The organism is Streptococcus sp. UBA4344 (assembly GCF_002393675.1).
GTDB classification, from domain to species: Bacteria; Bacillota; Bacilli; order Lactobacillales; family Streptococcaceae; genus Streptococcus; species Streptococcus vicugnae.
The window spans coordinates 1-54,929 of record NZ_DGTE01000011.1 but is presented as its reverse complement, the minus strand read 5'-3'; the positions used below and the strand labels follow the sequence as shown (position 1 = coordinate 54,929).

Sequence of the window (54,929 nt, the reverse complement as noted above, 5' to 3'; positions counted from 1 at the left end):
TAGATACCTGATTCGTTAACAGCCAAACGTACAGTAGGGATGATTCCTTTTGCTTCACGTTCTGCAATATAAGCAGCTTTTTCTTCTTCAGACATACCAAGGAATTCGTTGATGTAACGAGGTGTTTCACCAGCAGCTTCTTGGCGTTCACGTTCTGCAGCTAGTTCTTCTTCAGTAACGTATGATTTATAAGCTTTACCTTCAGCCAACAATTGGTCAATGTATTTTTGGTAGATGTCCAAACGTTCTGATTGGCGATATTTTTCGTGAGTTTGTGGGCTTTCGTCCCAATCCATTCCCAACCATTTCAGGTTTTCCAATTGTGAACGTTCACCGTCTTCGACATGACGTTTACGGTCAGTATCTTCGATACGGATTACAAAATCACCACCATGGTGACGAGCGTAAAGATAATTAAAGAGCGCTGTACGCGCATTTCCGATGTGTAAAAGTCCTGTTGGACTTGGTGCATAACGCACGCGAATTTTCTTAGGCATTTTCGTCTCCTGTTAAATTTCAATCGTTTCTATTATAGCACAATCTTGAGTATTGGAACAAAAAATTCAGCTGAAAAACAGCTGAATTCCTTCTTATATTTGAGATTTTGATCAATCGGGTTTTAACTTGATGCTGCGCTGCCTGCACTCGATTCTTTTTCCTTCACATAATCAATAGCAATCACTAAAGAAATGACCAAATCTGAAAGGGAATCGTCGTAAATTTCTACTTGATAGGTTGAAGGAAATCTAAACCATTGTTGGCGAATATTAGCCACTTCGCGTCCTTGATTAAGCAAGCTAAAATTCATATTCCAGATATCACCTGACACCTCTAGTCCAAAATCAGAGATATCATATTTAGCTTTTAATAACGAAAAACGTCTTTGAATCGTGATTTCCTTACCATCTGCAAAAGTCACCGTAAAACGCTGGAAAGGAAAACTGAAACCTTGTTTGATATGACTGACGGTTTTGCCTTGACTATCAGAAATCGTAAATTCTTTAAATAATTTTAACAAGGACCCTTGAACATGATAGGCTAGCTGCTTATCTTCATCAAAAATATCAAACTTTCCAGCTAGTGACCATAACTTTTGTTTGATTTCAAATCTTCGCATAACCTTTCCCCTTATTTCTCTACCTACAACCCTTTTAAGCAATTCAGATCAAAAATTATCCACAAGTTTAGTTACTATGGCAAATCATTTCCTGCAGCCAAGTAAATCTCATACCACTCTTTTCGTGTCAATACAAACTCTGTAGCCTTAGCTGCCTCTGCCACTCGTACTGCCTTAGTGGTTCCGATAACAGCTTGCATTTGAGCAGGATAACGCAAGACCCAAGCAATAGCAATCGCTGATGGTGTCACTTGATATTTTTCTGCCAAACGTTCCAAAACGCGATTCAATTCTGGGTATTTTTCAGAACCCAAGAAAACACCACCAAAATAATCGAACTGAAGCACTGACCAGGCTTGAATAACTACATCGTTTAAGCGACAATATTCAAAAATACTACTATCACGAACAATACCTGCTTCTTGATTCATATTAACATGAAAACCAGCATTAAAACCTGGGCTAAAAGCTGCGCTCAATTGCAATTGATTAGCTACCAAAGGTTGCTTAACATCCTTTTTAATCAATTCCATCATCATCGGATTCTGATTCGATACTCCAAAATCGATAACCTTGCCTTGTGCCTTTAACAGATTAAAAGCCTCTGCTATTTCTTCAGGTTCCATCAGAGCATCTGGACGATGAAGCAATAGTGAATCAATGTAATCAATATTAAGACGCTCCAAAATGCCATCTACAGCTTTAAGGATATGTTCTTTTGAAAAATCAAAGTACGTAAACTCCTCCATTCGAATGCCACATTTTGATTGAATCCACATTTTTTCACGCAAATCTGGGCGTCGTTTCAAAACTTCTCCAAGAATACGTTCACATTCCCCATGCCCGTAACAATCTGCAATATCAAAGGCATTAATTCCAACTGCTAAAGCTGATTCAATTAATGCTTCAACTTGATCAACTGTCATTTCTGAAATACGCATTAATCCCAAAACAACCTCTGAAATTTCTGTCTGGCGTTCACCAAATTTGATATATCTCATCATTTCCTCTTTTCTCTAAATCCAAAATTACATGCTAACCTCTGTAATGCGACCAGTATCCACATCATAAACAGCACCAGAAATCACAATATCATCAGGAATCAAAGGAGAATTACGCAATTTTGTAATATCCTCTCGAACGCTTTCTTCAACATCAGAAAAGGGCAAAAAGTCTTTTCCATGCACCTCTACTCCTAGATCACGCGCTAACTGCTCTGCAAAGCCTTCATTACTAAGTCCCTGCATGCCACAATCCGTATGGTGCAAAACAACAATCTCGCGTGTACCAAGTTGCTGCTCTGAAATCACCAATGAACGAATGGTATCATCTGTCACGCGCCCGCCTGCGTTCCGCAAAATATGAGCATCACCAAGCGCCAAACCCAGCGCATGCGCCACATGCAGACGTGAATCCATACAAGTAACAATAGCAACATGCGTTTTAGGTTTCTGAGGCAAATGCGCCGTTCCATGTAAGTCTGCATATGCTTGATTTGTTTTTAAAAATTTTTCAAAATAAGACATTCAAATTTCTCCTTAAGAGTCGCTCATGATAGCGTTTTTCTCATCTTATCATTTTTAGTTTTGCTTGTCGCCTAAAAAGACTTCTACTCCACAATACAAAAAAACTGAGACTTACATCTCAGTTTTTCTTCATTAGCCAAATACTTTTTTGAGTACTTCACCAACAGTTGTCACACCAATGACTTGAATATTATCTGGAATATCAATACCTGATAGAGAATTCTTTGGTGCGTAAACTTTGGTAAAGCCAAGTTTTGCCGCTTCGTTGATACGTTGTTCAATACGTGTCACACGACGAATTTCACCAGTCAAGCCAATTTCACCGATAAACGCTTCTTGAGGATTAGTTGGCTTTTCTTTGTAACTTGAGGCAATAGCCACCGCAACAGCCAAATCAATCGCTGGTTCATCAAGCTTAACACCACCAGCTGACTTAAGATAAGCATCTTGGTTCTGCAAAAGAAGCCCACAACGTTTTTCAAGAACCGCCATAATAAGACTAACACGGTTAAAATCAAGTCCCGTTGTCGTACGTTTGGCATTTCCAAAAACAGTCGGTGTCACCAAAGCTTGAACTTCCGCCAAAATTGGACGACTGCCTTCCATGGTTACCACGATAGCTGAACCAGTCGCACCATCCAAACGTTCTTCTAAGAAGACCTGACTTGGATTGAGCACTTCGACTAGACCACCAGATTGCATTTCAAAAATGCCGATTTCATTAGTTGAACCGAAACGGTTTTTCACCGCACGTAAAATACGGAAGGTATGATGACGTTCCCCTTCAAAGTAAAGAACTGTGTCCACCATGTGTTCAAGCATACGAGGACCCGCAAGCTGCCCTTCCTTTGTCACATGACCAACGATAAAGGTTGCGATATTATTGGTCTTAGCCAATTGCATAAGCTCTGCTGTTACTTCACGCACTTGAGATACCGAACCTTGGACTCCTGAAATATCAGGGCTCATAATGGTTTGAATCGAGTCAATAATCAAGAAATCAGGTTGAATTTGCTCGATTTGTGCGCGAATGGCTTGCATATTTGTCTCAGCATAAAGGTAGAATTCATTGTCAATGTCGCCAAGACGCTCACTACGTAATTTAATCTGCTCAGCTGATTCTTCACCAGACACATAAAGAACAGTTCCTTTGTCTGCTAACTGAATCGAAACTTGCAAAAGAAGCGTTGATTTTCCGATACCTGGGTCACCACCAATAAGCACCAAACTACCTGGCACGACGCCGCCACCAAGCACTCGGTTAAATTCATCCATATCAGTCTTGGTACGTGAATAGTTAATCGAGCTAACATCCTTCAACTTGGTTGGCTTACTCTTTTCACCCATCAAACTAACACGCGCATTTTTAACCTCTTGCACTTCAACTTCTTCAACAAAAGACGTCCAAGACGAACAGTTCGGACAACGCCCTAAATATTTCGGAGAATGATAGCCACACTCCTGACAAATAAACGTTGTTTTTTTCTTAGCGATAGCTCATTACCTCCTTGCTTAGTTTCTTACCTTAAGGCCTTATTTTCCTGTTGACCCAAATCCGCCAGTACGTACGCCGTCTGCTTCGTCACCATCAGCAACCAAGAAAGGCATGAAAACACCTTGAACAATGCGTTCGCCAGCTTCAACGACGACAGTTTCATCTGTGATATTTTTCATTTGCGCAAAGATATGTCCTTCATTTGCGGGATTGCCATAATAATCACCGTCAATGACACCAACTGAATTAATCAAAACCAAACCTTTTTTACGTGGATTTGATGAGCGGTCAAAAAGATAAAGCACTTCGCCAGCTTGCATATAAGCTTTGACACCAGTTGGCACCAATTTAATCTCACCAGGTGCGATTTCTGTTGTGACAGCCGCTTTCAAATCATAACCAGCCGCATGTGCTGTTTCACGTTTTGGTAGCAATGTTTCATCTGTGAATTGTGAAACCAATTCAAACCCTCTAATTTTGCTCATTTTGTCTCCTTAATTATCTATTCGTATTAAATTTCTTTTCCTTCAAAGGTAAAGCGAATGTGTGGGAATTCTTTTTCACCATCTTTTCCAACCATAAATTCCTTAGCTTCTTTTTTGATTTGATTTAAATCAACACCTTGGATTTTTGCTGCAAAGACACAGCCACAATAACATTGACGGTAGATATCATATTCTTCACACATTTCAACTGAACGGCGGTAGCCATTGTTTTTCTTGAAATCACTTGGCAAATATTTAGTCGCATAAACTTTTTGGACTTCAATACCAACACTGTTGATGACTTGAGAATTTTTGTGTGGACTGATTGTTAGTGCACTGGCAAAGTAATCATATCCAAGCTCAACTGCCATTTTAGCAGCTTTATCCAAACGATAATCAAAGCAAACCGTACAACGTTCTCCACCTTCAGGTTCATCCTCTAAGCCATGAACCTTTTGGAAATATTCTGATGGGTCATATGGTGCCTCAATGAAATCAACAGTATTGCCTGTTTTTTCATTAAATTCTGAGATGAACTTTTGCACCACATAAGCACGACGAAGATATTCATCTTTAGGGTGAATATTTGAATTAGCAAAATAAACCGTCACATCAGCATATTGCGTTAAATATTCTAAAGTATATGTCGAACACGGTGCACAACAAACGTGGACAAGAATTTTAGGCCTTACTTCTTCTTGCGCCCAACGCTTTGCCATTTGTTGCATGACACGGTCGTAGTTGATTTTTTGATTGGGATTCATCTTAGACAGAATCTCTTCTAAATCAATCACCTGATAAGTCTTCCTTTCCTATTCCTGTTAAGTCATTTCATTATACCACAAGTTATTTTACAAAAACATATCGACGTTTTTCTACAATATAGCTTCCATAAAAATATGACAAAACTCACCTTTTCTAATAAACAAAGACAAACAGACTGCTCTTATGATATAATGGAAAATGTAATCTTGCTCGTTTAAGAGAGGAGTAAAAATGACAAGACAAAAAGTTGCTGTCTTAGGGCCTGGTTCTTGGGGAACCGCTCTTGCACAAGTATTAAACGACAATGGACATGAAGTTTGTCTATGGGGAAATATCCCAGAACAAATCGAAGAATTAAATACGAAACACACAAATACTCGCTACTTCAAAGATATCACTATCTCTGAAGACATCAAAGCGACACTTGATTTAAAAGAAGCACTTACAGATGTTGATGCTATCTTGTTTGTTGTTCCAACAAAAGTAACACGTTTGGTTGCAAAACAAGTCGCTGAAACACTTGACCACAAAGCTGTTATCATGCACGCTTCTAAAGGTCTTGAACCTGGAACACACGAACGTCTTTCAACAATTCTTGAGGAAGAAATTCCTGCTGAATTGCGCTCTGAAATCGTCGTTGTCTCTGGACCAAGCCATGCTGAAGAAACAATTGTTCGAGATATTACTTTGATCACTGCTGCTTCAAAAGATCACGAAGCTGCTAAATACGTTCAAAAACTCTTTAGTAACAATTATTTCCGTCTCTACACTAATACTGACATCATCGGTGTAGAAACAGCTGGTGCCCTAAAAAACATCATCGCTGTTGGAGCTGGTGCCCTTCACGGTCTTGGTTTTGGTGACAACGCTAAGGCTGCTGTCATCACACGTGGCCTTGCTGAAATTACGCGCCTTGGGGTTAAATTGGGAGCTAACCCTCTCACTTACAGCGGACTTTCTGGTGTCGGAGACCTTATCGTAACAGGAACATCTGTTCACTCTCGTAACTGGCGAGCTGGTGATGCTCTTGGTCGCGGTGAAAAACTCGAAGATATCGAGAAAAACATGGGCATGGTTATCGAAGGGATTTCAACAACTAAAGTTGCTTATGAGCTAGCCAAAGAATTGGATGTTTACATGCCAATCACAAGTGCTATCTACAAAGTCATCTACGAAGGTGCTGACGTTCGTGATAGCATTCTTGGCATGATGTCAAATGACTTCCGTTCAGAAAACGAATGGCACTAAAATTAAAATTATAATATAATTTAATTCAGCATAGTTTATTTATGAAAAGGAGTTCTCGTATGAGTATGAGAAAAGTTAGAAAAGCCGTTATTCCCGCTGCTGGTCTTGGAACACGTTTCTTGCCAGCTACAAAAGCACTCGCTAAAGAGATGCTTCCAATTGTTGATAAACCAACCATCCAATTTATCGTCGAAGAAGCCTTGAAATCAGGTATTGAAGATATCTTGGTTGTTACTGGTAAATCAAAACGTTCTATCGAAGACCACTTTGACTCAAACTTCGAATTAGAATACAATTTGGAACACAAAGGGAAAACTGATCTTCTTAAACTCGTTAATGACACTACAGCCATTAATCTTCACTTCATCCGTCAAAGTCACCCTCGTGGACTTGGTGATGCTGTCCTTCAAGCTAAAGCTTTTGTAGGCAACGAACCATTCGTCGTTATGCTAGGTGATGACCTTATGGATATCAACAACGATAAAGCTGTTCCACTTACAAAACAATTGATTAACGATTATGAAAACACACACGCATCAACAATTGCTGTTATGCCTGTACCACACGAAGAAGTTTCATCTTATGGTGTTATCGCACCTCAAGGCGAAGGAAAAGACGGACTTTACAGTGTTGAAACATTCGTTGAAAAACCAGCACCTGAAGATGCACCTAGTGATCTTGCTATTATCGGTCGCTACCTTCTTACTCCAGAAATCTTCAATATTCTTGAAACTCAAAAACCTGGAGCTGGTAATGAAATCCAATTGACAGATGCTATCGATACTTTAAACAAAACACAGCGTGTTTTTGCGCGTCAATTTAACGGTGATCGCTATGATGTCGGTGATAAATTCGGCTTCATGAAAACTTCTATTGACTATGCCCTTGAACACCCACAAATCAAAGATAATATGAAACAATATCTTATCGAATTGGGAAAAAAATTAGAAGCTGAATCAACTAAAAAAGAAACTAAATAATATGCTATAACATAAAAAAGTTCCTCTAGACACTGTCTAGAGGAACTTTTTATTATAACTTTAATGTAAAGCCAAGACAATCAAGAAAAGACTTAAGCCAACGTAAGCCGCTGCCGCCAACCAACGTTGCCATGGTTTAAACATACCTTTCTCCACAAGCGTTGGTAAAAAGATGGCACATAAGACACCCCCCACAAGACCACCAATATGACCAGCAATCCCAATACTTGGAGTAAATAAATTAAAAATCAAATTCACAATAATCAAAGCTTGATAATTTCTACCAAGTTCTTTCAAATAAGGATTTCTTCCAAAATACCCAGCAACCATAATCGCCGCAAAAACACCGAAAAGCGATGTTGAAGCCCCCGCAGCAATCACGTTTGGCGTAAAGAAAAGCGTAAAGATATTCCCAACAATCCCTGATAAAACATACAAAGCTAAAAACTTATGATGTCCCCAAATTTGCTCTGCCAATTGTCCGACAAAATAAAGCGTCAACATATTAAAGAAAAAATGTTCCCATCCAATGTGCACAAAAATCGGAGTTACCAAACGCCATAATTGGCTTGGAAATAGGCTAACATAAGCTCCACACATTCCACCAGCATTAAAAATCGCTTGGTTGGATGTGGCATTTCCAAAATAAATTACCTGCATGGCTATAAAAACCAAAGTCGTTAGAGCCAGCAAAAAAATCGTCACTGGACTTTTTTTAATAACGTTTTTCATCGACTAAATACCTCCATAACAGCGACATCATGACTGTCTGGCTGAAACTCTACTTTCTGACACTCATAAATCGTACTGATTGTTTTGCCTTTATAATCCACTAAATACCTGTCATAATAGCCAGCTCCATATCCAATTCGAAAACCATCTTGGTTAAAAACAACGCCTGGCACATGAATCAAATCGATTTCTGACTTATCCACAGCTTTGTCACAAGCAGGTTCCCACAAGCCAAATGATGTTTTCACCAAGTTATCCACATCATAGAGACAAAAAATCATTTTGCCGTGTGGGTAAGTCTTTGGTACTAAAATGGTTTTGCCATCTTTTTGAGCTTGTTTAATCAATAATTCGGTATTGTACTCAAAATCAAAAGCTAAATAAGTGGCAATAGTATCCGCTTTTTGATAAGCAGAAGATGCTAGCAACTCATCTAATAAAGCCTTATCTTTCAAGGCTTTTTCTTTTCTATCTTGATGTTTTAAATGAGCAATGATACTCTTTCGTAAGGGTACTTTTTCCATGCTTTTATGATAACACAAAACCGAGATTTTACTCAGCAAAAACCTTAAAATTTACTTTAAGGTTTCTTTAAGGTTTCTCCGATATACTGTATCTATCCTAAATAGCGGTTCTCCCAAACCGCTGGGAATTGGCTCTTTTGGAGTTATTCCCTTTTCATAAATCTCCTGGACATGATTGAAAAATCATGTCCTTCCCTTTTTAAGCCGCTAGCTCCCAATAGCGGCTTTTTTTATTTTTCAAATACAAAAAAAGGTAGCAAGACTAAAAACTTGCTACCTTTTTAATGACTTGCTTTTTCTTTCAAGAAAGCTGAAATTTCACTAACCGCAAACGGAAGAGCTGCTTCATTTGGACTCATCTTAGGATGGTGAAGAGCGTAAGGTGTTTCAACTCCTAACCAGAACATCACTCCTGGAATTTTATTTAACAAATACCCAAAATCTTCTCCAGTCATAGCTGGCAAACAATCAATCAAATGAACCGCTTCTCTGTTTCTAAAGAAATCCATAAGTTCACTTGCTAGTTCAGGATTATTTTCTACAGGTAAATAACCACCCTGCTTAAGGTTTACATCAACTTCCATACCAAAACTTGCTGCCACTCCTTGGGCTATCTCTGTTACACGTTTTTGAATTAAGAGACTCATCTCCTGCGTTAACGTTCGGATAGTCCCGTGCAACTGCGCGGTTTCAGCAATAACATTATTAGTAGTTCCAGAATGGAAAGACCCAAAAGTGACAACACCACCTTGAATAGGATCAACATTTCGGCTGACGATTGTCTGTACCTGAGTGACAAAATAGGACGCCGCAACCAAGGCATCGTTAGCTTCGTGTGGAAAAGCTGCATGTCCGCCTTTTCCTTTAAACGTCACCAAAACTTCACAAGTCCCTGCAAATAAAGTTGAGGTATTTGTCGCGATATCACCAACTTTAAAATCAGGTCTCACATGAAGCCCATAAAATTCATCTGGCTTCCAATCTCCAAAAGCATTATCTTGATACATCAGCATGCCACCAGCCTCATTTTCCTCAGCTGGTTGGAAAAGGAAAAGAAGATTATTTTTAGGCTGTACTTGTACCAATTCATTTAACAAACCAAGAGCAACTGTCATGTGCATATCATGACCACAAGCATGCATACGTCCTTCATGTTGACTAGAAAATGGTAGACCCGTCTCTTCAATCACTGGCAAGGCATCGATATCTGTGCGCCAGCCAATGGTCTTCTGAGGAGCTGAACCTTTTAAAAAGACCAAAATACCAGTTCGCCAAGTACGTTGTTCAACAAAATTTTTTCCAGCTGTGATTTCTGCAATACGGTCTAAAAGGTAAGCTTGAGTTTTAAATTCCTCCAAACCAATCTCAGGAATCTGATGCAAATCACGACGAATTTTAATTAAATCTAAAGTCATATTGTTTCCTTTATTTTTTAAAAGCTTGAGAGAATTTCCCAAGCCTTTATATCTCTTATTATAAATTACGCAAAGCGTCTTCAAGCGCTGTTTTTTGTTGTGTTTTGGCATCAATTTCTTTAATGACACGTGCAGGAACGCCTGCTACCACAACATTTTCTGGAACATCTTTAGTGACAATAGCTCCCGCTGCTACGACAGAACCATTACCAACTTGAACACCTTCGATAACCACGGCATTAGCACCAACAAGAACATTGTCACCGATGCGAACTGGTTCAGCTGAAGCTGGCTCGATAACACCTGCAAGAACAGCACCAGCACCAATGTGACTGTTTTTACCAACAATAGCACGTCCACCAAGAACAGCACCCATATCAATCATTGTCCCAGCACCGATTTCAGCACCGATATTGATAACTGCTCCCATCATAACAACGGCATTGTCACCGATAGTCACTTGGTCACGAATAATCGCACCTGGTTCAATACGAGCATTAATATGGCGTTTATCAAGAAGTGGCACTGCTGAATTACGACCATCTTGCTCAACAACATAGTCTTTGTTTTCAGTCAAATTAGCCAAAAGTGGTTCAACATCTTTCCAGTCACCAAAAAGCACATTGCCAAGTTTTAGGACGTTTTCTGGAACTGCTGCAGCCAATTCACCTTCAAATGTCACCTTAACATTTGTCTTTTTCTCCGCATTCCCAATAAACGCAATAATCTCTTGAGCCGTCATTTTTTGTGCAGTCATATTTAAGATACCAAGAGTGTTAAATAGCAGAAATTCGCCTTTTCTAATACTTTAGCTTGGGGTAATAAAAACCACTCCCTTGCCAAACACTCTATTCCTTCCATTCAAAGTTAGTTAATTGTATACTATTATAACAAATATTCAGAAAATTTGGAAAGAATTTTTATTAAAAAATCACTCAGCAAAAACTGAGTGATTAGTTTATTATTGAATATCTAACTTAACAACTGCTGGTTCAGCTGTAAATGAGAAACTTGGTTCTACTTCGACTTCGATATCACCACTACCGTTAACGCCGAAATATTGGACAGCACCTTCAAAACTACGTCCTTTTGAAATAGAATCTAAAGTTCCACCATTTGGATAAGTATCCATTTTTTTACCATTCACATATAATTCCAAATCATCACCTAAGACATAATCATCATCTGATAGATTATTAACGTTATAAGTAACTTTCAGAACTTTTTCTGGATTAGTATCAGCAAATTCATTACGTTCATCAGACCATTCAGCACCAGTAATAGTGATTTCCGCTTCATCTTTAAAGGTAATAACATCACCTACTTTATAAGTCTTCCCTTTATCCTGTGAACTTTCTTTTGTTGATGAAACAGCTGATGTACTTTCACTTTTTGCACTTGAACTAGCACTTGTGTCTTTTGAATCGCTATCACCACCCATGTTGGCAAATACTCCAATAAGTACAACTGCTGCTAATACAATAAACCATGCACGTTTATAAAAAGGCTTCTTTTCAACGTACACTTTACCATCTTCGGCTTTGATTTTTTTAGCCATCTTTCCTTCTCCATTTTCCTTAAAATTTCCTCAATCATTATATATATATATATTGTCAATAGGTTTCAGAAATTTTTTTGATAAATTTGGGGGAAATTTTCGCACACAAAAAAGCTTCCTTTCGGAAGCTTTCTATCTGTGTATTGATGAATTAAAGACGTGCGTTCAATTCAGCTGACAAGTCTTCAAATCCTGGTTTACCAAGAAGAGCAAACATGTTTTTCTTGTATGCTTCTACACCTGGTTGGTTGAATGGGTTAACAGCGTTAAGGTAACCTGAAAGACCGATAGCCAACTCGAAGAAGTAGATTGTGTAACCAAGAGTGAATTCATCTTGTTGAGGAAGTGTCAAGAACATGTTAGGTACACCACCGTCAGTGTGAGCAAGAAGTACACCATCAGTTGCTTTTTTGTTTACGAAGTCAACATCTTTACCTTGAAGGTATCCAAGACCATCAAGATCTTCTGACAATTCAGGGATAACAACGTTTTTACGTGGTTTATCAACACGAACAACTGTTTCGAAGATGTTACGGTAACCTTCTTGGATAAATTGACCAAGTGAGTGAAGGTCAGTTGAGAAGTTAGCAGATGTTGGGTAGATACCTTTTTGGTGTTTACCTTCTGATTCACCAGCTAATTGTTTCCACCATTCACCAAAGTATTGAAGTGATGGTTCGTAGTTAGCCAAGATTTCAGTGATGTAACCTTTACGGTAAAGTACATTACGAACTGCAGCGTATTGGTAAGCGATGTTTTCTGAGATTTCAGCAGAAGTTAATTCTTTACGAGCAGCGTTAGCACCGTTCATAAGAGCTTCGATATCGATACCAGCAGCAGCGATTGGAAGAAGACCTACAGCAGTCAATACTGAGAAACGTCCACCAACGTTATCTGGAACAACAAATGTTTCCCAATCGTTAGCAACAGCTTCAACTTTAACAGCACCTTTAGCTTTATCAGTTGTAGCGTAAATACGTTTGTTAGCTTCTTCTTGACCGTATTTTTCAACTAGAAGTTCTTTGAAGACACGGAAAGCGATAGCTGGTTCAGTTGTAGTACCTGATTTAGAAATGATGTTAACTGAGAAATCTTTGTCTTTAACGTATTCAACAAGGTCTGCAAGGTAAGTTGAAGAAATTGAGTTACCAGCGTAAAGGATTTGTGGACCTTTACGATCTGCAGATGCTTGAAGGTTGTAGAAGTGATTGCTCAAGAAATCGATAGCAGCACGTGCTCCAAGGTAAGAACCACCGATACCGATAACGACAAGAACTTCGCTGTCTGATTGGATTTTAGCAGCAGCTTTTTGGATACGAGCAAATTCTTCTTTGTCGTAGTTTTCAGGAAGGTCTACCCAACCAAGGAAATCAGAACCAGGTCCTGTACCTTTACGCAAATATTCGTCAGCAACGTTGACTTGTGTTTGCATGAAGTCGATTTCTTCTTGTTCGACGAATTGACCCAACAATTTTGAATAGTCAAATTTAATATGTGTCATTACAATACTCCTCAAAAAATTAAATTTCTCTTCTATATTACTCTTTTATGCACTTTTTTTCAATCATTTTTGCTAAATAATCCTATAAAATAAAGCGTTTCATGGACTTTTTCTAACTTACTGAAAACTTTCATGAAACAATCATTCAAGCATGAAAAACTCCGCTTTTTTTGCATGATTTCAAGCATTTTAAAGAATAAAAAAGAGCACACACCTACAATCGCTTAGGGCTGCTGGATTCCTCCCCTGACCCGCTTCACGCGCAGATGTTGCTCCAAAGAATATTATATCATAAATTTTTGATTATGCAAATTAGCACTGTCCTTTAGCAGCACGCTTGGCAGCCTTCTTTTTCTCACGATTTTGACGGAAAAAATCTTGCATGATTCCAGCGCACTCTGCTTCAAGAATGCCAGTCTCCACCTCAACACGATGATTGAGGCGAGTATCAGTCAAGATGTCATACAAACTACCTGCACCGCCAAATTTTTGATTAGCCGCCCCGTAAATCACTTGCGGAATACGGGCAAGCCCAATAGCTCCGCTACACATGACACAAGGTTCAATGGTAACAAATAAAGTACTCTCAAGCAAACGCCAGTTACCTTCATTCTCATTGGCTTCGTTGATAGCCATAATTTCAGCATGTAAGATTGCTTTTTGCTGTTCTTCGCGCGCGTTGTGCCCGCGTCCAATAATCTCACCATCTTTGACGATAACACAGCCAATAGGAATCTCACCCTTTTCCAATGACTTCCTAGCTTCCTTGAGCGCTTCACCCATGAAATATTCTTTTTCTTCCTGTGTAAATTCAGCCATTAGAGCTCTCCAAGTTGCCATGATTTGTGTGGTTCAGCCAAACCAACAGGAACACCTTCAGCATAAATTTGTGCTTCTTCTTTAAGAACTTGAAGATGATTTTTAGCATCAATACCTTGTGGAGGTACTGGTGGTGTATGTGTCAAAACGAGTGATTTAACACCTGCAGCTTTAGCAATTTGTCCAGCTTCTTTTGTTGTCAAATGTGCTGGGTGATTTTCATTACCAGCATAAAGATAAACATCTGCTAAAAAGAGATCTGCGCCTGCGGCGAATTGTTCCAAATCAGCAAAGTAACCAGTGTCACCAGTAAAGACAAGTGTCTGACCTATAGCACGTTCTACAATTCGAAAAGCGTAACAAGGAACGGGATGAACAGTCTTAATAAAGGTAATATCAAATGGACCAATATGCTCAACACCAGAGACATTATAGGCTTTCCCTTCAGAGACACCAGGCAAAGTTAATTTGGCAAATTCGACTTCATCTTCAGTGTGTCCGTAAATCGGCAATACTTTTGGTGTCCATAGATGTTTTGGATAAAGTTGGAAATAATGACGCAAGACACCTAAATCAGCAATGTGATCAGGGTGATAATGTGAAATAATCACCGCATCCAAATCAAGTGGATTGATTTCTTTTTCTAGCTCCGTAACGGCACGACTTCCGCAATCCATAAGTAATTGAAAACCATCTTCACTCGTAACGAGATAAGAGGTTGTTCCGCCATCTTTATAAGGGTATGCACCCCAGCAACCAAGTGTTGTGAGTTTCATAAGCGACTCCTTCTCTATTTATACTTACTCACATTATAACAGAAATAGACGCTTTTTTAAAAAGACTGTTCTCTTATGCCAAGCCTAATTTATCTTTAAATTTATAAGCAATAGTACTAGCAACCACAGCTTTAATTGTATCCCCAGGAATAAAAGCAAGATTTGATAAAAGCGATGTCACTAAAGGCATGTGCATGTAAACAGAGAGATAAATAGCTCCTGCCACATCAACAAACAAAACTCCACCAAGTAAAATCGCAACTAAATAACTGATAAATGATGTATTTTTAAAACCCTCCAAAACCAAATTAACTAAAATTGGCACGAAAAACCAAGCAATGACATAACCAGCTGTTGGTCCAGCCAAAACGGCAAATAGAGTTCCTCCTGAGAAAGCTGGTAAAAGCATTCCTAAAAGGAAAAATAAAAGAATTGATAAACTCCCCTTCTTCCAACCTAACAAAACTCCTGCTAACATGACTCCCAAATTCTGCAAAACAATTGGAACAGGAATAAATCCCAGTGGAATGGCTGGAATGAAGCCCAAAATAACCAAAATAGTTGCCATCATGGCAATGTAAAGTAAATCCCTGACGTTTTTCATAACCTACTCCTTTGAAAAATAAATAGTCTCATGTAACTGACACTTTGGATTAAAGGCATGGTGACAATAAGGGCAAAACCCTTTTTTATACTCCGTAAAAGTTAACGTATGACGACAACTGCCACAAAGCACAGGTGCATCATCGTCTACCGAAACAGGCTCAAAAGGGTGATCTCGCAACTGGTCATGACACTGATAACAAGCAAAATATTCCTGACACTTGCCACACTTCAAAGCAACAACGTCACGTTCTGTGTGATAATGTTGGCATCTTCCCTCACTATCAAGATCAATTCCATAAATCATTATAATCACCAACCTTTTAACAAAGTTTACTACTTCATTTTATTTTAGTCAACTATTTTTTATATATAGGTTAACACTTTTTGAGATTCAAGAAAAAAAGCCTGAAACAATCGTTTCAAGCTTCATAATATATTAGAAATTACGGTCACTCTTATTGTAGCCATAACGTTCAAAGAAATCTTCACGGAATTCCAAAAGATTATCATCCATGATTGCTTGACGAACTTTTTTCATCAAGTTTACAAGGAAGTAAAGGTTATGGTAACTTGTCAAACGAAGACCAAAGGTTTCATCAGCTTTGAGAAGATGACGAATATAAGCACGTGTGTAATTACGACATGTGTAGCAATCACAATCATGATCAAGCGGTGTGAAATCTTCGGCATAAGCTGCATTTTTAACCACTAAACGTCCTTCACTTGTCATACATGTTCCGTTACGAGCGATACGTGTTGGAAGCACGCAGTCAAACATGTCGACACCACGGATAACACCATCAATCAAGCTATCTGGTGCACCAACCCCCATAAGGTAACGTGGTTTATTTTCTGGCAACATTGGCACTGTGAAATCAAGCACCGCATTCATTTCTTTGTGTGATTCACCAACAGCTAATCCACCGATTGAATATCCCGGGAAATCCATGCTGACCAAGTCACTAGCTGATTGGCGACGAAGGTCTTTGAAACCAGCACCTTGCACGATACCAAAAAGCCCTTGGTCATGTGGACGACGATGTGCTTTCAAGCCACGTTCAGCCCAACGACTTGTACGTTCGATTGATTTTTTAACGTAATCATACGGTTGGTAGAATTGAGGGCATTCATCAAAGCTCATCATAATATCTGAACCAAGGTTATTTTGGATCGAGATAGCTTTTTCTGGTGACAAGAACATTTTTTGACCATTAAGGTGGTTTTTAAAAGTAACCCCTTCTTCGGTAATGTTACGTGTTTCAGCCAATGAATAAACTTGGAAACCACCACTATCTGTTAAGATGGCTTGATCCCAGTTCATGAATTTGTGAAGACCACCAGCACGAGCAATGAGCTCATCTCCTGGACGTAACCAAAGGTGATAAGTATTTGATAGGATAATTCCTGAACCCATTTCTTTAAGTTCTTCTGGTGATTGTGTTTTAACTGTTGCTTGTGTCCCAACTGGCATGAACATTGGTGTCGGGAAAGTCCCGTGTGGCGTGATGATTTCACCCAGACGAGCTCCAGTGTGTTTTTCTTTTTTAATTAAACGATATTTAATCGGATAATCTGTCATTTTTTTCTCCTAGCTACCACAAAAAACAGTTGTGGGCATTTTTGATATTGTCATGATTAGAAGTAATCAGACAGAGAACGAATCTAATATCCAGACTCTACTATGTATTGCTTTTAAAAAGCGCAACCTTTACGATTTTACCAGAAATCACATTATTTGTCATGTTTATATGTTTTCGTGTGACTTATCTAATACAATATGTTATAATGGAGACGTGGAAGTATTTACATTTTAAGGAATTTTTAAAGGAGGTCTATATTATGAAAGCTTCAGAAACTCGACAAAAAGCTAGAGAATTTCTAAAAACTCTCTCTGGCAAGTATCAATTGTTTATTGTTTCTATCATCTTGGCGATTTTAACTATTTCAGTGACTTATCGTGAATCAATTTATTCTTACAATGGCACTGAAATTAGCGTCACGCAATCTGTTCCAAGTATCATCGGAATCCTATCAGCGCTTTTCCTTGCTTCAGCAAGCTTTGCAGTTCTTGATGTAATGCGTCACAAAGCTGATCACGTTGAAGTTGGCGATAACATGCGCGTCTTCTCAAACGAATTGTTCGGTAAATACGTCGTAACCGCAATTGTTAAATGGGTATTCCTCTTCTTGTGGTCATTAATCGCTATCGCTGGTATTATCATTCTTTCTGCTGGGGTTATGTTTGCTGCTACAGATGATTCTGCTGCAGGCTGGGTTATTGTCCTTATCGGCTTTATCGTGATGATTGCAGGTTTTGTCCTTGCAATTATGAAAGAATATGCATACAGCATGACAACTTACGTTCTTTATGACGATGTCACAAATGGTACTTATGAAGGTCCTCGTAGCGTTATCGCTAAAAGTACTAAATTAATGGATGGAAATAAATGGCGCTACTTCTGTCTACAATTCAGCTTCATTGGTTGGATTATTTTGACTGCTCTAACATGTGGTCTACTTCACTTCTATACTTTGCCATATATAACAACCGCTAACCTCTTCTTCTACGAAGATTTACGAGAAAAAGCTGAATAATAAAAAGCTACAGTTTTACTGGAGCTTTTTTGTACCCTGATATTCAACCAAAAAGAAGATGTTTCTCACATCTTCTTTTTTAATCTTCTTTATGTTCTTCTCGATAAGCCATGAAAGGTTCTCCTGCTGCTTTAAGCTTTTCTTGGCATTTTGGACAAATCCCGTAAGCAGTCAGCTGAACCTTGGTAATCATGTAGCCTGTTTGTTCATAAGCTTCTTTTCCAATATCAATAGCATCGACATCCATAAAGTCTGCAATATCACCACAATATTTACAAACAATGTTGATATGCTGGTGTCCCATGAAATCATAGTAAGTTGTTGGGTCGTTAGTCACTTTTAACTCAGCAACAAACCCTTCTTTAACCAAGATTTTCATGTTATTGTAAACTGTTGCCAAACTCATATTAGGATGTTCAGGCAACAAGTCCTTATAAATCTTTTCAGCACTTGGGTGCTCATGACTATTTATGATATAAGCGATAATGGCCTTACGAGTCTCCGTAATGCGAATGTGCTTCCTTTTGAGATGCTCGATAACATTTTCATAGGCATCCAAAGGACGGTGATGGGTATGAATGTCCATTATGGCTCTCCTATTCTATAGATTAAAGTCATTATAACATAGTTTAACTGTTACTCGTATCGACATGCTCATTCATTTTATTATAAAAATCTGACGATTTCAAGTTTTCAAAGTAAAAGTCTCTTATTTTTTCTAAAAAACGCTTAAAAACTGGTTTTTAGAGCATGAAAAAATGAGAAAACTCTTTCTTGAAAAGTCATCTCATTTTCACTAGTATTTTCAAAGAATTATTTTATAACCCTTGGTACTCAATCTTAATACACTTGTTCATGACGATTTTATCACGTCCAGCAGCCTCCAATATATCTGCAGCTTCTTGACTTTCTAAGCCCAATTGCGCCCAGAAAACATCAGCATCCGTTTTGATAAAGTCTTTGGCAACTTCTGGTAGGAAATCACTTCGTCTGAAAACATCCACAATATCAATATGGACAGGAACATCTTGAAGCGAAGCATAGACAGTTTCACCAAGAACCTTTTGACCCGCAAGGCGAGGATTGACCGGAATAATGGTGTATCCTGCTTCTTGCATAATCTTTGAAACGCCATATGCTGGGCTATTTTCACGGTAAGACAAGCCGACAACTGCAATGGTTTTAGCATTTTTAAGATAAGATGCAATCACATCTTGGCTAGGATTTTGAAATGATGTCATTTAGCTGCCTCCTTTTATTGCGTTTTTCTTAGTATAGCAAATCATTGATTTTCTGCCTAGCAAAAAGGAAATGACTGTATCAGCCACTTCCTTTTCATTTTTTCTATTTTGCTTCGTACCATGTTTGGCCTGCACTTTCGTCTGCCACAAGTGGGACTGAAAGTTCAATGGCTGATTCCATGGTTTCTTTGACTAATTTTTCAATAGCTTCTAGCTCGTCTTTTGGTACTTCAAGGATAATTTCATCGTGCACTTGTAGAAGCATTTTGGTCTTGAACCCACCATCAACAAGAGCTTTATCAAGGTTAATCATAGCGATTTTGAGAATATCAGCTGCGCTACCTTGAATTGGTGAGTTGATGGCTGTACGCTCTGCAAATTGACGTACGTTGAAATTGCGAGCATTGATATCTGGCAATTCGCGACGACGGTGGAAGAGCGTTTCAACATAGCCTTTATCTTTGGCATCACGCACCACGCGCTCCATGTAGTCTTTAATACCTGGGTAGCGTTCGAAGTAAGTCTCAATGTATTGTTTTGCCACTTTACGTGGAATACCCAGATTGTTAGCAAGACCGTAATCAGAAATTCCGTAAACAATACCGAAGTTAACAGCTTTGGCGTTACGACGGTCATTTGGTGTGACGTCTTCAGCTTTTTCGATACCAAAGACACGCATAGCTGTTGAGGTATGAATATCTGCTCCTTCACGGAAAGCCGCAATCAAGTGTTCATCATTTGAAATATGAGCTAGCACGCGTAACTCAATTTGTGAGTAGTCAGAGCTCAAAAGCAATTCGTCTTCTGTTTCTGGGACAAATGCCTTACGAATTAAGCGACCTTGTTCCAAACGAACTGGAATGTTTTGCAAGTTAGGATCAACACTAGACAAGCGCCCTGTTTGCGTCAAATCTTGCAAATAACGCGTATGAATTTTGCCATCTTTCAAGATAAAATCTTGCAAACCAACGATGTAAGTTGATTGAAGTTTAGCGATTTGACGGTATTCCAAAATCTTAGACACGATTGGTGAGATTGGGGCCAAGCGTTCCAAGACATCTACTGCTGTTGAATAGCCTGTCTTAGTTTTCTTAGTGTAGCTTGTTGGCAATTGCATCTTGTCAAAAAGCAATTCTCCCAATTGTTTTGGTGAATTAATGTTAAATTCCATGCCAGCAAGGTCATAGATTTCTTGTGTCAATTCATCAATAACAGCTTGGTTGGCTTTTTCCATGTCTTGCAGCGTTTCTTTCTTAACCGAAATACCAGCGATTTCCATCTTAGCAAGAACGTTTGCAAGAGGTTGTTCCATGTCAAAAAGAAGGCTTGCTTGTTGATGCTCTGTCAACTTGTCTAGCATGGCTTTTTCAGAGTGGTTCAAAACGACAATCTTACGAGCCAAGTGGCTAAGAAGCACTGCTTTGTCTGGCACGGCGCGTTTAGCCCCTTTACCATAAACCGCTTCATCGCTATCAAGAACATACTCTGTATAAAGACGAGCAATCGTTGATAATTCATTGTCATCCACGGTTGACAAGAGGTATTTCGCTAAGCGGCTGTCAAAAGCTGGCGCAGGCAAATCAATGCCTAAATGACTGAGAAGCACTTTGCTGCGTTTGAAATCATAAGTCTTGATTGGTTTAGCTAGCGCTGCTTTGAACAAATCGTCCTTAAGCAACTCAAGGTTTGTTGAGGCATAGATTGCCTTGTCATTTCCCCAAGCAAAACCAATGATGTTTTCAATATGATAATTATCACCTACAATTTCAAAATAGAAAAATTGGTCATCGGTAAACATATCAGCGCTTAAGCTGTCCACTTCAGTGTAGGCAACGTCAAATTTTTCTTGTTTCTTAGTAGCACCAAGATTGTCTTTAAACTGTTTGAAGCCCATTTCATCATAAAATGGCACAAGTTTTTCTAAGTCTGGTCCGCTGTAATTAATATCATCTAAGCCAATCGCAATCGGCGCTGTGATGTTAATTGTCGCCAAGGTCTTAGATAAGAAAGCTTGCTCTTTATCATTAATCAAGTTTTCTTTCATTTTAGATTTCTTCATGCCGTCGATGTTTTCGTAAACACCTTCAAGGCTTCCGTACTCTAAGAGAAGTTTTAGACCTGTTTTTTCACCAACTTTTGTAACACCAGGTATATTATCTGATTTATCTCCCATAAGAGCTTTGAGGTCAATGAATTGTTTTGGTGTGATTCCCATTTTTTCCATGAGGTAAGCTGGGGTGAATTCTTCAAACTCAGCCACACCTTTTTTAGAAATTTCAACAGTTGTGTTGTTATCCGCCAATTGGATAAGGTCTTTATCTCCACTGACGATTGTAACATCATACTCATCTTCGTTTTCAGCTAATTTATCAAGCGTTCCGATGATGTCATCAGCTTCATAGTTTTCCAACTCATACCAGTTGATACCCAATGCTGTTAACATTTCACGGATGTATGGCAACTGCTCACGGAATTCATCTGGTGTTTTAGCACGACCAGCTTTGTAATCTTTGTACATTTCCGTACGGAAAGTTGTCTTTCCAGCATCAAAAGCCACCAATACATGCGTTGGCTGAACTCTTTCTAATAAATGATTGAGCATAAGGTGAAAACCGTAGATAGCATTGGTATGAAGACCTGCTCGGTTCTTAAAGCGATCAATCTGATTGTAGAGTGCAAAAAAGGCACGATAAGCAACGGATGAACCGTCAATCAATAATAATTTTTTCTTGTTTTCCATGGCTTTATTATAACACATCTTGAGCATGCATTTTAACTTAAAAGGTGCTCAAAAAACGATAAAAATAATCCTTTCTATTAAGATTTATTTAAGCCAGTGCTCTTATACTGTAATCATTCCTAAAACTTTCACAGCTAGCTTTGCTAGCTCGTATCCATCCACTTCTCCCAGAGACTGGATGAATGTATCTTTTTCATAATCTCCTTAAAGTCTAGCTCTGCTAGGCTTTTTGTATTAAAAAACACTTCCGTACTTGGAAGTGCTCAAAATTTATAAACCATTTAATAACAGCATTAAAAGTGGAGCCACAATGATGGTCAAAATAGTTGATTCAGTCACCATAATGGCTGCATAATCACTATCTGCCCCATAAAGCTTAGCCACAACAGGTGCATTGGTCATAACAGGCATGGCTGATTGAATGATAAAGACTTCTTTCATCAGCTGTGGCATTTGGGTCTGCTTCACGATAAGCATCATCAAAAGCGGAGCAATCACAAAACGACCAACTAAAACCAAGACATTGTCTTTTGTAAAACGCAAGCGTGACAGCCCTGCATTTGCCACTGAAATCCCAATAAAAATCATTGATAAGGGGATAGTCAAGTTCCCCAAATATTGAAAATCGCTGAGTAAAAAGGCTGGCAAGTGAATGTTCAAAAGAACTAAAATCACCCCAACAATAAAGCCTAACAATGGTGGCGAGAAAATTTTCTTCAAGGTACCACGGAAATCAAGAGTCACCTCTTTACGACCATCTTTTTGAATCAAATAAGTTCCGATAGTCCAAAAGAAAGTCGTATTACACATATAATAAACCAAAACATAGGGAATACTTTTATCACCAAAAAGCGCTTGATTGATTGGAAGACCAACAAAAATCGTATTCGAATTAAAGAACATGGAAACAAACAAACCTTGATGTTTTTTATCAATCAAGAATAAGTGTGCCACTGCCACAGCAATTGCTAATAAAATCACCATAGACAATGCTGGAAAACGCAGTTGCGGCAGCATCTCTAACAGTTCCTTTGCCGTAAAACGACCGACAATGGTTGAAATCATATAACATGGCAGAGCCACCTGAGTCACTAACTTAGCAATCAAATTTGATGATTTATCATCAAACCAACCTTTTTTAGCCAAGACATAGCCAACCATGACCATGATGAGAATAATCAGAACACCTGAAAAACTAGTCACAAACCTTGTCATTGCTTACTTCCTTTTCATCTTTTAGTTTCAGTATAGCATATTTTTACCGCTTTCTTAACCTCTAGAACAAATATTCAAAAAAAGCTGGGAAAAACTTCTTCCCAGCAATAGTTTTAATGATTATCCTCGTTTTCTGAATCAAAAACTTGTTCGACATGTTCATGAATATCTTCTTTAATCTCATCTGTTTCAACCACAGATTCTTCACCCAACTGTTGGTATTCTACCTTGTCTTTCTTAGTAAATTGCTTATTATCGTCATATTTTTTAGAAATCAAAGAAATCATGCGGCGACGCAAATGTTTTTCGTCCTGCACATTACTTTTTTCACGAATCCAAGCTTGAAGCAAAACAACCAACATAACCAAACCAATGTAACCAAGCACAGGATACATGACAGAAACCAATTGTTTAAAGCCAAGGAAGGACAAGACATACCCAGTCACGACAAAGATAACCATGTAACGTTTAAATTGACCCTCACCTTTATTTTCAGAAAAGCGTTTAGCTAGAGCGTAATAAAGACTAAAGGCTGTGTTGAAAATAAGTCCAAATACGACAAGGGAATAAGCAAAAGCAAACCAAGGGTGGATTTCATTGGCAAGTACTAACATTGGAATATCTGCAGAAGCAATTTTCCCAACACTTACAAATAAAACAAGCGATGTTACGGCAATAATGACACCAACAATAGCTCCACCAAGAGTTCCACCTTTTTCAGCCACACCAATGCGGATAATAGAACCACCAAGTACAAAAGCCATTGACACTCCAGTCATGACACAAAGGGCAAAGTAATTAAGAACTGACAACCAAACATTTGGCATATTTGTCGGTAAGGATTTGGCTAGCGTATTGAGTTGTGCAAAATCAAATGAGTGTCCAATAAAGGTATGTCCCGCAATAATTAATACCATGACAATGACGATTGGGGTAAATATACCAATAATCTGAGTAATCTTCTCGAAATCAAGGAAACTAACAAAAATCACAAGGAGGGCACAGATTAAAGCTCCTAACCAAGTCGGTAATCCAAATTGTTGATTAAGGTTAGACCCCGCACCTGCTATCATGACAAAACCAATGACATAACAAGATACAATCAAGGCAATATCTAAAATCCAGTTCGTTATCGGGTGCGCTATTTTTGATAGAACCTCCGAGTGATCATTTGAACGATAATAACTACCAAAAGTCACGATAATACATCCAAAAATGGCGTTTAATAACCCTAAAACAACAACTCCGACCATTCCCCAGATACCAAAACTAACAAAGTATTGCATCAAATCTTGACCTGAAGAAAGCCCCGCACCTACGATAACACCAACGTAAGCAAGCGCAATTAAAATAATTCGTTTAACCATTTTTCCTCCTTTAGTTAATAAATCACTCTAACTAGGTTAACAAAAACAGATTAACACTAAATAACTTTCGTAACGCTAAATTGACAGTTGTTAATTTTTTCTTTCTTTTTTAACTTTTCTAACACAAGAAAAGCAAGCAGATTCTTTCACCCTTATTTTAACACAAAACCCTACTAGAACTGTGATTCTAGCAGGGGGTCCACCATAAAATTAGCGACTAGCATTATTATAAAAATTAGGAATCAAACTAAGAACTTTGTTGGTATTATAATAAAAAACACGCTTACCATCTCGGATTTTATTTACCAAACCAGCCTCTTTTAACAAAGTCAAATGATGAGAGATTGTTGGCTCACTGACACTTAAAATTTGCGATAAATTTTTGGTTGTCTTTTTTCCTTTATTTAAGTTAACTAGTATATCAATTCTCACCGGATCCGATAAAATTTTAAAAGTGTTGGCCATGACTTGTCGCGAAAAATTTCCTATATGTTGCGAATTAATATCATAAATGATGGTAATACCATTTTTAAGCCGATTTACTCTAACATGGGGCCAAGTCACAGAACTTGGAATGAAATATAACTTTTCTCCATTATCTAGCTTATAAACGTCATCTTCCTTAGTTTGAATCTTAATTGAATCATTATTCCAATAAATTTGATTGGAATCAATGGTGCTAATAAAATTTATAAATCCTTTTTCTGCAATATAATCCCTTTGTTTTTTGACATTATGGTTCAAAATATTAATCAAATTTGAATTCGAAACCAATTCTTTAAAATAGGTATCATGATATTCCCTCAAAAAAGAAAAAAGCTTCAAAAAAACCAAATTCTGATTGCACTTCAAATCATGTACTAACTCTGTGTTATCGAATTCCTTGAGTTCCTGAATCAAATCATCAACATTTTTGTTAAAAAAACTAGTTCCTAAATGAGATAGCTGCAGTTCTAGGCACTTATCTTCAAGAATCATCTCTTCCATAAAAAAGCTAGGAACAGCCTTCCTATAAAGTGGCGAAAAATACTTTAACTCAGCTAATGTTTTACAATCCATCTGTTTTCGAGTTTCAATAGCCCATGCGGTCATTAGACCATGCCCCTCAGGATTTAGCAAAACATGTAAACTACAAAAAAGCTCACTAAGAGGTGAAAAAATGCTACGACAATTATTATCCATCGAACGAATATTTTCCACTAATTGTTCTGAAAAATTGATTGTAATCGTCATTAACTGCCCCCTATGAAATCCTAAATTTTTCTCCTAGCTAAATTATTGACAACAATTGCCCCAATTGTTAAACAAGCTCCAAAAATTTCAATGGCTGAAATCCGGTAACCTAAAAAGACTTCTACCAAAAAAGTCACAATTGGCACCAAATTCATGAATAACGAACCATTCTGAGGTCCTAAAAACTTATTCCCAACATTCCACATCAAGACACTAATAACACCTGAAAAAATACTCATGTATAATAATTGCCCTTGAACAGATTGTAAATCAGATAAAGATGGAGCATTAGAAATATTCATTTTTGTTAGAATAATTATAACAAAAATCGAACTGATATTCCCAAATAAACAGCTTAAAGTCGTATATTTTAATGGTGACCAACTTGGATAATGACTAACACCGATTGTATAAAATACCCAAGCAAATACGCTTAAAAAAATTAAGATAATTGGTTTCAAAAGATTCTTTTCTTGTTGAAAAATAGAAATATTTCCTTTTGTAACAACTAAAAATACTCCTAAAAGAGAAACCAAAATCAAACTCAAAGTTAACCAACCTGGAAATTCTCTTTTATAAACCCATAAAACCAAAATAGAAACCATTGGAATTAAAGCCATTAACAAAGAGGCTAATATTGTTCCTTGAGTTCCTGCCATCTTTTGACCAGCAAAAACTAGAAAATTGTAAGCACAAAAAGCCATTGTTCCTAAAAAATAAATGCCAATCAATTGACTTTTGTTAACCGTAAAGCCACCTTTTCCCTCTCTCAAAAAAAGAATCACTGACAAAACAATTGCTACAATCAAATACCTTATTAAAGTAAACCAATATGGGTCTATTACATGTAAGGCACTTCCCGCAATTGGCCATTGAGCACCAAACATTACCCCTGCAATCAAACAACTACAAAAACCTGTTAAAAATTTATTTTTTGACATAATAACTCCTAAACTTCTTCAAAAACTCCTGCTTAATCTCTACCAATCTAGTCATATCATTCATTTGCGATACCTTATACCCTACATAATAAGGTGACACTACAAAGCGAGGAACAACTTTACACATGACTTTAGCTTTACTTCTGAAAAAGAAAAGATTATAAGAGCGACAATTTCCTAAAAAGTAGTCTTTAAGCAAATACATGACAACATTTTTAATAGCATCCGCAAAATAATCCAATTTATTCTGACTTGTGATGATATTAAATTCGCAGAAACCCATTATTGGCTCAGTTGATAAATTGATTTCAGCATGATAACTATCCTCTTCACATACAGTAAGCCCTTCAAAATTTTCAGTTTTTAAAGCTTCATAGACGTTTTGGGATTCAAATCCTACTATTTGCAGGTGAGGATGACGCAAACTACCGCCTGATAAAGGCCCATAATTTTTAAACATTGCCACGCTTTGAAATGTTTTCTGCGATTGCATGCTAGAAAATTTATCCATTGCATATCGAATCAACTGCCGATTATAGTCATAAGTATAATTTGAAATATCTCCCCAATGATCATCAGACTCGATAATAATCGTTTGATAAGTTTCCTCTAACGTTCGATATTTATTTTCCAACCAAATCATTGCTCCATTTTGATCAAGAATATTTGTCAACTGATGAACCTGACAAAATGGACAATCACTACTATCATCAGGCTTTTCTTTTGCAATTTTAGGATTAAAAATCAATGGTTTCATAATCTCCCTCCTTTTAACTGTAAATTATACTGAATCACTCCTCCCATTCCAATCTATTGTGATTTTTTGAAATCGTTAATCACTGAACATATAGAACCAATTATACAAAAGACCAATTTTACTAAGTAAAGTCAGCAAATCCATTTCAGATTTATCAAATCGTTAATTTAGAAAATCACTAAAAAAACCACTGAATACAAAGATTCAGCGGTTTGCTATATTTATAACCTAAAAATTCTTCTTAGATATTTGCCCAAACTGATTCGAGAATGTTAGTTTGGTCACGGTCTGGTCCAACTGAGAATGTTGAAATGCGTACGCCAACAAGCTCACCAACACGGCGAACGTAGTTGCGAGCATTTTCTGGAAGTTCATCTAGGCTATGGCAACCTGTGATGTCTTCTGACCAACCTGGTAATTCTTCATAGATTGGTTTACAACGTTTCAATTGTTCAAGACTTGCTGGGTAGTGGTCGATACGTTGACCATCAAGGTCGTATGCCACACAGATTTTAACAGTATCAAGGCCAGAAAGGACGTCGATTGAGTTAAGTGACAAGTTTGTGATACCAGATACACGACGGCTGTGACGCATAACAACTGAGTCAAACCAACCAACACGACGTGGACGTCCAGTTGTTGTACCATATTCGTGACCAACTTCACGGATACGATCTCCAACTTCATCTAGAAGTTCAGTTGGGAATGGTCCATCACCAACACGACTTGTGTAAGCTTTACATACACCAACAACTTTGTTGATTTTACTTGGACCAACACCAGAACCAATAGTTACGCCACCAGCAACTGGGTTTGAAGATGTAACAAATGGATATGTACCTTGGTCGATATCAAGCATAACACCTTGTGCACCTTCAAAGAGGACACGTTTACCAGCGTCAAGAGCGTCATTTAAGATAACAGATGTGTCTGTTACATAGTCTTTAATTTGTTGACCATATTCATAGTATTCTTCAAAGATATCTTCAAATTTGATTGGTTCGCATTCGTACATTTTTTCGAAAAGACGATTCTTTTCTTCCAAGTTCACGCGCAAACGTTCTGCAAAGATGTCTTTGTCCAAAAGGTCAGCAATTCGGATACCAACACGCGCTGCTTTATCCATGTAAGCAGGGCCGATACCTTTGTTTGTTGTCCCAATTTTGTTATCACCTTTAGAAGATTCTTGCAAACGGTCAAGTTTGATGTGATATGGCAAAATAACGTGTGCACGGTCTGAAATACGAAGACTGTCTGTCTTAATACCTTCATCGTGCAAGTATTTCAATTCAGTTACCAATGATTTTGGATTAACAACTACACCATTTCCGATAACTGAGATTTTCTCTGGGAAGAAAATACCTGATGGAATCAAATGCAATTTGAATTTTTTACCGTCGATAACGATAGTGTGTCCTGCATTATCTCCACCTTGATAACGTGCAATCACTTCTGCATCTTGTGACAAGAAGTCAGTGATTTTACCTTTACCTTCATCACCCCATTGGGTACCAACAACTACTACTGATGTCATATTCTGTTCGATATTGATACGAAATCACCTAGCGAGCAAATAAAAACGATACTAACTTATCCAGCCTGTCGTCTCCATCTCCAAGCTAAAATTCGTATCTTCGTCCTTTCTCTACAACTTGGCAGGAATCTCACCTGCGAGTTTGTCTTACAATTTATTATATGACTTTTCTGCTTTTTTTTCAATATTTCACGGTAAAATATTATTTTTTCCGAACTTTTTTTGAAAAAGGGGCTAAATATGACAGTTTTCCTAACATAGTCTCAATTTTCTAAAAATTCTTAAACTTTTTGTACAAAAGTATAGCAATTCTTTGCATTTTCATAAACTTTTCCATAGAATAGGTATACATTACATACAATGGTAGAATTTGCCATAATAATAATTGAAAATCAACGGAGATACATAGATATGAACATCAATAGTTTATTACAAGATTCGTCTAAACATTTACCAATCTTGCAAGCAACTTTTGGTTTAGAAAGAGAAAGCTTGCGGATTAATCAGCAAGGCAAAATTGCTCAAACAAGCCACCCAACCTGTCTTGGAAGTCGTTCTTTTCACCCTTATATTCAGACAGATTATAGTGAAGCTCAGCTGGAACTCATTACTCCTATCGGGCAGTCAACCAAAGATGCCCTACGTTTTTTAGGAGCCATTACAGACGTTGCAGGGCGCTCGATTGATAAGGATGAATACCTCTGGCCTTTATCAATGCCACCTCAAGTCAGTGAAGATGAGATTCACATTGCTCAATTAGAAGATGATTGGGAGCGTCATTATCGTAAACATCTAGCTAAGGTTTATGGCAAAAAATTACAATCTATGTCTGGCATTCATTACAATATGGAGCTGGGAAAAGATTTGGTCGCTGCGCTTTTCCAACAAAGCGGCTATGATTCGCTCATCACCTTTAAAAACGACCTTTATCTAAAATTAGCTCAAAATTTCTTGCGTTATCGTTGGCTTCTAACCTATCTTTACGGAGCTTCGCCAATCGCTGAACAAAGATTTTTAAGTCACAAATTAGCTCAACCTGTTCGGTCTATTCGAAATAGTCAGTTTGGTTATGTGAACCACAAAAATATTCAAGTTTCTTATCAAAGTCTTGAAAAATATATTACTGATATCGAGCATTACGTAACTTCTGGTCAGCTTATTGCTGAAAAGGAATTTTATTCTGCTATTCGCCTACGTGGTAGCAAGCACATCCATGATTATATCGCACAAGGCGTTACTTACCTTGAACTACGCTGCTTTGACCTTAATCCTTTTGATCATCACGGAATCACCCAAGAAACACTTGATACTGTTCATCTTTTCGTTCTTGCTCTTCTCTGGCTTGATAGTAGCTCTGCTATTGACCAAGATATCGCTAAAGCTACTGAGCTTAATAATGTCATTGCTCTTAGCCACCCGCTTGAAAAATTACCACAAGAAGCACCTATTTCAGAAATCTTATCAGCTATGCAAGGCGTGATTGAACATTTTGACTTGCCATCTTATTACCAAGAATTGTTAAATCATGTCAAAGAACAAATCAAGAATCCTGAATTAACTATTGGAGGACGTTTACTAGAAAAAATTGATAATCTTTCATTAGAAACATTTGGTCAAAAACAAGGACAAGCTTTCCACGAGTATGCCCTTAAAGCTCCCTATGCTCTTAAAGGGTATGAATCAATGGAACTCTCTACTCAAATGTTAATGTTTGACGCTATCCAAAAAGGCCTTCACCTGGAAATCCTTGATGAGAATGATCAATTTATTAAATTATGGCATGGCGATCATATTGAATACGTTAAAAATGCCAATATGACTGCTAAGGACAGCTACATTACACCACTTATTATGGAAAATAAAGTGGTTACTAAAAAACTCCTCGCTCAAGCAGGTTTTCCTGTTCCAGCTGGCCAAGAATTCAGCGATAAAGACAGTGCGCTCCGCTATTTCTCACAAATCAAAAATAAAGCTATCGTCGTTAAACCTAAATCAACTAACTTCGGTCTGGGAATTTCTATTTTTAAAGAACCAGCTGAACTGACAGCGTATCAAAAAGCCTTAGATATTGCATTTTCTGAAGATGATACCGTCTTAGTTGAAAACTTTATCGCAGGTACCGAATACCGTTTCTTCGTTCTTGATGGCAAATGTGAAGCTATTGTCTTGCGCGTGGCAGCAAATGTCGTTGGCGATGGCAAACACACCATTGCCCAATTGGTAGAACTCAAAAACCAGAGTCCTCTTCGGGGCCGCGGTCACCGCTCACCACTTGAAATCATTGACTTAGGAGCTGTCGAGCGTCTCATGTTAGAACAACAAGGTTACACTCCTGATGATATCCCAGCAAATGGTGTCAAAGTTGATTTACGCCGTAACTCTAACATTTCAACTGGTGGCGATTCAATTGATGTTACTGACATCATGCCATCAGATTATAAAGAATTAGCCGCCAAAATGGCTAGCGCTGTTGGAGCTTGGGTCTGCGGAGTTGATTTGATTATCCCAGATAAAACCTTACCAGCTAGCAAAGAAACACCAAATTGTGCTTGTATCGAATTGAACTTTAACCCTGCCATTTACCTTCACACTTACTGTCATGAAGGACCTGGACAAGCCCTCACACCTAAAATTCTAGCCAAACTTTTCCCAGAACTTTAAGCTCAAAAATAATCTTCGTCAAAGTACAGTCATCGCTTGTCATTATTCCCCTTTTTGCGATAAAATAAATACAATCTTAGATAGAAATGGATTGAATGAGTTTATGTCAAGACCTAGAAATAGCGCCGGAGGATTAATCACTATTATTATTGGCGTTATCCTGCTTATCGCTTTACTCGAAAGCTTACTTGAAGTTATTATCCCAATTGCCCTTATCGGTGGTATTGGATTTGGCGTTTATTATTTGGCGACCAAGCAATCACGCTTAGAAAAAGTAAATACCAAACAACGTCTTCAAGACTTAAAAGATAATATTCGCGTCGCTGATCGTCAGTCAAAACTTCTAGACAATTACCTCGATGAAAAAAACTACACACAATATGTCGTTGTGGCGCGCCAGCTATTGCCACAAATTCGTCATATTAAAAGTGAAGTTACTGACCTTAAGGCTAAAATGGACCTCAAAATCTATAAACGTGTCCTTAAAAAAGCCGAATCAGTCGAAAATGATATTCTCTTGCAACTGGATAAATTGGATATCTCTCCAACGACAGCAAGTGCTTCTAAGGAAGAAACAGATTTGCTAAAACTTGCTCCAGAGTTGGCTCATCTTTATAACAACATTCAGCAAGATCACCTTACCATTTTGAAAAAAATTGAAAAAGCTGATAACCGTGAAGAGCTTGCTGCTCTGCATGAAGCTGATATGGAACGATTCCATGATATTTTAGATGGCTACCTCAAAATCAAAAGAGCTCCTAAGAATTACTACAATGCTGAGGAGCGCCTAGCAAAAGCAAAAGCTGCTATGGAAAAATTTGATTTGGCACTTGATGAGACCCTTAGAAAACTTAACGAAAGCGACTTGAAAGACTTTGACATTAGCCTACGCATGATGGCTGATGACGATACTAATTTGTAATTTAGCTCTGACAAAGGAGATTATTTATGGCTGATACATTTAATTTTGACATTGATAAAATCGCTGATAATGCTATTACAAAAACTGACAAAACAACAGAAATTATCGTAGCAACTGACACCGCCTCAACTGGACAAGTCTCTTTTTACGATAAGTTGACTCCTGAACAACAAACTGCTATTACCGCTAAAGCGCCAGCTTTGGTTGATAATTTTGTTGCTGACCAGAATGCACTGCTTGATTTTGGAACATCTGCTGTTGAAGAAGTTAACACGACTGTCAATCGCATTTTGGCAGAACAAAAGAAACTGGAAATTCCGCAAGTTGATGACCTGCTCAAAAATGCTAACCGTGAATTGAATGGCTTCATTGCTAAATATAAAGATGCTACACCTGCTGAGCTTGAAAAGAAACCGAATTTCTTCCAAAAACTTTTCAAACAAAGTAAAAATAGCTTGCAAGAATTCTACTTTGATTCACAAAATATTGAACAAAAAATGGATGGCATGGCTGCCGCTGTTGTTAAACAAGAAGAAACCTTAGCACGCAACATCGTCTCTGCTGAGATGCTGATTGAAGATAATAACAAATCGATTGAAAACCTTGTCGGTGTGATTGCTTTTATCGAAGCTTCTCAAACAGAAAGTGCTAACCGCGCACAAGCCCTTCAAAATGAACTGGCAACACTAGATAGTGCAACACCAGAATATCAAACAAAATCTGACGAACTAGCTCGCATGACTGAAGTTATCAACACACTGGAACAACAGCACACTGAATACCTCAGTCGCCTTTACGTGGCTTGGACAACAACGCCTCAAATGCGTAACATGGTCAAAGTGTCATCAGACATGCGCCAAAAACTTGGTATGCTTCGTCGCAACACCATTCCGACAATGAAATTGTCAATTGCCCAGCTCGGCATTTTGCAACAATCAGTTAAATCTGGTGTGACTGCTGATGCCATTGTCAATGCTAATAACGCTGCTCTTCAAATGCTTGCTGAGACTAGCAAGGAAGCTATCCCTATGCTGGAACGCACTGCTCAAAGCCCAACGGTTTCTATCCAGTCTGTCACAGCTCTTGCTGAAAGCCTCGTTGAACAAAATAACGGCATTATCGCCGCTATTGACAACGGTCGTAAACAACGTGCCCAACTCGAAGCAGCTGTCGTCAAATCCGCAGAAACCATTAACGACTCTGTCAAAATCCGTGACCAAAAAATCGTCGAAGCCCTTCTTAACGAAGGCAAAGAAAGCCAAGAAGAAGTCGAAAGAACAGACATTACAGAAGAATAATAATAGTAGTAAAAAGGCGAGAATCCTCGCCTTTTTTATCTTCTTACTTTTCACTAGATGATTACGCTTTAACAGCCACAATACTAGCCCATCAAATTTGCTTTGTGTTATAATATTCTTATGGATAAACTTATAAAATCAATTTCAAAATCTGGTTCTTTCCGTGCTTATGTGCTTGATAGCACTGAGACTGTCAGAACTGCTCAAGAAAAACATCAAACACTTTCTAGCTCTACAGTTGCTCTAGGTAGAACGCTTATTGCCAATCAAATCCTAGCTGCCAATCAGAAAGGAGACAGCAAAGTAACCGTCAAAGTCATTGGTGATAGCTCATTTGGCCACATTATCTCTGTGGCTGATACTAAAGGACATGTTAAGGGCTATATTCAAAATACTGGTATCGATGTTAAAAAAACTGCTACTGGCGAAGTCATGGTTGGTCCATTCATGGGACATGGTCAATTCGTTGTCATTACTGACTATGGTACAGGTAATCCTTACACATCTTCAACACCACTTGTCTCAGGTGAAATCGGTGAAGATTTGGCTTTTTATTTGACTGAATCTGAACAAACACCTTCTGCCGTTGGACTTAATGTCCTTCTTGACGACGAAGATAAAGTCGAAGTTGCTGGTGGCTTTATGTTGCAAGTTCTTCCAGGTGCATCTGAAGAAGAAATCAACCGCTACGAAAAACGTATCCAAGAAATGCCTGCCATTTCAAAACTCTTGGAATCTGACGACCACATTGAAGCTCTTCTAAAAGCTATCTACGGCGAAGACGAATATAAAGTTCTTGCTGAAGATGAAATTGGCTTTAACTGTGACTGTTCACGTGAACGTTTTGAAGCTGCTCTTGTCACTCTTGGCAAAGACGAGCTTAAAGCTATGAAAGACGAAGACCACGGTGCTGAAATCACTTGCCAATTCTGTGGTAAAACTTACAACTTCACTGAAGATGACTTGGAGGAATTAATCAATGACTAAACTCAGCTCATCATTTATGATTGGTGATGTTGAAATTCCTCACCGTACGGTTCTAGCACCCATGGCAGGGGTGACAAACTCTGCTTTTCGTACTATTGCCAAAGAATTCGGAGCTGGCTTAGTCGTAATGGAGATGATTTCCGAAAAAGGTCTCCTTTACAATAACGAAAAAACCCTTCACATGCTTCACATTGATGAAACTGAACATCCAATGTCTATCCAATTATTTGGTGGAGACGCGGATGGTTTGAAACGTGCAGCTGAGTATATTCAAGAAAATACAAAAGCTGACATCGTTGACATCAATATGGGCTGTCCTGTCAATAAAGTTGTCAAAAATGAAGCAGGAGCAAAATGGCTTAAAGACCCTGATAAGATTTATCATATCATCGATGAAGTCACTTCTGTTCTTGATATTCCACTAACTGTTAAGATGCGTACAGGCTGGTCAGACAGCGAACTTGCTGTTGAAAACGCATTGGCTGCTGAATCAGCTGGTGTGTCTGCCCTTGCTATGCACGGACGTACTCGTGAACAAATGTATACTGGTAAATGTGACCATGAAACACTTGCTCGCGTCTCAAAAGCCATCACTAAAATTCCATTTATCGGAAATGGTGACGTGCGCAGCGTTCACGATGCTAAGTACATGATTGAAGAAATCGGTGTTGATGCTGTTATGGTTGGACGCGCAGCCATGAACAACCCATACATCTTCACTCAAATCAATCATTATTTTGAAACTGGTGAAGAGTTACCAGATCTTCCATTTGCCAAAAAATTGGACATCGCAGAAGATCACCTCAAACGTCTCATTGACCTCAAAGGTGAAAAAATCGCTGTCCGTGAATTCCGTGGTCTAGCTCCACATTACCTACGTGGTACTGCTGGCGCAGCTAAAATCCGCGGAGCTGTTTCACGCGCAGAAACTATCGACGAAGTCAAAGAAATCTTTAACAGTTTGCGATGAGAAAAAAATCCCAGAAACTTTCTCAGGGATTATCTAAAAACAAAACCCCTACTGGTTTACCAGCAGGGGTTATTTTATTAAGCAATATCAAATTTGAGTTGTCCTTTAGAAACACCAATTTTAAGGGTATTTCCACTTGCTAGGTCGCCTGCTAGGATAAGCTCTGATAATTTATCTTCAACTTTATCTTGGAGAGTACGACGAAGTGGACGAGCTCCCATTTCTGGGTCATATCCAGCCTCAGCAAGATATTTAAGTGCTGATGGTTGGAATTTAAGCGTAATATCTTTTTCAGCTAAGGTTGCAACCAATGGTTTAACCATGATTTTAACCACGTCACGCATATTTTCTTGTGTCAAGTGGTGGAAGACAACCTTTTCATCAATACGGTTGATAAATTCTGGACGATAAGCTTTCTTAAGTTCTTCCATGATACGTTTTTGCATAGCATCATAATCATGAGCCATATCACGCGCACCAAATCCAACAGTTTTATCATCACGAAGAGCTGTCGCACCAAGGTTTGACGTCATGATAATAATCGTATTTGAGAAATCAACTTTACGACCACGACTATCTGTCAACACACCATCATCCAAAACTTGAAGAAGGACGTTGAAAATATCTAGATGAGCTTTTTCAACTTCATCGAAAAGAAGGACTGAATAAGGTTTGTTACGAACTTTTTCAGTCAATTCGCCACCCTCTTCATAACCAACGTATCCTGGAGGAGCTCCGTTAAGACGACTAGCCGCAAATTTTTCCATGTACTCAGACATATCAAAACGAATAAGTGCTGATTCATCATCAAAGAGAAGTTCAGCCAAAGCTTTAGCTAATTCAGTCTTACCAACACCAGTAGGTCCCAAGAACATGAATGACCCAATTGGACGTTTTCCTGTGCGGATACCTGCTTGATTACGACGGATTGCTCGGCTAATCGCTGAAATAGCAGCATCTTGACCAATCACACGCTTGTGAAGCTCTTTTTCAAGCGTCAAATATTTCTTGCTGTCAGCCTGTGTCATTTTCTCAACAGGAATACCTGACAAACGACTAAGTGTTGCCATGATATCATCTTCAGTCACAGCTGTTGGTTTACGTGTCACTTTCTTACGTGACTCTTTAAGCAATTTTGTAGCTAATTTGAAATCACCTTCTAAAATAGCTTTATCTGCAGCTGTAAGAGCTTCTGGGGCTTCTTTTTTAACCAAACCTTGAACAGTTGCACTAGCTTCATCAAGCAAATCAATAGCTGAATCTGGTAGATTTTTACTTGTCAAATAACGGTGTGCAGCTTTAACAGCCGTCAACACAGCTTGATCAGAAATCGTCACATTATGGAAAGTTTCGTAAGATTTCTTAAGCCCAAGTAAAATTTGATAAGCATCTTCAACACTTGGTTCTTCGATGGTGATTTTAGCAAAACGACGAGAAAGCGCAGCATCTTTTTCAATATGCTTTTGATATTCTTCTTGAGTTGTCGCACCAACCATGTGAAGTGTCCCACGTGCAAGAGCTGGTTTTAAAATATTAGCAGCATCTAAAGTACTATCAATTCCAGAACCAGATCCCATAATAGTGTGCACTTCATCGATGAATAAAATGATGTGACCATCTTCTTCAATATCAGAGATGATTTGATTCATGCGTTCTTCGAAGTCACCGCGGAAACGCGTACCAGCCACAACACTCATCATATCAAGTTCTAGAACACGCATGTCTTGAAGTTCGTATGGAATCTCACCATCAATAATTCGTTGTGCCAAACCATAAGCAAGAGCTGTTTTACCAACACCAGCTTCACCGACCAAGACAGGGTTGTTTTTAGTTTTACGGCTAAGGACTTGAACCATACGTGAAATTTCTTTATCACGACCAATAACTGGTTCTAATTTCCCTTGACGAGCCATTTCAGTCAGATCACGTGTGAAATCAGATAATTCTCCCGCTGTTGACTGAGGTTTCATCATTTCAGAAAAAGCTCCGCCCATTGATGCCTTTTTCGGTTTGCGAAGGTCATGGATAGCTTTGATTTTTTCTTTAGTAAATCCTGCATTACGTCCTAAGCTCTTACGTAAGTCAAGTAAACGTGCTGAATCACCGTCTTCTTTATTTTTAAACCCTGCAACTTCTAATAAACGAGTGGCAAATAGATCTAAATTAAGCAACATCGCATAAAGAACATGTTCTGTCCCAACTTCTGTGCCACCAGTCACTTTGCAAATAGATTCTGCAAAAGCTAACACATCTTTAAGAGCCTTTGATTGCTCCAAAAATTGAACATTTTTTACATCACTCAAAGGTGATTTTCCAAGTGCCAATACCGCTGCTGCTTCATACTCTTCGTAAGCAATCTTATTTTGGTATTCAGCAAATGTTAATCCTGCCACTGAATCATGAACAGCTACCATGGCTAAAAGTACATGCCAACTTTCTAGATATGGGCTTTCAAATCGTGCCGCCTGGTACTGGGCGATACTGAAAACCTCCTGCATTTTCATTGAATATTCACTCATAAATGGAATCCTTTTCTATCTAATCTTTGTAAGATTTTTCGCAACATACGTGCTCGAATGGCTGGAGCATCTTTGCCTAAAACATCATCAGTAGCTGTTGCTAAAATCAGATTTCCTTCACGTTCACTAATAATTTTTTCATCAAAAAGTAATTGAATCAAATCCGTAAAGACTTGCTCACTAATTCGTTCACCGATATTTGCCATAAGATTGTCAAACATTTGGTGTTGATCTGAAAAACGCACTCTAGCAATGCGAATATAGCCACCGCCACCACGCTTACTTTCGACTGTATAGCCACGACTTTCTGTAAAACGTGTTTTTATCACATAGTTAATTTGGCTAGGAACAACTTGAAAGGCATCTGCCAAGTTTGACCGCTTAATCTCAGCAATACCTGATTGGGCAAGTAATTGCTTGATGTATTCTTCAATACTATCAGATGTATTTTTTGCCATTAGCTTCCTCCTTTTCAAGATTAAAGACCATTTCAAGATGGACTCTCTTTGACTATAACTGACTATCATTATAACAAAAATATCACTATTTATAAACGAAAATACACCAAATGAGCCTTCCTAACAAGCTTTTCTCGTGCTTTATAACCGACAACGGTTTCATTTTATCAACAGTATTTTCCATTACAACAGATTTTAGTTGTCTTTGCCTAAGAGATAAGATACAATTAACTTTGTAACAAATGAAAGGTTTCAAGTAAATGAACTATATTATTACATTTTTGATTGCTATGGTACCACTCGTTGAACTTCGTGGTGCTGTACCCTATGCTATTGCAACTGGTATTCCAATGTGGCAAGCACTCGTTATCGGTGTTGTCGCGAACATGCTTCCCGTACCAATTATCTTCTTCTTTGCACGTCGTGTCTTAGAATGGGGTGCTGATAAACCTATTATTGGTGGTTTCTTTACTTGGTGCTTGAAAAAAGGTCACAAAGGTGGGAAAAAACTTGCCGATACCGCTGGGGACAAAGGTGTCTTTATCGCGCTTCTTCTCTTTGTAGGTATTCCAATTCCTGGTACAGGAGCCTGGACAGGTACACTTGCTGCTTCAATCCTTGACTGGGACTTCAAACGTAGTGTCATAGCGGTTATGCTAGGCGTTATCCTTGCTGGATTAATCATGGGAACATTGACTGTTCTCGGATTAGGTGCTTTATCTTAAGAACTTACAAAATGGAGGCTGGGACACCCAACCTCTTTATTTATAACAAAAAAGAAGACCACTTAGTGATCTTCTTTTAATTTAGCAAGCTATTCTTATTTGTTAAGAGCTGCTGCCATTGTAGCTGCAACTTCTGATTCAAAGTCGTTAGCTGCTTTTTCGATACCTTCACCAACTTCGAAACGTGCGAAAGTAACAACTTTTGCGTTTACTGAATCAAGGAATTGTTCAACAGTTTTGCTGTCGTCCATGATGTAAACTTGTGCAAGAAGTGTGTATTGTTGGTCAACTTTAGTGTTGTCAAGCATGAAGCGAGCCATTTTACCAGGGATGATTTTATCCCAGATTTTTTCTGGTTTACCTTCTGCTTTAAGTTCTGCTTTGATATCTTCTTCAGCTTGTGCGATTACTTCATCAGACAATTGTGATTTAGAACCGAATTTCAAGTGTGGAAGAGCTGGTTTGTTAACCATTGCACGTGATTCGTTATCAAGATCGATTTTGTGGTTCATTTGAGCCAATTCATCGTGGATGAATTGTTCGTCAAGTTCTTTGTATGAAAGAACTGTTGGTTTCATAGCTGCAACGTGCATTGAAACTTGTTTTGCAAGAGCTTCGTCGCCACCTTCAAGAACAGTGATAACACCGATACGTCCACCGTTGTGTTGATATGCACCGAAGTGTTGTTCATCAGTTTTTTCGATAACTTCGAAACGACGGAATGAAATTTTTTCACCGATAGTTGCTGTAGCGTTAACGTAAGCTGCTTCCAAAGTTTCACCTGAAGCCAAAGTAACTTTAAGTGCTTCTTCGTTGTTAGCAGGTTTTTGTTCAGCAATAGCTTTAGCTGTTTCTTTAACCAATTCAACGAATTGTGCGTTTTGAGCAACGAAGTCAGTTTCAGCGTTAACTTCAACAACTGCTGCAACGTTACCGTCAACGTAAGTACCAGTCAAACCTTCAGCAGCAACGCGGTCAGCTTTTTTAGCTGCTTTAGCCATACCTTTTTCACGAAGCAATTCAATTGCTTTTTCCATGTCACCGTCAGTTTCAACAAGTGCTTTTTTAGCGTCCATGACACCAGCACCTGATTTTTCACGCAATTCTTTTACTTGAGCTGCAGTAATTGCCATTTTTATGTCCTCCAGGATTTTTTTGTTTACCAAATAATAAAAACGAGACAGAGCGGTTTGCTTTCTGCCCCGTTTTAAAGCATATCAAAGACTGTTAAGCCTCTAAATCTTATTCGTTGTCGCCTTCTACAACTTCAACGATTTCTTCGATTGAATCAGCTTGTGCTTCTGCTGCAAAATCAGCGTCAGCATCTTCACCTTGGCGTCCTTCGATAACAGCGTCAGCCAATTTAGAAGTGATCAATTTAACGGCGCGGATAGCGTCATCGTTAGCTGGGATGATAACATCGATGTCATCTGGATCAGCGTTAGTATCAACCATAGCTACTACAGGGATACCAAGTTTTTTAGCTTCTTTAACAGCGATTTGTTCTTTGTGTGGGTCAACAATGTACATTACGTCTGGAATACGTGGCATATCTTCGATACCGCCCAAGAATTTTTCAAGACGAGCACGTTGTTTGTTAAGAAGAGCAACTTCTTTCTTAGGAAGAACTTCAAAAGTTCCATCTTCTTCCATACGTTTGATTTCTTTCAAACGAGCGATACGTTTTTGGATAGTATCCCAGTTTGTAAGAGTTCCACCCAACCAACGGTGGTTGATGTAGAATTGACCTGCACGTTCTGCTTCTTCTTTAACAGCGTCAGCAGCTTGTTTTTTAGTACCAACAAACAAGATTACAGCGTCGTTTGCAGCTGCATCACGAACGAATTCGTAAGCTGCGTCAGCCATTTTTACAGTTTGTTGAAGGTCGATAACGTGGATACCGTTACGTTCTGTGAAGATGTATTTAGCCATCTTAGGGTTCCAGCGACGAGTTTGGTGACCGAAGTGAACACCAGCTTCAAGAAGTTGTTTCATTGAAATTACTGCCATGAGTAGTTTCTCCTTTATAAAATGTTTTTTTCCTCTTCCAGACTTCATCTTGCAAACCCACTCAAAAAGAGCAACAGATCCACAATACATCCAGAATGAGTATTTGTTGCATAATACAACTATTATAGTTTACCATAAAAGCCCCATTTTGACAAGTCAAATGCGACTTTAAAAAAGCTTTTCTTTAAAGTATTTTGGCACTACTTATTTCTTAGAGTAGGTACTCTTCGTATCCAAATTACTCAAATCAGCAACACCATTTTTAACCCAAAAACTCTGAGGAATTAACATATTATCTTTCAAGGTAAATCCAAATCTTAACTTACTGCCATTTGGATCTACACCGCCAACTCCTGACATACCAAAGCCACTCACATCTCCTCCGACGAATTCATAGGTATTTTCGGCAATTTTTTTAACTCGCTGAATACCCCCACTGGAACTACTATTATTATCATATTCTGAATAGAAGCTTCCATCACCATGAACACTAATTTTATAGGGATGAAAACCATCTGAATTAAAGTTCGCTTCCCAAGTTCCAATTAATTCACTAGGTAGCAAAAGACACTCACCAACAACAAGGTCAGATAGTGATTTTGAAGGTGAAGGATTAGTAAGAGGAGCAGAATATAATTCAAAACTATGCCAGTCTAATTGTTCAACATCAAGAAGCAAATCATCTGCTTTTCCAAACACTTCACTAGGGTTTGAGCTTGGAATTTTAAACCCACTCTGTTCATCAATAATAATTGCTTCTGAATTATCATCTTGTAATTGATACAAAATACCTGTGGCATCTCCTGAGGCAGGTGACCAGTTAAACGTTAAAACTGTACCATCTGTGTACAGATTATGAGATGCTCTGGCAGAGCCTGAACCAACGTAACTTTCTGCTAATAGAGTTGGAGAGTCTCCATCTTTCAAGTAATAAGTGGCATTCAAATAAATTGAACCATCACTCTGACTTGTGCCGATAAGCATTTCCTCTTGACCATTACCATCTATATCATAAAATGTGTAATATTCTTTATCTATAGAATTAACAGCATTCTCAAGAGCATTAATATCCTTTGGAATTGTCACCTGATTTAATAATATATAATAATCTCCATCTGTTCCATTATTAATTCTAAAATCAGATATTATCTGATAATCATCAAAGACTACTTGGTACTGCTCCTTAGCCATTGCCAGATGTTCTTCCTCTGACAACTCTTGTTCTACAGAAGATGTTGCTGAGCTACTCTCCTCGACTACATTACTTGTAGAAGAACTATCGCTTATAGATTTTGTCTGTCGAGAACAAGCAACTAACAAAAAAATAGTAAGTGTAACCAAGAAAACTTTTTTACCTCGTTTCATAACTCTCCTCTTTCAAAAAGCACTTCAGATATATTATCCAACATATGATTCTGACAATTATAATCAAATATACATTTTACTATTATTTTATAACTTCGTCGTAAGTCTGTAAAGCTTGTTATCATATCTATATCTACCAAATTTATAATCAAGGTTACAACAATAGTCACCCCATCATTTTAACAGTAAATTTTCCACACACAAAAAAAGCCCGACAGAATCGGGCTTTTTTGTGTGCAAACACATTATATAAAGGCGGTAGACGGATTTGAACCGACGATCAAGCTTTTGCAGAGCCGTGCCTTACCACTTGGCTATACCGCCATAACAGATAATATTTTACCCTAAAATAATAAGCTCGTCAAGCCTAATTCGTGAAATTCTGAAAGAGGATTATGAAAATAAAAGAATTCACGGCTTTACCCTTGAAATTTCAACAATCTATGCTATAATACTAAAAATCTTTGGAGGTGTTTTATGAAAAAACTAAGTCCTAACAGTCACATTCGCGTACTCAGTCCGTCAGATTCAATTGCTCGCTTGGGTGGATTTGAAGCCAATCTTTCTGCCAAAGAAACGTTAGAAAATCTAGGATTTCGTGTGTCATTTTCAGAACATTACTTAGAATCTGATATGCTCTATTCTTCTTCAATCAAGAGCCGTGTTGCTGATTTGCACGCTGCTTTTGCTGATGACTCTGTTGATGCTATTCTGGCTACGATTGGTGGTTTTAATTCTAACGAACTATTGCCTTATCTTGACTACGACTTAATTGCCAAACACCCTAAAATCATCTGTGGGTATTCGGATTCGACAGCTTTTTTGAATGCTATTTTTGCTAAAACTGGAAACCACACTTACATGGGACCGTCATATTCTAGTTTTAAAATGAAAGAAGGTCAAGATTACCAGAGCAAGGCTTGGTTAAACGCCATGACAAAATCAGCTTATGACCTTGTTCCAAGTCAAGAGTGGTCAAGCGACCCTTGGTATGACCCAACACAACCACGTCATTTTATGCCAACAGAATGGAAAATTTACAACGCAGGGAAAGCTTCTGGCACCATTATTGGTGGAAATTTATCTACTTTTGGACTGCTTCGCGGAACACCTTACGCCCCTCAAGTCAACGATTATGTCCTTTTCTTAGAAGAGGCAGAAGAAGATGACTATCATGATTTTGATCGCAATTTAGCAGCCATTTTACAAGCTTACCCCAATCCAAAAGCGGTGCTTATCGGACGCTTCCCAAAGGAATGCCAGATGACACCCGAAATATTAACCTATATCCTAGACAAGCACCCACTTCTTAAAACCATTCCTGTCATGTATGACCTTGATTTTGCCCACACTCAGCCACTCTTTACAATCACTATCGGCGCACAAGCAAGCATTGACACTGATACTTTGAGTATTCATATCGAGGAATAAAACTCCTCTATGAAGAATTTTATATATGAGTATGAACTAAAAAACAAAAACGCCTTTTCGTAAAAACGAATTGGCGTATTTTATCTTTCAGCTTTGACTAAATGCAATCATTTTATCTAGGATTTTAACTAGACGTTGTTCTTGATCTTTAGTCATTTTATCCTTAGTGGCATCGTGGTCATCGACTGTACCAACGTGAACTTTGACTTCTCCTGAACTATTAATTGCAACGACAAAAGGAACGTATAATTTGTCTTCTTTGGTGTAAGTCTGAGAAAATTTTTTCACGATAGCATTGTCGGCATCGCTATATTGTTCACCTCGAACATCGACTGTATAGGCTTTACTATGGTCTGCTTGTAGTTCCTTGTCTAAGACAGGTAACAACTCTACACACCATGGACAGGTTGGAAAGCCAAAATAATACATTCCTTGTTCTTTAGCTTCTAAGCGATTAACCACATCATCTGGATTTTCTTTAACCAGCTGAGCTGTTTCATCAACATATGGACTTGTTCCATTGACCTTATTGGTTATGACATAACCGCCAATGAAAATAACCGCAAATAAAACAATAAGCAGGCCTATTTTCAATGTTTTTTTATTTTTCACTATTTTTCTCCTTTTGGATAAGTTGAACAATTGACAATAAAATCACTTCGCCATCTGCTGTAAATGGTAAGAGGTTAAACAGATTCATTAGACAAGTTACCTTCAATACAAGGGTATAGTAGTTTAAAGGGATTAAAATGCCAATAATTGTTAACAGAAATGGTGATATAAAAGCAATTAAGAAATTATCTAGTGGACAGTTTCGATTTCTATACTCTACTTGAAAAGCAAGAATACCTACGTGTTTAAAACACGCTTGATAACGCAATACTCGTGCCACCAAGTAATGCAAAATCTCATGTAATCCAACAGCGACATAAACCGACAGAATCGTAATGACGACTAAAACGAATATTTCAATCATGTTTATTCGTGCTGTATTTATCAGTGAGATATGTCAAAGCATAGACAAGGCAAAAATAGATAATAAAAGCTATCAAAGTTTGCCAAGACAAGCCAAACGTTGTGGAAATATTATGCTCAGTAATTTTGTTATCAATGGTGATGCCTAACAAAGTTTTTACTGAAGCTGACGAGCCGCCAAGTTGAAATAATTTCCAAAGGCTTGTAAACACGACTAAGGCAGCGTAGCTCACTACACTAATCCCTAGACAACGACTAAAATCTTTCATATCTTAACCTCCTAAGAAGACTATAGTGAATACCTGCTAATAGAATAATAGTTATCAAACCCAGGCTTGCATTTTTTACAACAAGCGTGACTAATATAAAAACAATTCCTAACAAAAACATTGATGTGGTCTCATTGAGATTCCCTCGTGATTTTGGAAAAAGATAACCTAACATCAAAGCAGATTGAGCAAATGCAATTGACACCATTACTTGATTGATATTAGCTAAGTGGCAGCCATAGCAAATCAATAAAGGAACTTCCAACAATACAAGAAGGAAATACTGTCTAAAGTATTCTTCCCACACCGTAATCCGTAAGAGATTATATTGATGTCGAAAATCCTCTGTGCTATCGCCATGTGAAAGTAATAATAAGCCATTAAAAGCAAGTAAGGTTGGTAAGACTGCAAAAACTGCAGCTCTGCCGCTTTGATAAGCAATAATTCCCACAACAATCACCGGAAAAATGAGGTAATACCAATTTGTTTTATAACGAAAAGTGACTTTATCAAGAACAGGTACCTTGATAAAACGACTATGACTAGTTACTAAAGTATCAGCTAAAGTATCAGCTAAAGGCAAATGCAAAAGCAAGTAAACAGCTATAATCAGACAGCTCAAACTAACAAGAAACGCCCCTAAAATCAACTCATGAATGGAAAATGGAGAAGAAGCTAATCGTGATTCTAGAGCATAACGCCATTGAAAGAAATAAGCTAAACTGATTATCAAAATAACATTTGCTAGGAGTAGTTTAATCACAAGTAAGTGTTTCATCTGCCTTTGCAAAAGCAGATCCAGCCCTAAGGATAGAATTTCTAAGCTGATGATAACAATAATGAACGAAAAATGTTGACTAAGGAAAAATAGTCCAAAATCTCCCACAAAAGTCGTGACTAGTTTAATAGCAGGCGTTGCGATAATCATGACTAATTCATAAATCCCAATCATCAACACCAAGCGAAACAAAGAATAGGCTCTTTGAACATCACGTCTTCGAAATGGTAAGGCTTTAACGAAATACAAAGATGTCTTATCCAAAGCTAAGGTTGCCTCAACGAAAAGGAAGGACAAGCAGCCCAAAACGACAGTATTGCTGAAATAACTAAAAAAGATTTGCTTTTGCCCTGTTTCCAAAATAGCAAGAGGAACATTTGTTCTGATGGATGATATTTTTGCCAACTCTTTCATATTGTAAAGGTAATACAAAATGTAAAGCAGGCATAGGAAAGTTACAAAGGAACGTCTTACCCATTTTGATTTAAAAATAGGACGATTTAAGAAACCTTTTAAAGCATTATTCAGAAACATTGTCATCAAAAGTTGCGTATCTTTGAATGAACGTGATTTTATCATGAACAGACTCCGTGCGTAACACCTCTGCTTCCAACTGGCTAGCATCGCCAGTAAAAGGAACTAATTTCCCATTGGACATTAAAAAAATATGGTCACAAAAGTGATTGATTATGGTCATATTATGTGAAATTAAGACAAAACTACGATGACTAAGCAAAGCCTGAAAAAGTTTTACTGTAATCAAAGTGGTTTCAAAATCCAAACCGTTAAACAGTTCATCTCCTAAAACATAGGGTGCATTTGATAAAACAGCAGCTATAATTTGAACCTTCTTTTTCATCCCAAAAGAATATGATTCTAATAGCTGATTCTTAGCCTCCTTCAAATCATATAATTCAAAGAAAGAATCGACCTTATCACGGTCTGCATTTGGATAACGCGCCAAAACAAATTGAATGTATTCATTTCCTGTCATGTAATCCGGAAGATAAAAATCAGATGGAATATAAAAGACTTGCTCTTTGAAGGCATCAGATTGATTATGATGACTATCAATCCAAATCTGACCATCACTTGGGCGTTTCAAACCAACGATACAATCTAAAAATGTTGTCTTACCGCTACCATTAATACCAACAATAACACTCACTTGTTTTTCAGGAAAACTCACTGAAATATCATTTAAAACCAAGCGCTTATATTTTTTAGATAAGTGTTCAATCTTAATCATAAATTCCTTATTCTAACACCTTCTCTTAAAAGTAAAGAAAAGATTCTATTTAGTACAGTTAAATGTTACATGAATAACATCTGGAACACCTAGCTTAATACCGCCAGCAAAATTCCCTGATTGTGAAGTGCAGTAAGCTGCATAACCAATAACTGCAATAACAGAAACAAGAGCGCAAACTGCCCAAACCCACTTAACAGTCACTTTTGAAGCATATTTAGCTTGCAAAGCAACCAAGTAGTTATCCATAAATCCAAACATAATGTTTTTCCTTTCAACTTTAAAATATGAATACTCAAAATTACCATGGTAAATGGTAAGGTATTCCTATTTTGCAAGGTGTTATTTTTCGAAAAATAATTACCAAAAACGTAAACTATTTAAACAGATTACTCCTATATCCTACCATTGAAAAGTCTTATTTTCTGAAAATTGTATATTTGCTCAACAAAAAAAGTTTATTTGCGTATTTGCAAATAAACCGATTTTAAGACTTTCGCTGATACAATGAAGACATAACATTAAGGAGGATACTACTAATGCTTAAACTAACCCTTAAACAATTAATTAAAACAGTCGTTCTGATACTTCCATTCTTTGTATATTACCCGTAAAAATCACTCAAATCAACCCAAGTAATAACATTTCATCCCTTCCCCTGCCCTAATAAATGTTGTTACACACAAAACTTATTAAATAATACGTAATATATAAAATATGGAGGATACTTATTATGTTTAAACAATACCTAAAACAAATTTTTAAAGCAGTCACTTTTGTAATTCCAATGTTTGTATTGCCTCTCGCTCTCTTCTTGTAGTTGGTTTTCTTATTAAATTAAAATTTATCTGGAAAAATGCTTGATAAATTTCCTTTCAAGAAAGCAACCATAACAGGATTACCAGTTCCTTCTACACATTTAATGAATTCTTCCAAATCAGACAAATCATCTGATTTTTCTTCCATGTAATTTACTACTTTTTTCAAAAAATTGAGCCACGTCATAGCAAACATATCTTGGTAAGTTAATATCTTTTCAAGATGTTCAATAAAATAGTTAGCTTGATAAGTTTTCCCATAACCTATTAACATGAGTATCAAATTTAAAAAAACAACCTCAGCATTTTTTTTATGACTTGGAAGAGATAAATATAATTTATCACGATCTACAAAAGCTTTCCCCAAAAAAATTAAATCTGATTCTGATAAAATAGACATGGTATTACCAAATACAAATAGCTCGTACTCTGTCCATTCTTCAATCTCATAAAGATATGATGTCAAAAAATTCTTTTCTTCTTCTGTGATTTCATAAGTCGGATCAAGAGTGTGAATAGAAGATTTTATAATTAACTCATTTAAACGCTTATAAACATCAAATGTTTCAGAATCTTTTTCACTTTCAAGTAAACTATACAAACCGTTGATATCTTGCTTATTATATAAATCATTAATCTTATTTAATATTTGAAACGTCTTCGGTTCTTGATAGTTGTTAATCGCATGTCCGAACTCTGAGAAGGTCATGTGAATACCTGAAATGGCGATTAAGAGTTTGTCTGCAGCGAGCATGGATTGGCCGTTTTCAAAACGTGAGAGTTGAGATACTGAGAGGTTTTCGCGTGCGACGTCTTTTAGTTTCAAGCCACGCGCGATTCGTAATTCACGATAAAGTTCACCCAATTGCATTGATTTTTCGAGTTTCATACAGTCTCCTTTGTTGATTGTAATCTGATGTTATCAGACCTTTAAGAACTATGTTTTCTATATTCTCACAACAAGAAAGGTCTTTATCTGTTATCCTAAACAGCTTAGAAAAGTCATAGTCTATATTTCTATTTTAAAAATCTAGTTGTATTAGATAAGTATACTAATGTTTATTGTATCACAATTTTTAAAAAGAGATAGCAAAAAACAAGAACTTGGTTAAACCAAGTTCTTGTTTTTCACGATTTTATCGATAATAATTACCAAATAATCACTCGATTTTCTGGTGCACGCCACATTGGGTCACCAGCTTTGATATCAAATTCTTCATGGAAGTCATCAAAGTTTGTCAAAGTCACATTGGTACGAAGTTTACCCGGCGCATGCACATCAATACTTGCTAACATTTGCATGTATTCCTCACGCGCTTTCATGCGCCAGATTGTTGCAAAGTTGATAAAGAAATCACGCGCAGAGAAATCAGCATCTTGTTTTGCTGCTTCTAAGGCACAAGCCACACCACCAAGGTCTGCTACATTTTCAGAAACAGTTAATTTACCATTGACTTTAGCACCGTATGAATCTAAACCATCAAATTGTTCAACAATTTTATCAGTGCGTTCTGTGAAAGCTTTATAATCAGCATCTGTCCACCAGTTGTTTAGGCTACCATTTTCATCAAATGATGCTCCATTGGTATCAAAAGCATGCGAAATTTCATGAGCAATAACTGCTCCGATACCACCATAGTTAGCTGATGAACTTTGTTCCAAGCTGTAAAATGGTGCTTGTAAAATAGCTGCTGGGAAAACAATTTGGTTTTGTTGAGGATCATAATAAGCATTGACCATGTGCGCTGGCATATGCCATTCACTACGATCAACCGGTTTGTTCCATTTGCTCCAGCTGTGAGCGATAGAAATTTTAGCCAGATTTCGCGCATTTTCAACGAGTGACAAAGACTCGTCAATGATTTTTTTCGCATAAGTTTCTGGTAATTTTTCCGGATAACCAATGTGAGGAGTAATAACGTTCAACTTAACAATAGCTTTCTCACGTGTTTCTTTGGCTAACCAATCTGCAGATGCTAGACGTTTCTTATAAACATCAATCATAGTAGCAACCTTATGCTCTACATCAGCTTTAGCTTCAGGAGAGAATTTTTGTCCAGCATACCAAAGACCAAGTGCTTGACTATAAGCACCAGATGCTAGATAGTAAGCCGCTTTCTTCTTATCCATGGCTTGTGGTGTTCCTGAAAGAGCACGACTGTAAGTCCCTGAAAGCACGCGGATATCATCTGTCAAATAACTGTTGTAACTTGTTGCTGCAGAAATGATAAGGTCTGCTTTAAGCAAATCCCAATTTTTTTCTGAATAATACTCATCTGCAAATTCTTTCCAGAAACGTTCTTCTGGTACGATGACTTTATCTGGAATTTCTCCAAGAATTTTTGTGAAAATACTATCCAAAGGAAGTTCCGGTGCTAATTTGGTAAAATCAGCCCAATCGTATGGATGATAAAGTTTAACATACTCAGATGATTCTTCACGTGATAAGACATATTTAGCCAACTTGGCATCAAGTTCAATTGTTTTGTCTAGCAAATCTTTAATTTCTTCTGCTGAGAAACCAAATTTTGCTAGCAATTCTTCTTGCATGTGACGCCATGTCGCTAACAATTCTTTTCCTTTTTCATTGTCTTCTGCGTAGTAAGTCGTATCTGGCAAGATTGTTCCAGGCGCTTCTGCCCATAGCACATTTAGCTGAGCATTCATGAAATCAGGTGCCACTCCAAACGGAAATTCATTTGGTTTTCCTGCCAGTTCAAAATCAGCAATTTGCTCTGCAAAATCCGTAAAAGAAGCTAACTTTTTATATTCTTCAATCAAAGGAAGGACTGGTGCTACTCCTACTGCTTCACGTGTGGCATAATCAGATGTCATGCGGTGGAACTTAACAAAATTCTGCAAAATGCTATCATCCGGAAGATTTTTTCCAGCCAACCAACTATCTGTAGTTGCTAGCATTAATTCTTCGATTTCATCAGCTAAATCTGAAAAACCTCCCGTACGTGGTTTATCATCGGGAATAACAGCTGTCTTTTCCCATTCGCCATTGACGGCATCATAAAAATCATCTTGATATCGAGTCATAAGGATCTCCTTTTTATCTGTTAGAACCATTCTATCAAAAATTCAAAAGAATAACAGTTATAAGGATTTTCAAAAGAGAAAAATTCCAAAACTGATTTTTCTCTCAAAAAAATCAAAAAGCTAGCCTACTGCAAAGCTAACTTTTTGATAAAACACAAATTAATATCGCAGTTTACGATAAACCGTAATCACCAATAAGAGAAGAATAAAGATAAAAATGGCTAATATTGGTGCTACTAGTAGGGGTTCTACCCGACTAGCTTCAGAAATCACGCGCGCATTTTTAACTTTATTTGGAATACGATGACCGCGTACCAAAAGGCGGTGAGTATTGACTCCATACGGCGTACAAGTTACCAAGGTCACATAATCTTGATTTGGATCAATTGCTAGCGCTGAGACATCATCTGGCAAGACCGTCAAAATCTGATCTACTTCATAAGTCAAGGTTTCATCTAGAACTTGAATCATGAAAGTATCACCTTCAACCAAACGGTCGATGTCTGTGAAGAGCTTAGCTGATGGCAAACCACGGTGACCTGAAATCACAGCGTGCGTTCCCTTACCACCCACAGGAAGTGATGTCCCTGGGATATGCCCAATAGCCACCTGCAAGACACTATCGTCCGTACCATGGTAAATCGGCAAAGTCGTATTCAACTTAGGGATTTCAACATAAGCCATAATCCCTGTACCAGTCACATCAAGCGTTTGATTATAACGAGCTTTCTCAGCTTTTGATAAATTCAAATCAGGCATGACACCTTGTGACAAAGTTTGGTTATAATCTTTTGCTGCTTTCAACATGTCATCTTTCTTTTGTTGACTCATGTCCTGAACATTTTGGACATAGCCAGCCACAGCTTCTGATTGGTGAAATGAGTTCCAATAATCGCTAACTGTCGGATACAACAAAAGGGACAGCCCGATTATTAATATAAAGACGAGGCTAATCGTCAAATAATTCTCTTTAATCTTTTTTATCATAATAAAGGGCTCTCCTCACCATTGCAATAGGAAAGGGAGCGAAAGAAAAGTTGACACTCCTCATCCACTCCCTGCTAGGTAACAAGGCTCTAACAGCCGACCAATCGGTCTAAAACTCATTACAAAGTATTAATGCTTCAATTTCCACCTTGCAACCTAACACCTATAACAACAGTCTGCCTAGTGTTTATTTAGCATCCATGCGTTTTTTAGTAACAAGCAAGATACCAGCAGCAAGAACAAGAATAGTACCTACAACATAAAGGATAGTTGTTCCCATACCACCAGTTGAAGGAAGAACAGAACCTTTTTTGTTGACAACATCAGTTGTTAAAGAACCAGCAGTAGTGTTTGAAGTAAATTCAAGACTACCAGTTCCTGTAACTGAGTTCAATGCTGGACTATCAGAAGTGATATCATGGTCTGCAGTTACTGTAAATTCAACATCATCAATTGTGTTGTAACCATTTGGTGTAGTTGTTTCTGAAAGTTTGTAATCACCATCATCAAGACCTGAGAATGTGAAAATATTTTTCTTATCACTGTTTTCTGCAGCAGTTGCTTCATCTGCTGAAATTGTTTTTACTGCAGTCCATTCACCATTTACTTTTTTGTAAAGAGTGAATCCAGCACCTGGCAAAGCAGCACCATCTTGGTCAACTTTATTTACAACAACTTTGTAAGTAAAGACGATAACAGTATCTTCTGGAGTTTCACCAGTTGGAGAAGTTTCACCGCTACCAGTGTAGTTAGGATTGTTTGAGTAGATAAGTTTGACAGTATTTGGGTTACCTTCTGAACCAATAACAGCATTTTCATTAAGAGTAGCTGTGTATTCAACAACTACTTTTGTTGATGAAGTAACACCGTCAAGTGATTTCAAGTTGTTAATTTTGAAGCTTGAACCATCATCAGCGATTGTGAATGATGACGTAACATCAGTTTTTTCATCGTCATTTACAAGGTAAACTTTAGCATCTTTGTTGTAAGTCAAACCAGATGAAAGTGTATCTGAAAGTTCAAGATAGTATTCATCATAAGAATCAAGATTAGCTGGCAATGTAGCAGTCAATTGGAAAGGGACTGAATCGTTAATATCGTAGTCAGCAGAATCTTGCCAATCAGTAGTTTCACCAGTTGTATCGTTAGTATCTTTTACTTTTTTCTCAACAGATGGAACACTTGTTTTAGGTTCTACAGTAACGTTATTAACAACTTGCAAAATGTAGTTTGTATAAGCTTCGTTGCTACCAACAGTTGCGTTTTGGACAAGGTAGTAACCAGCTGCGAGACCTGTTAAACCACCAGCATTTTGGAGGTATTGACCTGCCGCTTTAGCAAATTCTTCTGCTTGGCTAGCAGTAAAATCTTCTGCTCCCAATACTTCTGCAAGTTCAGCTGCAGAGCTTACACCATATTTTGTTTGAAGAGCTGTTTGACCAGCTTCAGTGATACCATTACCCCATTTAATGTTTGAAAGGGTTGTACCATCTTCTGATAAAGTACCAGTAAAGATTTGGTAAGATTCATAAGTACCATTACCACCGTCAACAGTGATATCGTACGCTAGTGCTTTCCCACCAGTAAAGGCAAGAAAAGCTGCTAACAATGTAGCAAAAATTAATTTAAGCTTTTTCATAATAATTCCTTTTCTTTCTTTTTTGATTTAGTGTGAGTAGAGTAAAAATATAATCTAAGGCTTGGCATCTATCGACTAGGCAACACCGCCTTTACCAATATATAAACTAATCATCATAGGTGACCTCCTATCTGATAACGTTTATAGACTTTAAAGATTAATAAGCCAATAGCAAGTAATGATAATGCCGCACCAGCTAAGTAATGCCATTGCGTACCATTACCACCAGTCTCAGGCAAATCATATTGCTTCTGAGCTGTATTCCTAATGGTAATCGTTGCAGAATCCGAAGCAATCGCCATATCAGCTGCTTCCTCAGTAGGAACATCATTATTACTATTAGTGTAGCTAGTATCATAACCAGAAACAGCATTCTCTTTTACATAGTAAGTATAAGTGACCGCATTTCCAGACGAATCCGTACCCGAAACAGGTAGTTCTGTATAAGTTTTCGTCCAGTCATCATCATGACTTAATGTTTCCCCAGACTTATAAGTTGATTCGGTAGACGTTCCGTCCTCTGCCGTTGCAACCTGAATCACATCATAAGTGATAGAACCATCAGAACGACTTGTCTCATCACCAGTAGCCGTGAACCATTTCTTATTGACGGTTAAGTCAATCGTCTTAATCTTTTCGTTTTCAACGTAAGC

At 37.8% G+C, this 54,929-nt stretch carries 53 protein-coding genes, 1 tRNA gene and 1 other RNA gene; 10 read left to right on the top strand and 45 right to left on the bottom strand.

Going from position 1 to position 54,929, the window contains the following annotated elements; translation table 11 throughout:
- From B4D49_RS02330 to B4D49_RS02300, 7 genes are all read right to left on the bottom strand, one after another.
- Window positions 1–497 (bottom strand): glutamate--tRNA ligase family protein (locus B4D49_RS02330; RefSeq protein WP_286783065.1); only part of this gene is annotated, 497 nt, incomplete at its 3' end.
- Between the two features lie 122 nt (window positions 498–619).
- On the bottom strand, window positions 620–1,117 hold the full coding sequence (locus B4D49_RS02325; protein WP_199543526.1) for an LURP-one-related/scramblase family protein: 498 nt from the start codon (window positions 1,115–1,117) through the stop codon (window positions 620–622).
- A 74-nt stretch (window positions 1,118–1,191) separates the two neighbouring features.
- Window positions 1,192–2,118: an aldo/keto reductase gene (locus B4D49_RS02320; protein ID WP_132869764.1), complete on the bottom strand. Its 927-nt coding sequence runs from the start codon at window positions 2,116–2,118 to the stop codon at window positions 1,192–1,194.
- Window positions 2,119–2,145: 27 nt separating this feature from the next.
- Complete coding sequence (locus B4D49_RS02315; RefSeq protein WP_199543530.1) at window positions 2,146–2,643, bottom strand: beta-class carbonic anhydrase; 498 nt, start codon at window positions 2,641–2,643, stop codon at window positions 2,146–2,148.
- A gap of 132 nt (window positions 2,644–2,775) precedes the next feature.
- Complete coding sequence (radA, locus tag B4D49_RS02310) at window positions 2,776–4,137, bottom strand: DNA repair protein RadA (protein WP_199543608.1); 1,362 nt, start codon at window positions 4,135–4,137, stop codon at window positions 2,776–2,778.
- Window positions 4,138–4,176: 39 nt separating this feature from the next.
- Window positions 4,177–4,623 (bottom strand): dUTP diphosphatase, encoded by a 447-nt coding sequence (locus B4D49_RS02305; RefSeq protein WP_074480130.1) that lies wholly within the window; start codon window positions 4,621–4,623, stop codon window positions 4,177–4,179.
- A gap of 26 nt (window positions 4,624–4,649) precedes the next feature.
- The gene (locus B4D49_RS02300) at window positions 4,650–5,417 is read right to left on the bottom strand and encodes an epoxyqueuosine reductase QueH (protein WP_074482378.1); all 768 of its coding nucleotides are present in this window, start codon (window positions 5,415–5,417) and stop codon (window positions 4,650–4,652) included.
- A 202-nt stretch (window positions 5,418–5,619) separates the two neighbouring features.
- On the opposite strand from B4D49_RS02300, the gene B4D49_RS02295 reads away from it, so the two are divergent.
- Window positions 5,620–6,636: an NAD(P)H-dependent glycerol-3-phosphate dehydrogenase gene (locus B4D49_RS02295; protein ID WP_199543532.1), complete on the top strand. Its 1,017-nt coding sequence runs from the start codon at window positions 5,620–5,622 to the stop codon at window positions 6,634–6,636.
- A 65-nt stretch (window positions 6,637–6,701) separates the two neighbouring features.
- A complete protein-coding gene (galU, locus tag B4D49_RS02290) occupies window positions 6,702–7,616 on the top strand; it encodes a UTP--glucose-1-phosphate uridylyltransferase GalU (RefSeq protein WP_132869017.1) in 915 nt (304 codons plus the stop codon).
- Window positions 7,617–7,676: 60 nt separating this feature from the next.
- Here galU and B4D49_RS02285 read toward each other — a convergent pair whose 3' ends face one another.
- From B4D49_RS02285 to tgt, 12 genes are all read right to left on the bottom strand, one after another.
- The gene (locus B4D49_RS02285) at window positions 7,677–8,348 is read right to left on the bottom strand and encodes a rhomboid family intramembrane serine protease (RefSeq protein ID WP_132869015.1); all 672 of its coding nucleotides are present in this window, start codon (window positions 8,346–8,348) and stop codon (window positions 7,677–7,679) included.
- Window positions 8,345–8,872, bottom strand: coding sequence for a 5-formyltetrahydrofolate cyclo-ligase (locus tag B4D49_RS02280; RefSeq protein ID WP_132869014.1), 528 nt, complete (start codon window positions 8,870–8,872; stop codon window positions 8,345–8,347). Before B4D49_RS02280 ends, B4D49_RS02285 begins: the two co-directional genes overlap by 4 nt.
- 281 nt (window positions 8,873–9,153) lie before the next feature.
- Complete coding sequence (locus B4D49_RS02275) at window positions 9,154–10,287, bottom strand: N-acetyldiaminopimelate deacetylase (protein WP_199543533.1); 1,134 nt, start codon at window positions 10,285–10,287, stop codon at window positions 9,154–9,156.
- Between the two features lie 58 nt (window positions 10,288–10,345).
- On the bottom strand, window positions 10,346–11,044 hold the full coding sequence (dapD, locus tag B4D49_RS02270; protein ID WP_132870035.1) for a 2,3,4,5-tetrahydropyridine-2,6-dicarboxylate N-acetyltransferase: 699 nt from the start codon (window positions 11,042–11,044) through the stop codon (window positions 10,346–10,348).
- A gap of 204 nt (window positions 11,045–11,248) precedes the next feature.
- Entirely contained in the window at window positions 11,249–11,845 is a 597-nt protein-coding gene (locus B4D49_RS02265; RefSeq protein WP_132869656.1) for an immunity protein, read from the bottom strand.
- A 151-nt stretch (window positions 11,846–11,996) separates the two neighbouring features.
- Window positions 11,997–13,346 carry a glucose-6-phosphate isomerase gene (locus tag B4D49_RS02260; protein ID WP_074480136.1) on the bottom strand — a complete coding sequence of 450 codons (1,350 nt, stop codon included), beginning with the start codon at window positions 13,344–13,346 and terminating at the stop codon, window positions 11,997–11,999.
- A 195-nt stretch (window positions 13,347–13,541) separates the two neighbouring features.
- An RNA gene (gene ffs / locus B4D49_RS02255) (signal recognition particle sRNA small type) lies at window positions 13,542–13,627 on the bottom strand.
- A 31-nt stretch (window positions 13,628–13,658) separates the two neighbouring features.
- Window positions 13,659–14,165: a tRNA adenosine(34) deaminase TadA gene (gene tadA, locus B4D49_RS02250; protein ID WP_286783064.1), complete on the bottom strand. Its 507-nt coding sequence runs from the start codon at window positions 14,163–14,165 to the stop codon at window positions 13,659–13,661.
- A complete protein-coding gene (locus B4D49_RS02245; protein ID WP_286783063.1) occupies window positions 14,165–14,941 on the bottom strand; it encodes an MBL fold metallo-hydrolase in 777 nt (258 codons plus the stop codon). The genes tadA and B4D49_RS02245 overlap by 1 nt, the downstream gene beginning before the upstream one ends.
- Window positions 14,942–15,014: 73 nt before the next feature.
- A complete protein-coding gene (locus B4D49_RS02240) occupies window positions 15,015–15,545 on the bottom strand; it encodes a biotin transporter BioY (protein ID WP_132869660.1) in 531 nt (176 codons plus the stop codon).
- 3 nt (window positions 15,546–15,548) lie between these two features.
- Entirely contained in the window at window positions 15,549–15,851 is a 303-nt protein-coding gene (locus tag B4D49_RS02235; RefSeq protein ID WP_213085472.1) for a CHY zinc finger protein, read from the bottom strand.
- A 132-nt stretch (window positions 15,852–15,983) separates the two neighbouring features.
- Window positions 15,984–17,126: a tRNA guanosine(34) transglycosylase Tgt gene (gene tgt / locus B4D49_RS02230; RefSeq protein WP_199543550.1), complete on the bottom strand. Its 1,143-nt coding sequence runs from the start codon at window positions 17,124–17,126 to the stop codon at window positions 15,984–15,986.
- 260 nt (window positions 17,127–17,386) lie between these two features.
- On the opposite strand from tgt, the gene B4D49_RS02225 reads away from it, so the two are divergent.
- The gene (locus B4D49_RS02225) at window positions 17,387–18,142 is read left to right on the top strand and encodes a DUF975 family protein (RefSeq protein WP_132869395.1); all 756 of its coding nucleotides are present in this window, start codon (window positions 17,387–17,389) and stop codon (window positions 18,140–18,142) included.
- A gap of 79 nt (window positions 18,143–18,221) precedes the next feature.
- On the opposite strand, the gene perR is transcribed toward B4D49_RS02225, so the two are convergent.
- The 9 genes from perR to B4D49_RS02180 form a co-directional block, all read right to left on the bottom strand.
- Window positions 18,222–18,728, bottom strand: coding sequence for a peroxide-responsive transcriptional repressor PerR (gene perR / locus B4D49_RS02220; protein WP_132869396.1), 507 nt, complete (start codon window positions 18,726–18,728; stop codon window positions 18,222–18,224).
- Window positions 18,729–18,960: 232 nt separating this feature from the next.
- Window positions 18,961–19,383, bottom strand: coding sequence for a CoA-binding protein (locus B4D49_RS02215; protein WP_132869397.1), 423 nt, complete (start codon window positions 19,381–19,383; stop codon window positions 18,961–18,963).
- A gap of 103 nt (window positions 19,384–19,486) precedes the next feature.
- Window positions 19,487–22,123 (bottom strand): DNA polymerase I, encoded by a 2,637-nt coding sequence (gene polA, locus B4D49_RS02210; protein ID WP_286783062.1) that lies wholly within the window; start codon window positions 22,121–22,123, stop codon window positions 19,487–19,489.
- Window positions 22,124–22,393: 270 nt separating this feature from the next.
- Complete coding sequence (locus tag B4D49_RS02205; RefSeq protein WP_286783061.1) at window positions 22,394–23,338, bottom strand: AEC family transporter; 945 nt, start codon at window positions 23,336–23,338, stop codon at window positions 22,394–22,396.
- 113 nt (window positions 23,339–23,451) lie between these two features.
- The gene (locus B4D49_RS02200; RefSeq protein ID WP_286783060.1) at window positions 23,452–24,705 is read right to left on the bottom strand and encodes a hypothetical protein; all 1,254 of its coding nucleotides are present in this window, start codon (window positions 24,703–24,705) and stop codon (window positions 23,452–23,454) included.
- A gap of 210 nt (window positions 24,706–24,915) precedes the next feature.
- Window positions 24,916–25,938 carry an ArsR/SmtB family transcription factor gene (locus B4D49_RS02195; RefSeq protein ID WP_074564569.1) on the bottom strand — a complete coding sequence of 341 codons (1,023 nt, stop codon included), beginning with the start codon at window positions 25,936–25,938 and terminating at the stop codon, window positions 24,916–24,918.
- A gap of 20 nt (window positions 25,939–25,958) precedes the next feature.
- Entirely contained in the window at window positions 25,959–26,879 is a 921-nt protein-coding gene (locus B4D49_RS02190; RefSeq protein WP_286783059.1) for a DMT family transporter, read from the bottom strand.
- Complete coding sequence (locus B4D49_RS02185) at window positions 26,866–27,636, bottom strand: DUF4931 domain-containing protein (protein WP_132870008.1); 771 nt, start codon at window positions 27,634–27,636, stop codon at window positions 26,866–26,868. Before B4D49_RS02185 ends, B4D49_RS02190 begins: the two co-directional genes overlap by 14 nt.
- A gap of 241 nt (window positions 27,637–27,877) precedes the next feature.
- Window positions 27,878–29,170 carry an adenylosuccinate synthase gene (locus tag B4D49_RS02180; RefSeq protein ID WP_286783058.1) on the bottom strand — a complete coding sequence of 431 codons (1,293 nt, stop codon included), beginning with the start codon at window positions 29,168–29,170 and terminating at the stop codon, window positions 27,878–27,880.
- A 411-nt stretch (window positions 29,171–29,581) separates the two neighbouring features.
- Between B4D49_RS02180 and gshAB the strand changes: the two genes are divergently transcribed.
- The 5 genes from gshAB (at window position 29,582) to dusB (ending at window position 36,008) form a co-directional block, all read left to right on the top strand.
- Window positions 29,582–31,831, top strand: coding sequence for a bifunctional glutamate--cysteine ligase GshA/glutathione synthetase GshB (gene gshAB / locus B4D49_RS02175; RefSeq protein WP_286783057.1), 2,250 nt, complete (start codon window positions 29,582–29,584; stop codon window positions 31,829–31,831).
- A gap of 103 nt (window positions 31,832–31,934) precedes the next feature.
- The gene (locus tag B4D49_RS02170) at window positions 31,935–32,753 is read left to right on the top strand and encodes a hypothetical protein (RefSeq protein ID WP_199543576.1); all 819 of its coding nucleotides are present in this window, start codon (window positions 31,935–31,937) and stop codon (window positions 32,751–32,753) included.
- Between the two features lie 26 nt (window positions 32,754–32,779).
- On the top strand, window positions 32,780–34,051 hold the full coding sequence (locus B4D49_RS02165) for a toxic anion resistance protein (protein WP_074869506.1): 1,272 nt from the start codon (window positions 32,780–32,782) through the stop codon (window positions 34,049–34,051).
- 120 nt (window positions 34,052–34,171) lie between these two features.
- Window positions 34,172–35,038, top strand: coding sequence for an Hsp33 family molecular chaperone HslO (hslO, locus tag B4D49_RS02160; RefSeq protein WP_074964930.1), 867 nt, complete (start codon window positions 34,172–34,174; stop codon window positions 35,036–35,038).
- Complete coding sequence (dusB, locus tag B4D49_RS02155; protein ID WP_074482354.1) at window positions 35,031–36,008, top strand: tRNA dihydrouridine synthase DusB; 978 nt, start codon at window positions 35,031–35,033, stop codon at window positions 36,006–36,008. Before hslO ends, dusB begins: the two co-directional genes overlap by 8 nt.
- A 77-nt stretch (window positions 36,009–36,085) precedes the next feature.
- On the opposite strand, the gene B4D49_RS02150 is transcribed toward dusB, so the two are convergent.
- A complete protein-coding gene (locus tag B4D49_RS02150) occupies window positions 36,086–38,527 on the bottom strand; it encodes an ATP-dependent Clp protease ATP-binding subunit (RefSeq protein ID WP_286783056.1) in 2,442 nt (813 codons plus the stop codon).
- The gene (locus B4D49_RS02145; RefSeq protein ID WP_074482352.1) at window positions 38,524–38,985 is read right to left on the bottom strand and encodes a CtsR family transcriptional regulator; all 462 of its coding nucleotides are present in this window, start codon (window positions 38,983–38,985) and stop codon (window positions 38,524–38,526) included. Before B4D49_RS02145 ends, B4D49_RS02150 begins: the two co-directional genes overlap by 4 nt.
- A gap of 260 nt (window positions 38,986–39,245) precedes the next feature.
- Here B4D49_RS02145 and B4D49_RS02140 point away from each other — a divergent pair, with 260 nt between their 5' ends.
- Window positions 39,246–39,710, top strand: coding sequence for a COG2426 family protein (locus B4D49_RS02140; RefSeq protein ID WP_132869020.1), 465 nt, complete (start codon window positions 39,246–39,248; stop codon window positions 39,708–39,710).
- Window positions 39,711–39,805: 95 nt separating this feature from the next.
- On the opposite strand, the gene tsf is transcribed toward B4D49_RS02140, so the two are convergent.
- The 4 genes from tsf to B4D49_RS02120 form a co-directional block, all read right to left on the bottom strand.
- On the bottom strand, window positions 39,806–40,843 hold the full coding sequence (gene tsf, locus B4D49_RS02135; RefSeq protein WP_074482350.1) for a translation elongation factor Ts: 1,038 nt from the start codon (window positions 40,841–40,843) through the stop codon (window positions 39,806–39,808).
- Window positions 40,844–40,952: 109 nt separating this feature from the next.
- Complete coding sequence (gene rpsB, locus B4D49_RS02130) at window positions 40,953–41,720, bottom strand: 30S ribosomal protein S2 (protein ID WP_132869019.1); 768 nt, start codon at window positions 41,718–41,720, stop codon at window positions 40,953–40,955.
- Window positions 41,721–41,924: 204 nt separating this feature from the next.
- Complete coding sequence (locus B4D49_RS02125; RefSeq protein WP_286783055.1) at window positions 41,925–43,085, bottom strand: hypothetical protein; 1,161 nt, start codon at window positions 43,083–43,085, stop codon at window positions 41,925–41,927.
- Window positions 43,086–43,338: 253 nt separating this feature from the next.
- Window positions 43,339–43,409, bottom strand: a tRNA-Cys gene (locus tag B4D49_RS02120).
- A gap of 153 nt (window positions 43,410–43,562) precedes the next feature.
- Between B4D49_RS02120 and B4D49_RS02115 the strand changes: the two genes are divergently transcribed.
- Window positions 43,563–44,516 carry a S66 family peptidase gene (locus B4D49_RS02115; RefSeq protein WP_132869200.1) on the top strand — a complete coding sequence of 318 codons (954 nt, stop codon included), beginning with the start codon at window positions 43,563–43,565 and terminating at the stop codon, window positions 44,514–44,516.
- Between the two features lie 87 nt (window positions 44,517–44,603).
- Here the strand turns inward: B4D49_RS02115 and B4D49_RS02110 are convergent, their stop codons facing one another.
- From B4D49_RS02110 to B4D49_RS02060, 11 genes are all read right to left on the bottom strand, one after another.
- Complete coding sequence (locus tag B4D49_RS02110; protein WP_249927607.1) at window positions 44,604–45,128, bottom strand: transporter; 525 nt, start codon at window positions 45,126–45,128, stop codon at window positions 44,604–44,606.
- Window positions 45,118–45,492 carry a hypothetical protein gene (locus B4D49_RS02105; protein ID WP_199543578.1) on the bottom strand — a complete coding sequence of 125 codons (375 nt, stop codon included), beginning with the start codon at window positions 45,490–45,492 and terminating at the stop codon, window positions 45,118–45,120. The genes B4D49_RS02110 and B4D49_RS02105 overlap by 11 nt, the downstream gene beginning before the upstream one ends.
- Entirely contained in the window at window positions 45,485–45,760 is a 276-nt protein-coding gene (locus tag B4D49_RS02100) for a hypothetical protein (protein ID WP_074482346.1), read from the bottom strand. The genes B4D49_RS02105 and B4D49_RS02100 overlap by 8 nt, the downstream gene beginning before the upstream one ends.
- Window positions 45,747–47,117, bottom strand: coding sequence for a hypothetical protein (locus B4D49_RS02095; RefSeq protein WP_286783054.1), 1,371 nt, complete (start codon window positions 47,115–47,117; stop codon window positions 45,747–45,749). Before B4D49_RS02095 ends, B4D49_RS02100 begins: the two co-directional genes overlap by 14 nt.
- Window positions 47,059–47,787, bottom strand: a complete 729-nt coding sequence (locus B4D49_RS02090) for an ABC transporter ATP-binding protein (RefSeq protein WP_286783053.1) — start codon at window positions 47,785–47,787, stop codon at window positions 47,059–47,061. Before B4D49_RS02090 ends, B4D49_RS02095 begins: the two co-directional genes overlap by 59 nt.
- 45 nt (window positions 47,788–47,832) lie before the next feature.
- A complete protein-coding gene (locus B4D49_RS02085) occupies window positions 47,833–48,048 on the bottom strand; it encodes a hypothetical protein (protein ID WP_074482343.1) in 216 nt (71 codons plus the stop codon).
- Window positions 48,049–48,624: 576 nt separating this feature from the next.
- Window positions 48,625–49,494, bottom strand: coding sequence for a helix-turn-helix domain-containing protein (locus B4D49_RS02080; protein ID WP_199543579.1), 870 nt, complete (start codon window positions 49,492–49,494; stop codon window positions 48,625–48,627).
- Between the two features lie 260 nt (window positions 49,495–49,754).
- A complete protein-coding gene (locus B4D49_RS02075) occupies window positions 49,755–51,650 on the bottom strand; it encodes a M13 family metallopeptidase (protein ID WP_286783052.1) in 1,896 nt (631 codons plus the stop codon).
- Between the two features lie 159 nt (window positions 51,651–51,809).
- The gene (locus B4D49_RS02070) at window positions 51,810–52,637 is read right to left on the bottom strand and encodes a class C sortase (protein ID WP_286783051.1); all 828 of its coding nucleotides are present in this window, start codon (window positions 52,635–52,637) and stop codon (window positions 51,810–51,812) included.
- A 187-nt stretch (window positions 52,638–52,824) separates the two neighbouring features.
- Window positions 52,825–54,276 carry an isopeptide-forming domain-containing fimbrial protein gene (locus B4D49_RS02065; RefSeq protein WP_286783050.1) on the bottom strand — a complete coding sequence of 484 codons (1,452 nt, stop codon included), beginning with the start codon at window positions 54,274–54,276 and terminating at the stop codon, window positions 52,825–52,827.
- Between the two features lie 113 nt (window positions 54,277–54,389).
- A partial coding sequence (locus tag B4D49_RS02060; RefSeq protein WP_286783049.1) for a Cna B-type domain-containing protein occupies window positions 54,390–54,929 on the bottom strand: 540 nt, incomplete at its 5' end.

Bases quoted from the DNA above. Each gene is read 5' to 3' on its own strand.
- B4D49_RS02325 (WP_199543526.1), bottom strand. From the start codon at position 1,117: ATGCGAAGATTTGAAATCAAACAAAAGTTATGGTCACTAGCTGGAAAG.
- B4D49_RS02320 (WP_132869764.1), bottom strand. From the start codon at position 2,118: ATGAGATATATCAAATTTGGTGAACGCCAGACAGAAATTTCAGAGGTT.
- B4D49_RS02315 (WP_199543530.1), bottom strand. From the start codon at position 2,643: ATGTCTTATTTTGAAAAATTTTTAAAAACAAATCAAGCATATGCAGAC.
- B4D49_RS02305 (WP_074480130.1), bottom strand. From the start codon at position 4,623: ATGAGCAAAATTAGAGGGTTTGAATTGGTTTCACAATTCACAGATGAA.
- B4D49_RS02295 (WP_199543532.1), top strand. From the start codon at position 5,620: ATGACAAGACAAAAAGTTGCTGTCTTAGGGCCTGGTTCTTGGGGAACC.
- galU (WP_132869017.1), top strand. From the start codon at position 6,702: ATGAGAAAAGTTAGAAAAGCCGTTATTCCCGCTGCTGGTCTTGGAACA.
- B4D49_RS02285 (WP_132869015.1), bottom strand. From the start codon at position 8,348: ATGAAAAACGTTATTAAAAAAAGTCCAGTGACGATTTTTTTGCTGGCT.
- B4D49_RS02280 (WP_132869014.1), bottom strand. From the start codon at position 8,872: ATGGAAAAAGTACCCTTACGAAAGAGTATCATTGCTCATTTAAAACAT.
- B4D49_RS02275 (WP_199543533.1), bottom strand. From the start codon at position 10,287: ATGACTTTAGATTTAATTAAAATTCGTCGTGATTTGCATCAGATTCCT.
- dapD (WP_132870035.1), bottom strand. From the start codon at position 11,044: ATGACTGCACAAAAAATGACGGCTCAAGAGATTATTGCGTTTATTGGG.
- B4D49_RS02265 (WP_132869656.1), bottom strand. From the start codon at position 11,845: ATGGCTAAAAAAATCAAAGCCGAAGATGGTAAAGTGTACGTTGAAAAG.
- B4D49_RS02260 (WP_074480136.1), bottom strand. From the start codon at position 13,346: ATGACACATATTAAATTTGACTATTCAAAATTGTTGGGTCAATTCGTC.
- tadA (WP_286783064.1), bottom strand. From the start codon at position 14,165: ATGGCTGAATTTACACAGGAAGAAAAAGAATATTTCATGGGTGAAGCG.
- B4D49_RS02245 (WP_286783063.1), bottom strand. From the start codon at position 14,941: ATGAAACTCACAACACTTGGTTGCTGGGGTGCATACCCTTATAAAGAT.
- B4D49_RS02240 (WP_132869660.1), bottom strand. From the start codon at position 15,545: ATGAAAAACGTCAGGGATTTACTTTACATTGCCATGATGGCAACTATT.
- B4D49_RS02235 (WP_213085472.1), bottom strand. From the start codon at position 15,851: ATGATTTATGGAATTGATCTTGATAGTGAGGGAAGATGCCAACATTAT.
- tgt (WP_199543550.1), bottom strand. From the start codon at position 17,126: ATGACAGATTATCCGATTAAATATCGTTTAATTAAAAAAGAAAAACAC.
- B4D49_RS02225 (WP_132869395.1), top strand. From the start codon at position 17,387: ATGAAAGCTTCAGAAACTCGACAAAAAGCTAGAGAATTTCTAAAAACT.
- perR (WP_132869396.1), bottom strand. From the start codon at position 18,728: ATGGACATTCATACCCATCACCGTCCTTTGGATGCCTATGAAAATGTT.
- B4D49_RS02215 (WP_132869397.1), bottom strand. From the start codon at position 19,383: ATGACATCATTTCAAAATCCTAGCCAAGATGTGATTGCATCTTATCTT.
- polA (WP_286783062.1), bottom strand. From the start codon at position 22,123: ATGGAAAACAAGAAAAAATTATTATTGATTGACGGTTCATCCGTTGCT.
- B4D49_RS02205 (WP_286783061.1), bottom strand. From the start codon at position 23,338: ATGACAAGGTTTGTGACTAGTTTTTCAGGTGTTCTGATTATTCTCATC.
- B4D49_RS02200 (WP_286783060.1), bottom strand. From the start codon at position 24,705: ATGGTTAAACGAATTATTTTAATTGCGCTTGCTTACGTTGGTGTTATC.
- B4D49_RS02195 (WP_074564569.1), bottom strand. From the start codon at position 25,938: ATGACGATTACAATCAATTTTTCAGAACAATTAGTGGAAAATATTCGT.
- B4D49_RS02190 (WP_286783059.1), bottom strand. From the start codon at position 26,879: ATGTCAAAAAATAAATTTTTAACAGGTTTTTGTAGTTGTTTGATTGCA.
- B4D49_RS02185 (WP_132870008.1), bottom strand. From the start codon at position 27,636: ATGAAACCATTGATTTTTAATCCTAAAATTGCAAAAGAAAAGCCTGAT.
- B4D49_RS02180 (WP_286783058.1), bottom strand. From the start codon at position 29,170: ATGACATCAGTAGTAGTTGTTGGTACCCAATGGGGTGATGAAGGTAAA.
- gshAB (WP_286783057.1), top strand. From the start codon at position 29,582: ATGAACATCAATAGTTTATTACAAGATTCGTCTAAACATTTACCAATC.
- B4D49_RS02170 (WP_199543576.1), top strand. From the start codon at position 31,935: ATGTCAAGACCTAGAAATAGCGCCGGAGGATTAATCACTATTATTATT.
- B4D49_RS02165 (WP_074869506.1), top strand. From the start codon at position 32,780: ATGGCTGATACATTTAATTTTGACATTGATAAAATCGCTGATAATGCT.
- hslO (WP_074964930.1), top strand. From the start codon at position 34,172: ATGGATAAACTTATAAAATCAATTTCAAAATCTGGTTCTTTCCGTGCT.
- dusB (WP_074482354.1), top strand. From the start codon at position 35,031: ATGACTAAACTCAGCTCATCATTTATGATTGGTGATGTTGAAATTCCT.
- B4D49_RS02150 (WP_286783056.1), bottom strand. From the start codon at position 38,527: ATGAGTGAATATTCAATGAAAATGCAGGAGGTTTTCAGTATCGCCCAG.
- B4D49_RS02145 (WP_074482352.1), bottom strand. From the start codon at position 38,985: ATGGCAAAAAATACATCTGATAGTATTGAAGAATACATCAAGCAATTA.
- B4D49_RS02140 (WP_132869020.1), top strand. From the start codon at position 39,246: ATGAACTATATTATTACATTTTTGATTGCTATGGTACCACTCGTTGAA.
- tsf (WP_074482350.1), bottom strand. From the start codon at position 40,843: ATGGCAATTACTGCAGCTCAAGTAAAAGAATTGCGTGAAAAATCAGGT.
- rpsB (WP_132869019.1), bottom strand. From the start codon at position 41,720: ATGGCAGTAATTTCAATGAAACAACTTCTTGAAGCTGGTGTTCACTTC.
- B4D49_RS02125 (WP_286783055.1), bottom strand. From the start codon at position 43,085: ATGAAACGAGGTAAAAAAGTTTTCTTGGTTACACTTACTATTTTTTTG.
- B4D49_RS02115 (WP_132869200.1), top strand. From the start codon at position 43,563: ATGAAAAAACTAAGTCCTAACAGTCACATTCGCGTACTCAGTCCGTCA.
- B4D49_RS02105 (WP_199543578.1), bottom strand. From the start codon at position 45,492: ATGATTGAAATATTCGTTTTAGTCGTCATTACGATTCTGTCGGTTTAT.
- B4D49_RS02100 (WP_074482346.1), bottom strand. From the start codon at position 45,760: ATGAAAGATTTTAGTCGTTGTCTAGGGATTAGTGTAGTGAGCTACGCT.
- B4D49_RS02095 (WP_286783054.1), bottom strand. From the start codon at position 47,117: ATGATAAAATCACGTTCATTCAAAGATACGCAACTTTTGATGACAATG.
- B4D49_RS02090 (WP_286783053.1), bottom strand. From the start codon at position 47,787: ATGATTAAGATTGAACACTTATCTAAAAAATATAAGCGCTTGGTTTTA.
- B4D49_RS02085 (WP_074482343.1), bottom strand. From the start codon at position 48,048: ATGTTTGGATTTATGGATAACTACTTGGTTGCTTTGCAAGCTAAATAT.
- B4D49_RS02080 (WP_199543579.1), bottom strand. From the start codon at position 49,494: ATGAAACTCGAAAAATCAATGCAATTGGGTGAACTTTATCGTGAATTA.
- B4D49_RS02075 (WP_286783052.1), bottom strand. From the start codon at position 51,650: ATGACTCGATATCAAGATGATTTTTATGATGCCGTCAATGGCGAATGG.
- B4D49_RS02070 (WP_286783051.1), bottom strand. From the start codon at position 52,637: ATGATAAAAAAGATTAAAGAGAATTATTTGACGATTAGCCTCGTCTTT.
- B4D49_RS02065 (WP_286783050.1), bottom strand. From the start codon at position 54,276: ATGAAAAAGCTTAAATTAATTTTTGCTACATTGTTAGCAGCTTTTCTT.